53 protein-coding genes and 1 pseudogene (1 of these 54 running past the window's edge) are annotated in these 56129 nt (G+C 72.4%); 24 read left to right on the plus strand and 30 right to left on the minus strand.

Annotated elements, in window-relative coordinates:
- The 6 genes from HAV40_RS28010 to HAV40_RS28035 all read right to left on the minus strand — a co-directional run.
- On the minus strand, positions 1 to 157 hold a 157-nt coding region (locus HAV40_RS28010; protein ID WP_166386455.1), incomplete at its 3' end, for a transposase.
- A 156-nt stretch (positions 158 to 313) separates the two neighbouring features.
- Positions 314 to 1168, minus strand: a complete 855-nt coding sequence (locus tag HAV40_RS28015; protein ID WP_166386457.1) for a prenyltransferase/squalene oxidase repeat-containing protein — start codon at positions 1166 to 1168, stop codon at positions 314 to 316.
- A gap of 294 nt (positions 1169 to 1462) precedes the next feature.
- A complete protein-coding gene (gene moeZ, locus HAV40_RS28020) occupies positions 1463 to 2644 on the minus strand; it encodes an adenylyltransferase/sulfurtransferase MoeZ (protein WP_166386459.1) in 1182 nt (393 codons plus the stop codon).
- Between the two features lie 123 nt (positions 2645 to 2767).
- Positions 2768 to 3646, minus strand: coding sequence for a DUF3152 domain-containing protein (locus HAV40_RS28025; protein WP_166386460.1), 879 nt, complete (start codon positions 3644 to 3646; stop codon positions 2768 to 2770).
- A complete protein-coding gene (locus tag HAV40_RS28030) occupies positions 3646 to 4560 on the minus strand; it encodes a DUF3152 domain-containing protein (protein WP_239086909.1) in 915 nt (304 codons plus the stop codon). Before HAV40_RS28030 ends, HAV40_RS28025 begins: the two co-directional genes overlap by 1 nt.
- Before the next feature lie 20 nt (positions 4561 to 4580).
- On the minus strand, positions 4581 to 7247 hold the full coding sequence (locus HAV40_RS28035; protein ID WP_166386464.1) for a hypothetical protein: 2667 nt from the start codon (positions 7245 to 7247) through the stop codon (positions 4581 to 4583).
- Between the two features lie 276 nt (positions 7248 to 7523).
- On the opposite strand from HAV40_RS28035, the gene HAV40_RS28040 reads away from it, so the two are divergent.
- The 6 genes from HAV40_RS28040 (at position 7524) to HAV40_RS28070 (ending at position 13399) form a co-directional block, all read left to right on the plus strand.
- A complete protein-coding gene (locus HAV40_RS28040) occupies positions 7524 to 8177 on the plus strand; it encodes a TetR/AcrR family transcriptional regulator (RefSeq protein ID WP_166386466.1) in 654 nt (217 codons plus the stop codon).
- Between the two features lie 66 nt (positions 8178 to 8243).
- On the plus strand, positions 8244 to 8471 hold the full coding sequence (locus tag HAV40_RS28045; RefSeq protein WP_120317219.1) for a DUF3107 domain-containing protein: 228 nt from the start codon (positions 8244 to 8246) through the stop codon (positions 8469 to 8471).
- A gap of 128 nt (positions 8472 to 8599) precedes the next feature.
- On the plus strand, positions 8600 to 9256 hold the full coding sequence (locus tag HAV40_RS28050; protein ID WP_239086908.1) for a ferritin-like fold-containing protein: 657 nt from the start codon (positions 8600 to 8602) through the stop codon (positions 9254 to 9256).
- A gap of 296 nt (positions 9257 to 9552) precedes the next feature.
- On the plus strand, positions 9553 to 11292 hold the full coding sequence (locus HAV40_RS28055; RefSeq protein ID WP_166386468.1) for a DEAD/DEAH box helicase: 1740 nt from the start codon (positions 9553 to 9555) through the stop codon (positions 11290 to 11292).
- A 108-nt stretch (positions 11293 to 11400) separates the two neighbouring features.
- On the plus strand, positions 11401 to 12327 hold the full coding sequence (locus HAV40_RS28060; RefSeq protein ID WP_239086907.1) for a biliverdin-producing heme oxygenase: 927 nt from the start codon (positions 11401 to 11403) through the stop codon (positions 12325 to 12327).
- Between the two features lie 25 nt (positions 12328 to 12352).
- Positions 12353 to 13399, plus strand: a complete 1047-nt coding sequence (locus tag HAV40_RS28070) for a hypothetical protein (RefSeq protein WP_166386470.1) — start codon at positions 12353 to 12355, stop codon at positions 13397 to 13399.
- On the opposite strand, the gene HAV40_RS28075 is transcribed toward HAV40_RS28070, so the two are convergent.
- Both HAV40_RS28075 and HAV40_RS28080 read right to left on the minus strand, forming a co-directional pair.
- Positions 13389 to 14534 carry a class I SAM-dependent methyltransferase gene (locus HAV40_RS28075; RefSeq protein ID WP_166386472.1) on the minus strand — a complete coding sequence of 382 codons (1146 nt, stop codon included), beginning with the start codon at positions 14532 to 14534 and terminating at the stop codon, positions 13389 to 13391. The two genes, HAV40_RS28070 and HAV40_RS28075, sit on opposite strands and share 11 nt — an antisense overlap.
- A 23-nt stretch (positions 14535 to 14557) precedes the next feature.
- Positions 14558 to 15184, minus strand: a complete 627-nt coding sequence (locus HAV40_RS28080; protein WP_239086906.1) for a DUF4190 domain-containing protein — start codon at positions 15182 to 15184, stop codon at positions 14558 to 14560.
- Between the two features lie 87 nt (positions 15185 to 15271).
- On the opposite strand from HAV40_RS28080, the gene HAV40_RS28085 reads away from it, so the two are divergent.
- Positions 15272 to 16039 carry an SDR family NAD(P)-dependent oxidoreductase gene (locus tag HAV40_RS28085; protein ID WP_166386474.1) on the plus strand — a complete coding sequence of 256 codons (768 nt, stop codon included), beginning with the start codon at positions 15272 to 15274 and terminating at the stop codon, positions 16037 to 16039.
- Positions 16040 to 16179: 140 nt separating this feature from the next.
- On the opposite strand, the gene HAV40_RS28090 is transcribed toward HAV40_RS28085, so the two are convergent.
- A complete protein-coding gene (locus HAV40_RS28090) occupies positions 16180 to 16875 on the minus strand; it encodes an HAD family hydrolase (RefSeq protein ID WP_166386476.1) in 696 nt (231 codons plus the stop codon).
- A 159-nt stretch (positions 16876 to 17034) separates the two neighbouring features.
- Here HAV40_RS28090 and HAV40_RS28095 point away from each other — a divergent pair, with 159 nt between their 5' ends.
- The 5 genes from HAV40_RS28095 to HAV40_RS28115 all read left to right on the plus strand — a co-directional run bounded on the left by HAV40_RS28095 (position 17035) and on the right by HAV40_RS28115 (position 21718).
- Positions 17035 to 17967 carry a DMT family transporter gene (locus HAV40_RS28095; RefSeq protein WP_166386478.1) on the plus strand — a complete coding sequence of 311 codons (933 nt, stop codon included), beginning with the start codon at positions 17035 to 17037 and terminating at the stop codon, positions 17965 to 17967.
- 182 nt (positions 17968 to 18149) lie between these two features.
- Positions 18150 to 18629 carry a TroA family protein gene (locus HAV40_RS28100; protein ID WP_409365005.1) on the plus strand — a complete coding sequence of 160 codons (480 nt, stop codon included), beginning with the start codon at positions 18150 to 18152 and terminating at the stop codon, positions 18627 to 18629.
- Positions 18630 to 18667: 38 nt separating this feature from the next.
- A complete protein-coding gene (locus HAV40_RS28105; RefSeq protein WP_166386482.1) occupies positions 18668 to 19918 on the plus strand; it encodes a magnesium transporter MgtE N-terminal domain-containing protein in 1251 nt (416 codons plus the stop codon).
- The gene (locus HAV40_RS28110; protein ID WP_239086905.1) at positions 19915 to 20445 is read left to right on the plus strand and encodes a DUF1003 domain-containing protein; all 531 of its coding nucleotides are present in this window, start codon (positions 19915 to 19917) and stop codon (positions 20443 to 20445) included. Before HAV40_RS28105 ends, HAV40_RS28110 begins: the two co-directional genes overlap by 4 nt.
- 130 nt (positions 20446 to 20575) lie before the next feature.
- On the plus strand, positions 20576 to 21718 hold the full coding sequence (locus tag HAV40_RS28115; RefSeq protein ID WP_166386484.1) for an Mrp/NBP35 family ATP-binding protein: 1143 nt from the start codon (positions 20576 to 20578) through the stop codon (positions 21716 to 21718).
- Between the two features lie 219 nt (positions 21719 to 21937).
- On the opposite strand, the gene HAV40_RS28120 is transcribed toward HAV40_RS28115, so the two are convergent.
- On the minus strand, positions 21938 to 22351 hold the full coding sequence (locus tag HAV40_RS28120; protein ID WP_166386486.1) for a twin-arginine translocase TatA/TatE family subunit: 414 nt from the start codon (positions 22349 to 22351) through the stop codon (positions 21938 to 21940).
- Between the two features lie 64 nt (positions 22352 to 22415).
- Positions 22416 to 23687, minus strand: coding sequence for a S1C family serine protease (locus HAV40_RS28125; RefSeq protein WP_166386488.1), 1272 nt, complete (start codon positions 23685 to 23687; stop codon positions 22416 to 22418).
- A gap of 82 nt (positions 23688 to 23769) precedes the next feature.
- Between HAV40_RS28125 and HAV40_RS28130 the strand changes: the two genes are divergently transcribed.
- A complete protein-coding gene (locus HAV40_RS28130; RefSeq protein WP_166386490.1) occupies positions 23770 to 24384 on the plus strand; it encodes an O-methyltransferase in 615 nt (204 codons plus the stop codon).
- Between the two features lie 93 nt (positions 24385 to 24477).
- On the opposite strand, the gene HAV40_RS28135 is transcribed toward HAV40_RS28130, so the two are convergent.
- Together HAV40_RS28135 and HAV40_RS28140 are read right to left on the minus strand one after the other, a co-directional pair.
- Positions 24478 to 25932, minus strand: coding sequence for a leucyl aminopeptidase family protein (locus tag HAV40_RS28135; protein WP_166386491.1), 1455 nt, complete (start codon positions 25930 to 25932; stop codon positions 24478 to 24480).
- 280 nt (positions 25933 to 26212) lie between these two features.
- A complete protein-coding gene (locus tag HAV40_RS28140) occupies positions 26213 to 26380 on the minus strand; it encodes a DUF3117 domain-containing protein (protein ID WP_120317235.1) in 168 nt (55 codons plus the stop codon).
- 287 nt (positions 26381 to 26667) lie between these two features.
- Here HAV40_RS28140 and HAV40_RS28145 point away from each other — a divergent pair, with 287 nt between their 5' ends.
- Complete coding sequence (locus HAV40_RS28145) at positions 26668 to 27459, plus strand: PaaX family transcriptional regulator (RefSeq protein WP_166386493.1); 792 nt, start codon at positions 26668 to 26670, stop codon at positions 27457 to 27459.
- Entirely contained in the window at positions 27459 to 28244 is a 786-nt protein-coding gene (locus tag HAV40_RS28150) for an enoyl-CoA hydratase-related protein (RefSeq protein ID WP_166386495.1), read from the plus strand. The genes HAV40_RS28145 and HAV40_RS28150 overlap by 1 nt, the downstream gene beginning before the upstream one ends.
- Here the strand turns inward: HAV40_RS28150 and HAV40_RS28155 are convergent.
- A pseudogene (locus tag HAV40_RS28155) lies at positions 28241 to 28429 on the minus strand (hypothetical protein); the annotation flags it as partial. The gene HAV40_RS28150 and the pseudogene HAV40_RS28155 overlap by 4 nt on opposite strands.
- A gap of 24 nt (positions 28430 to 28453) precedes the next feature.
- Positions 28454 to 29032 (minus strand): DNA-3-methyladenine glycosylase I, encoded by a 579-nt coding sequence (locus HAV40_RS28160; protein WP_166386499.1) that lies wholly within the window; start codon positions 29030 to 29032, stop codon positions 28454 to 28456.
- A gap of 42 nt (positions 29033 to 29074) precedes the next feature.
- On the opposite strand from HAV40_RS28160, the gene HAV40_RS28165 reads away from it, so the two are divergent.
- On the plus strand, positions 29075 to 29974 hold the full coding sequence (locus tag HAV40_RS28165) for a sterol desaturase family protein (protein ID WP_166386501.1): 900 nt from the start codon (positions 29075 to 29077) through the stop codon (positions 29972 to 29974).
- Between the two features lie 98 nt (positions 29975 to 30072).
- Here HAV40_RS28165 and HAV40_RS28170 read toward each other — a convergent pair whose 3' ends face one another.
- From HAV40_RS28170 to HAV40_RS28180, 3 genes are all read right to left on the minus strand, one after another.
- Positions 30073 to 30549 (minus strand): SRPBCC family protein, encoded by a 477-nt coding sequence (locus tag HAV40_RS28170; protein WP_166386503.1) that lies wholly within the window; start codon positions 30547 to 30549, stop codon positions 30073 to 30075.
- Entirely contained in the window at positions 30546 to 31100 is a 555-nt protein-coding gene (locus tag HAV40_RS28175; protein WP_166386505.1) for a DivIVA domain-containing protein, read from the minus strand. The genes HAV40_RS28170 and HAV40_RS28175 overlap by 4 nt, the downstream gene beginning before the upstream one ends.
- A 139-nt stretch (positions 31101 to 31239) precedes the next feature.
- Positions 31240 to 31611, minus strand: coding sequence for an NADH-quinone oxidoreductase subunit A (locus tag HAV40_RS28180; RefSeq protein ID WP_166386507.1), 372 nt, complete (start codon positions 31609 to 31611; stop codon positions 31240 to 31242).
- A gap of 75 nt (positions 31612 to 31686) precedes the next feature.
- Here HAV40_RS28180 and HAV40_RS38685 point away from each other — a divergent pair, with 75 nt between their 5' ends.
- The 3 genes from HAV40_RS38685 to HAV40_RS28195 all read left to right on the plus strand — a co-directional run bounded on the left by HAV40_RS38685 (position 31687) and on the right by HAV40_RS28195 (position 36567).
- Complete coding sequence (locus HAV40_RS38685) at positions 31687 to 33453, plus strand: SigE family RNA polymerase sigma factor (protein WP_239086903.1); 1767 nt, start codon at positions 31687 to 31689, stop codon at positions 33451 to 33453.
- A 257-nt stretch (positions 33454 to 33710) separates the two neighbouring features.
- On the plus strand, positions 33711 to 35543 hold the full coding sequence (locus HAV40_RS28190; protein WP_166386715.1) for a 2-oxoacid:acceptor oxidoreductase subunit alpha: 1833 nt from the start codon (positions 33711 to 33713) through the stop codon (positions 35541 to 35543).
- On the plus strand, positions 35536 to 36567 hold the full coding sequence (locus tag HAV40_RS28195; RefSeq protein WP_166386509.1) for a 2-oxoacid:ferredoxin oxidoreductase subunit beta: 1032 nt from the start codon (positions 35536 to 35538) through the stop codon (positions 36565 to 36567). The genes HAV40_RS28190 and HAV40_RS28195 overlap by 8 nt, the downstream gene beginning before the upstream one ends.
- Positions 36568 to 36634: 67 nt before the next feature.
- On the opposite strand, the gene HAV40_RS38130 is transcribed toward HAV40_RS28195, so the two are convergent.
- On the minus strand, positions 36635 to 37969 hold the full coding sequence (locus HAV40_RS38130; RefSeq protein WP_203671858.1) for a hypothetical protein: 1335 nt from the start codon (positions 37967 to 37969) through the stop codon (positions 36635 to 36637).
- A 162-nt stretch (positions 37970 to 38131) separates the two neighbouring features.
- Here HAV40_RS38130 and HAV40_RS28205 point away from each other — a divergent pair, with 162 nt between their 5' ends.
- Positions 38132 to 39775 carry a glycoside hydrolase family 10-like protein gene (locus tag HAV40_RS28205; protein WP_239086902.1) on the plus strand — a complete coding sequence of 548 codons (1644 nt, stop codon included), beginning with the start codon at positions 38132 to 38134 and terminating at the stop codon, positions 39773 to 39775.
- Between the two features lie 81 nt (positions 39776 to 39856).
- Here HAV40_RS28205 and HAV40_RS28210 read toward each other — a convergent pair whose 3' ends face one another.
- Together HAV40_RS28210 and HAV40_RS28215 are read right to left on the minus strand one after the other, a co-directional pair.
- Positions 39857 to 40627, minus strand: a complete 771-nt coding sequence (locus HAV40_RS28210; protein WP_166386513.1) for a hypothetical protein — start codon at positions 40625 to 40627, stop codon at positions 39857 to 39859.
- Positions 40624 to 41124, minus strand: a complete 501-nt coding sequence (locus tag HAV40_RS28215; protein WP_166386515.1) for a SigE family RNA polymerase sigma factor — start codon at positions 41122 to 41124, stop codon at positions 40624 to 40626. The genes HAV40_RS28210 and HAV40_RS28215 overlap by 4 nt, the downstream gene beginning before the upstream one ends.
- Before the next feature lie 196 nt (positions 41125 to 41320).
- Here HAV40_RS28215 and HAV40_RS28220 point away from each other — a divergent pair, with 196 nt between their 5' ends.
- Positions 41321 to 41857 carry a phospholipase gene (locus HAV40_RS28220; RefSeq protein WP_166386517.1) on the plus strand — a complete coding sequence of 179 codons (537 nt, stop codon included), beginning with the start codon at positions 41321 to 41323 and terminating at the stop codon, positions 41855 to 41857.
- Positions 41858 to 41937: 80 nt separating this feature from the next.
- On the opposite strand, the gene HAV40_RS28225 is transcribed toward HAV40_RS28220, so the two are convergent.
- Positions 41938 to 44631, minus strand: coding sequence for a winged helix-turn-helix domain-containing protein (locus HAV40_RS28225; RefSeq protein ID WP_166386519.1), 2694 nt, complete (start codon positions 44629 to 44631; stop codon positions 41938 to 41940).
- A gap of 408 nt (positions 44632 to 45039) precedes the next feature.
- Here HAV40_RS28225 and HAV40_RS28230 point away from each other — a divergent pair, with 408 nt between their 5' ends.
- From HAV40_RS28230 to HAV40_RS28240, 3 genes are all read left to right on the plus strand, one after another.
- Positions 45040 to 46023 carry a lytic murein transglycosylase gene (locus tag HAV40_RS28230; RefSeq protein WP_166386521.1) on the plus strand — a complete coding sequence of 328 codons (984 nt, stop codon included), beginning with the start codon at positions 45040 to 45042 and terminating at the stop codon, positions 46021 to 46023.
- Between the two features lie 152 nt (positions 46024 to 46175).
- On the plus strand, positions 46176 to 47201 hold the full coding sequence (locus HAV40_RS28235; protein WP_239086901.1) for a GNAT family N-acetyltransferase: 1026 nt from the start codon (positions 46176 to 46178) through the stop codon (positions 47199 to 47201).
- Positions 47202 to 47205: 4 nt separating this feature from the next.
- A complete protein-coding gene (locus tag HAV40_RS28240) occupies positions 47206 to 47421 on the plus strand; it encodes an FmdB family zinc ribbon protein (RefSeq protein WP_166386525.1) in 216 nt (71 codons plus the stop codon).
- Positions 47422 to 47549: 128 nt separating this feature from the next.
- Here HAV40_RS28240 and hemB read toward each other — a convergent pair whose 3' ends face one another.
- The 8 genes from hemB to HAV40_RS28280 form a co-directional block, all read right to left on the minus strand.
- Entirely contained in the window at positions 47550 to 48533 is a 984-nt protein-coding gene (gene hemB / locus HAV40_RS28245; RefSeq protein WP_166386527.1) for a porphobilinogen synthase, read from the minus strand.
- A gap of 84 nt (positions 48534 to 48617) precedes the next feature.
- Complete coding sequence (locus tag HAV40_RS28250; RefSeq protein WP_166386529.1) at positions 48618 to 50198, minus strand: bifunctional uroporphyrinogen-III C-methyltransferase/uroporphyrinogen-III synthase; 1581 nt, start codon at positions 50196 to 50198, stop codon at positions 48618 to 48620.
- The gene (gene hemC / locus HAV40_RS28255; protein WP_166386531.1) at positions 50195 to 51115 is read right to left on the minus strand and encodes a hydroxymethylbilane synthase; all 921 of its coding nucleotides are present in this window, start codon (positions 51113 to 51115) and stop codon (positions 50195 to 50197) included. The genes HAV40_RS28250 and hemC overlap by 4 nt, the downstream gene beginning before the upstream one ends.
- Positions 51115 to 52449 (minus strand): glutamyl-tRNA reductase, encoded by a 1335-nt coding sequence (locus HAV40_RS28260; RefSeq protein ID WP_166386533.1) that lies wholly within the window; start codon positions 52447 to 52449, stop codon positions 51115 to 51117. The genes hemC and HAV40_RS28260 overlap by 1 nt, the downstream gene beginning before the upstream one ends.
- Positions 52446 to 53321: a redox-sensing transcriptional repressor Rex gene (locus HAV40_RS28265; protein WP_166386535.1), complete on the minus strand. Its 876-nt coding sequence runs from the start codon at positions 53319 to 53321 to the stop codon at positions 52446 to 52448. The genes HAV40_RS28260 and HAV40_RS28265 overlap by 4 nt, the downstream gene beginning before the upstream one ends.
- Positions 53322 to 53717: 396 nt before the next feature.
- Positions 53718 to 54374, minus strand: a complete 657-nt coding sequence (locus HAV40_RS28270) for an HAD family hydrolase (protein ID WP_166386537.1) — start codon at positions 54372 to 54374, stop codon at positions 53718 to 53720.
- A 62-nt stretch (positions 54375 to 54436) separates the two neighbouring features.
- Positions 54437 to 54664: a glutaredoxin family protein gene (locus tag HAV40_RS28275; protein WP_166386539.1), complete on the minus strand. Its 228-nt coding sequence runs from the start codon at positions 54662 to 54664 to the stop codon at positions 54437 to 54439.
- 4 nt (positions 54665 to 54668) lie between these two features.
- Positions 54669 to 56129, minus strand: the 3' portion of a protein-coding gene (locus HAV40_RS28280) for a class I adenylate-forming enzyme family protein (protein WP_166386541.1). 54 nt of this gene lie beyond the right edge of the window; only the last 1461 of its 1515 coding nucleotides appear in the window; the start codon falls outside the window, past its right edge; the stop codon is at positions 54669 to 54671.

Genomic DNA, 56129 nt, shown 5'->3' on the forward strand with positions numbered 1-56129 from the left:
AGATCGCGTTCACGATCTCCCGCAGATCGTGAACCGGCGGCCTGATACCCAGCCCACCACGCGCCGCCCGCCACTCGGTCAACAACGGCTCGATCAGCGCCCAACGCTCATCAGACAGATCGGAAGGATAGGGCCGGGCCCGCCGCGAAGACGTCACGACACGCGGTCCTACCAGCCCCCACCACAAATGTGTGGGACCTTCACGCCCGACACCCACCCCGCCGATCACAAACCAACACCAACCCGAACCAGACACCCTCTAAGAGTTGTCGCAGGGAGGGGGCCCGCAGGGAGGGGCCCGCGGGGTGGGCGGTTAGAGGAGGGTGGATTGGCTGGGTGGGGTTATTTCGTGGAGGGCGCGGATGACGTTGAGGGTGAGGTGGACGTCGAAGGTCACGTCGGCCTCGGAGTTCCAGCCGCCGTCGGTGCGCTGCGTCTCGGCGAGGCGGCGCTTGGCGGCGATCATCGTCCAGTCGTCGGCGGAGACGCCCACCCGGCGCATCGCGGCCGCCATCGCGGCGGCGTCGGCGGGGGCCATCGAGGGCAGGCGCTCGCCCAGCACCGCCTGCATGCGCGCGGCCTCGTAGAACATGTCCTGCCGGTACATCACGGCCGCGCCCAGCCAGCCGGTCATCAGGTAGGAGGGCCAGGTGCCGTCCGGGTTCAGGCTGCTCTTGATGAACTCCGCGCCGCGCAGGGCCGCATCGGCGTACGGGATCGGGGTCGGGTCGCCGTACGGCAGCGACGAGCGCACGTCGAGCCCCATCACGGTGAGCCAGAACGTCGCGTTCGCGGTCAGGTAGAGGGTGGCCTCGGGGTCACCGGGCTGCGCCCACTCGGGGGCGTCCGCGGCGAGCTCCTTGGCCTCCTGCCAGCTGCCGTCGGCGGCCTGGCGACCGGCCAGCCAGTCGAAGGCCCGCTTGACGCTGGGGCGCGCGAGCGCGCCGAGGTCGTCGAGCTGGGCGAGCCGGAAGCAGGTGACGTCGATCGAGGGCACCTTGCCGTGCTGGCTGCCGAACCAGCCGCCGCCGTCGGCCTGCCCGGCCTCGGCCGCGGTCAGGATCTCCTCCGCCGGCGTAACGCCGGTACGCAGGTATGACAGGCGTGCCCGGTCGACCGGGTCGCCCTTCTTCACCACGAAACCGATAGCCGCGTCGAGATCCACCACGGTGATCGAGGGTACGTGCCCGGTGACGCTGTGGCCTCATCAGGTTGGCCAAGGTCAACAGAACGCGCGGGTGAAATAAATTCGGAAACAGCCGTTTCCAGTCCCCGTGACGGCTTGTATAACCGCCGTATGGGGGCGTTTTCCGGGTCCGGGCGCGGACGGCGAGACGAACCTCACGCATGGATGGTGATCGAAGTCACAGCCGGAAATCCGACAGCTCGCGGATACGGCGAAGGCCGGCGACCACAGCGGTCGCCGGCCTTCGCACACCGGACCGGCGGTCCGGAACGGACCTCAGTAACTCGGCAGGGACGGGTCGACGGTCTTGACCCAGGCGAGCACGCCGCCCTGGACGTGCACCGCGTCGGCGAACCCGGCCGCCTTCAGCGCGGCGAGCGCCTCGGCGGACCGTACGCCCGACTTGCAGTGCAGCACGATCTGCCGGTCCTGCGGCAGCTTGGCCAGCGCCTCGCCGGACAGGATCTCGCCCTTGGGGATCAGCACACTGCCCGGGATGCGGACGATCTCGAACTCGGCCGGCTCGCGCACGTCGACGAGCAGGAAGTCCTTCTCGGCGTCCTGCCACTCCTTGAGCTCGCGGGCGGTGATGGTCGCGTCGACCACCGCCTCCTGCGCCTCGGCGGAGACCGCGCCGCAGAAGGCCTCGTAGTCCTCGACCAGCTCGGTGATGCTGGGGTTCTCGCCGCACAGCACGCAGGCCGGGTCCTTGCGCACCCGGATCTTGCGGTACGACATCTCGAGCGCGTCGTACACCATCAGCGATCCGACCAGGGGGTCGCCGATCCCGGCCAGCAGCTTGATGGCCTCGGTCACCTGGATCGAGCCGATGCTGGCGCACAGGACGCCCAGCACGCCGCCCTCGGCGCACGACGGGACCATGCCCGGCGGCGGCGGCTCCGGGTAGAGGCACCGGTAGCAGGGGCCGTGCTCGGCCCAGAAGACGCTGGCCTGGCCGTCGAAGCGGTAGATCGAGCCCCACACGTACGGCTTGCCGAGCAGCACCGCGGCGTCGTTGACCAGGTAACGCGTGGCAAAGTTGTCGGTGCCGTCGACGATCAGGTCGTACTGCCCGAAGATCTCGAACACGTTCTCGCGGTCGATCGCGGTGTTGTGGATGACCACGTTGACGTACGGGTTGATCTCCCGGACGCTGTTGGCGGCCGACTCGGCCTTGGGCCGGCCGATGTCCGACTGGCCGTGAATGATCTGGCGCTGCAGGTTCGACTCGTCGACGGTGTCGAACTCGACGATGCCCAGCGTGCCGACCCCGGCCGCGGCCAGGTACATCAGCGCGGGCGAGCCGAGCCCTCCGGCGCCGACGCACAGCACCTTGGCGTTCTTGAGCCGCTTCTGACCCTCGACACCGACGTCGGGGATGATCAGATGGCGGCTGTAGCGGCGGATCTCGTCCACCGAGAGCGACTCGGCAGGCTCCACAAGCGGCGGCAACGACATAGGCACATTCTCGCTCGCCGCGGTAGGGAATGCCATGATCTCCAACCCGCTGGGATGCGAGTTGCATCACGGGCTGATCAGCCTTCTTTTGATCATGAATTTATTCCCGGCGCGACACGCCGTTCAGGGGATGACGGGACCACGGTAGAGCGCGGTGTCCTGCGGCGCGGCCGGGTAGGGCCAGGCGTTGGCGGTGCAGTTCTTGAGCCCCTGGGACTGCTGCTGCATCACGGGCGCGAGCTTGCCGGGCTCGGGGCAGGCCTCGTGGCCGTACCCGAGCTGGTGGCCCAGCTCGTGGTTGAGCGCGAAGGCCTGGTAGTCGGGCAGCGGCGCGCCGTAGCCGGGCACGGCCTGCTGCCAGCGGTCGAGGTTGACGATGAGCTGGCCGGGCAGGCGGCACGAGGTGAAGCCCTCGGTGTGCAGGCCGCCCGCCGCGCACAGTTTCTGCGTGGTGCCCGCCGTCGCCAGGAACACGGTGAACTCCGCCGCGGTCTTCTCGGCCACCCGCTGGAAGCGGTGCTTGCCGCCGCCGGTCCAGCCGCGCGGGTCGGCCAGGATCCGCTCGACGTCGGCCGTGAACGCCGTGACGCCGGGCTCGACGCCCTTCTCGACGGCCACCCGGAACTTGCGTACCGTGCCCGCGCCGCCCAGCACCTTGCCGGCGCCGGTGGCATAGCCGAACGTGCCGCTGCCCGCGGGCGCGGGCGTGCCCTGCGCGGGGGGCTGCCCGGACGCGCCGGGCGACACCGACGGTTCGGCCGCGTCCGGCGACCCGGCCGCCGGTGTGGCGGCATCGGGCAGGATCAGGCCGTCGGGGCCGCGAAACAGGTCGATGCCGACCAGCACCACGACGAGGCCCACCAGACCGGCCGCCAGGTACCGGGTGCGACGGCGGCGGGCCTGGACGGCGGCCAGGCGGCGGGACCGGAATCCGGGCTCACCGTCCGCCGGGTCGGCGACGTCCGCGTCGCGCTGCTCGAAGAGTTCCCGCTCGTCGCGCATCAGGCCACCGGGGGCCCGGTGTAGCGCTTGCCGTCGACGTACGGCCACGAGTTGGCGGTGCAGCCCTTGAGGCCGTACGTCTGCTGCTGCATGACCGGCGCGGGCTTGCCCTTGCCGGGGCAGGCCTCGTGGAAGCGGCCGAGTTCGTGGCCCACCTCGTGATTGATCACGTACTGCCGGTAGGTGTGCAGGTCGATCTTGCCGTTGACGTAGTCGGGCACCGACATGCGCCAGCGGTTGAGGTTGATGACGACCCGGCCGGGCAGGCGGCACGAGGTGTACGACACGCCGTCGAGCCGGGTGTCCATGCCACCGGCCCCGCACAGTCTGCGGGTCGTCTCACCGGTCGCCAGATAGATCGTGAACTGGTACGCCGACCCGGACGGCACCCGCTGCAACCGGTACTGCCGACCCGCGATCCAGCTCCGCTCGTCGCCCAGCGTCTCGTCCACCAGGCTGGTGAAGGCGTCGAGCTCCGTGCCGGCGACGTTCTTCTCCGCGGCGACCCGGAAGCGCCTGATCCCACCGGCGGAGCCCAGCACGTCGCCCTGCGTCTTCGCGTACACCCAGGTCCCCGGTCCGGACGCCGGGAACGCTCCGTCCATCTGGTACACGGTCTCCGGTGTCACGCTGGGCGAGGGCAACGCGGCCGGCGACGGCTCGGCCGTGGGTTCGGGGCTGTCGGCCATCGCGGGTGTCGACGCCACCTGCCGGGTCGGCACCACCGCGTCGTGCCCGCCGCGCACCAGGTCGACCCCGACCAGCAGAGCCGCGCCGAGCAGCACGCAGATCGCCGTCGCACGACGGCGGCGCTGCCGGGCACGAGCCCGCGCGAGCCTGCCGGATTCCACTCGCGAGGACCGGGCGGGGGCTTCCCGTTCGGTCCTCGGCGGCGGTGCCAGGGCGGTGCGCATCGCCACAGCCTGCCACATCCCTACGGCAGCAGTGCCGCTAGCCGCCTGTTGACCGCGCTGAGCGTGGCTCGGACGACCGCCCGGCGGGGATCTCCGGAGACCAGCGCCGAGCCCGCCAACTGCTCGACCCAGCCGCCACAGACCAGCAGCACCACCACGACCGCGACCTCACAACTGCCCATCGACACGATCGTCGCCTGCTCGACGAAACACCGCCCGGACTCCCCGGTCGTGGTCCCCTCGCGCAGCAGATCGTCGATCGCCACGGCGGTCGCGGCGGCACACAGGCGCAGCACGTACGCGTCGACGGCCGGTCCGCTGGCCACCCCGACGGCCTGCCGGTCGCCGGTGTTGAGGCGCACCTCCACCGTCGCGTCCAGGCCGAACGTGCTGGTCTGCACGTGCTCGATGATGGCGCGCGGGCCCTGGTCGCGTTCGGTCGGCAGCGGCGGCGGCGACGCCGTGGCGGGCAGCTCGGGTTCGCTGTTCACCGCACGCAGCGCGGCGACCCGGTCCCGCAGTTCGCCGGGCGTACGGCGCGGCACGCTCACCGGGTGGCGGCGGCGCGGCTCGCGCGGCGACTGGTCGGCCAGCGGATCCGGGTGCAGGCCACCGGTCAGCCCCGGCGGCGGGGCCGCGCCCGCACCCGACCGGGGCGCGGGCAGGGTCGCCGTCGGCGGCGGAGTGTCCGACGGCGGCGCGGGCTTGGGCACCAGCGGCCCGGCAGGGGCGGCGTCGATGCCCATCTGCTCCTGCAGCATGCGGGCGACCATCCGGCTGATCGCGGCCGGATCGGCCCCTTCGGCGAGGTCGAGCCGCAGGTGGTGGGCACCGGTGGCGGTGGTGCGCAGGGCCGCGTCCCGGACCCCGGCGACGCCGCGCACGGCGCGCAGCACCGCGTCGACGTCGAAGCCGTCGGGTCTCTCGTCGGTCCCCACGTCGTCGCTGCGGCGCAGGTGGGATGCGATGCGGTCGAGCTGGGGCGTCGCCGCCACGACCGGCTCCGCCTCGACGACCGGATGGATCGCGGGCGGCACGTCGGGCACCGCGGGCACGCGCTGCGGCAGGTGCTCCGCGCCGGTCGCCTCGGCCCCGGACTCGCGGGTGTCGGCCGCGCGGTTCTTGGCAGCGGGCTCGCCCGCCGCCTGCGCGGACCGCGGCGCGATCGGCGGCACTGAGCCGGTCGCGGGCTGCGGAACGTGCGGCTGCGCTGAGCCGGTCGCGGACTGCGGAACATGCGGCAGCCCGGAACCACCGGCGGGCTGCGGAAGGTGCGGCTGCGCTGAACTGCCTGCCGTCTGCGGGAGGTGTGGCTGCGGCGAGGGCGGAAGGTAGGGACGCGGCTGGGACACGAAGGAGGGCTGGCCTGGGAGACCAGACATGCCTTCGCCACGCGCGGCGGCCCGGCCCGGCTCGTGTGTCTGGTCGCCTGCGGCCCGCGGGGCCAGCGGCATGCCGAGCCGGCCGATGGCTCCGGCCGCGTCAGCGGTGTCCGGGGTGACCCGTCCGCCGGGTCGGCCGGGCACGCGACCGCCGTCGCCCTCGCGCCCTGCCCTGATGTCCGCCTCGCTGCCCGCGCGGATGTCGGCGCCGTCCGGCCGGGGGGCGGCGATGCCCTGCTGGCGACCCGCCCCGGTGCCCTGCTCGTGTTTCTGCCGGCCCTCGACGAAGGCCTGCTCGGCGGCGCTCAGCGGATCGGCCAGGGCGTCGTGGCCGCCGCGTTCGGCCGCGCGGGCCATGCCGCGCTGGGCGGCGGCGTAGCCCTCGCGGGCCGCGTCGAGCCGTGCGGCGGCTGCCGCCGCCGGATCGGGCAGCAGCGGGAACTCCCCGGTCCGTACGCGTTCGGAGCCGTCGCCCTCCTGGCCCGGTCCGCGCCGGTCGGCGTCGGCACGGCCTGCCTCCGGTGACGGCACTCCCGCCCGGCCGTTGCCGCGTCCGGACAGCGGCGGCTCGGGGAAGGCCATGCCGAAGCGCGCGCCGAGCGACAGCCGGTCCGCCTCCGCCAGGTCCTCGTCGCCGTCCTCGTCCTCGTCGTCCTCCGTGACCTCGTCGAGGGCACTCCGCACGGGCGGCGGGGGCTTGACCGGGGCGGGTCCGGCCTCGGTGGGCTCGGGGCGCTCAGCGGGAACCGCCCTGGTGGCGGCCTCGGCCATCGCGGCCAGCGGCGCGTCGGCGGGCGGCGCGGCCGGCACCGGCCCGGACAGCTCGGCGGGCAGCGAGGGGCGCAGGCCCGGCGGCGGCACCGGATAACCGCCGGTGGGCATGGTCAACGCGGGGTTGGCCCCGGCGGGCAGCGGCGGCATGACCGGGATCGGGATCACCTCCGGCGGCGCGACCACGGCCGCGGGGCCGGGCTGGTACGGCGTGAAGACCGGGATGCGCCCGGTGTCGTCGTTGGCCAGCGTGGGCGAGCCGTTGACCGGGGTGGGCTCGTCGAACGCGGCGTGGCGGGCGAACTCGGCCGAGGTCTGCGCGAACTCGTCGGCGTACGGGTCCTCGCCGGGGGAGGAGAGTTCCGGCAGGGGACGGTCGAACGGGCGGTGGTGGCCGTTGCGCCCGGACGGGGCGGTGTCCGGCGGCCGCACCAGCGTGGTGGTGACGGGGTCGGCGCCGGTGAGCGCGTCTATGCCACGGCGGTCGGCCACCGTGGCGTGCCACGGGGTCAACGGCTCGAATCCGGGTTCCAACGCTGCCCCCGCGCTCGACCATGCATCCGTACGGTCGGAATCCGCCCAGCTCGCGGGCATATGCCCGTTAGCCGTCGGGTGTCCGACTACGCCGGCTGACCCGTTGGCGGGGTCGTCAGCTCCCGCTGTGTTTCCGGTCTGCCCTGTTACGTCCACCGTGCGCTCCTCCGTCGCCCACGCTGAGGCTACCGTGAACGGCGAATGACGATAAGTTGCAACGACGGGCCAGTTTGCAAGATCCGTCGAAGGATACGTCTGCAGGGTGAGGGAGATTCGATGACCGCGGCCACCAGTGGCGCCAACCCGACCGGCTCGCCAGCCACGGGCCGGCCGACCCGGCTGCCCCGGTCGGCACGCCGCAAGCAGCTGCTCGCCGCTGCTCAGGACGTCTTCGTCGCCCAGGGCTACCACTCCGCGGCCATGGACGACATCGCCGAACGGGCGGGCGTGTCGAAGCCGGTCCTCTACCAGCACTTCCCCGGCAAGCTCGAGCTCTACCTGGCGCTGCTGGACACGCACTGCGACGCGTTCGCCGAGCGCATCCGCTCCGCCATGGCGGCCACCCAGGACAACAAGGAACGGGTCCGCGGGGCGATGCGGGCCTACTTCGACTTCGTGTCGCACGAGAGTGAGGCGTACCGGCTGGTCTTCGAGTCCGACCTGCGCAACGACCCGGCGGTGGCCGAGCGGGTGGACCGGATGGAGCGGCTGTCCGTCGAGGCGATAACCGAGACCATCATGTCGGACACCGGTGTCAGCCGCGCCCGCGCCGAAGTGCTGGCCGCCGGGCTGTGCGGCGCGGCCCAGGTCTCGGCCCGCTGGTGGCTCGCCGGAGGCCGGGTGATCGCCCAGGACGAGGCCGAACAGCTCATCACCACGCTGTCCTGGCGCGGGATCAGCAGCTTCCCGCTGACGGGCACCGAGCACTGATCGGCCGCCGTGCCATCGTCCAGCTGGGACACCGGGGTAATCTCGGTGACGAGCCGAGGAGGTTGTGTGGAGGTCAAGATCGGTGTGCAGTTCGCCCCCCGCGAGTTGGTGGTGGACAGCACGCAGACGCCCGCTGAGGTCGAGCAGATGGTCGCCGACGCGCTCGCGTCGAAGGCCCAGCTGCTGACGCTGGTAGACGAGAAGGGCCGGCGGGTCATCGTCCCGCTGGACAAGCTGGCCTACGTGGAGATCGCCGAGGCGTCGACGCGCAGTGTCGGCTTCTCGGCCCGCTGAGGTAGCGCGCACATAACGCAGGTGAGACGGCACGGCGCTGGTGCGCCGTGCCGTCTGCCGTTCCGCCGCTCGGGCGGCCCGCGAGGTGAGCGGATGCCGGGCGAGCGCCCGGCCGGTAGTCTGCGGGCGTGTCCGCTGACGCCGGAGTGATCGATCTACTGGGCATGCTCGCCTACGGGGAGCTGCTGGCCTTCGACCGCATGGCGGCCGACGCCCGGCTCGCCCCGGACCTGGGCCGCCAGGCCCGGCTGGCCGAGATGGCGGCCTGGGAGATGGCCAACTACCGGCGGCTGGCCAACCGGCTCGCCGCGCTCGGGGCCGATCCCGAGGATGCGATGCTCCCGTTCGTCGCGGCGCTGCGCACGTACCACGACAACACCGAGCCGGGCGACTGGCTGGAGGCGCTGACCAAGGCGTACGTCGGCGAGGGCATCTCCGACGACTTCTTCCGCGAGGTGGCGCAGGTGCTGCCCGCCGGGGTGCTGGCCGACACCGACCGGGCCCTGGTGCTCGACGTGCTGCACGACGACGGTTACGCCGACTTCGCCGCCGGGGAGATCAGCGCGGCCATCGCGGCCGATCCGAAGGTCGCCAACCGGCTGTCGATGTGGGCGCGGCGGCTGACCGGCGAGGCGCTGTCCCAGGCGCAGCTCGTCGCCCAGGAGCGCTCGCCGCTGACGGCGCTGGTGCTGGCGGGCGTGGACGGGGAGTCCGTCGATGTGCTGTTCGGGCGGTTGACGAGCGCGCACACGGCGCGGATGACGGCGGTCGGCCTCAACAACTGACCGTTTTGCGTGGTAAATCCCACTAAGAACCGGGAATTCGACACACACCTGGTGACCAGACGGCCACCGGGCCGTACGATGGCTGTGTTGACATGGGCCCGATGCCCATGTCGTCGCGTGTGCGGCGCCGCGATCCCCAACGATCGCGCCGCGCGATGGGATCAACCTCCTTCATCGCCGCGCCCCGCGCTCGAGACTACATATACGCCCTTCGATGAACCGGGCGTACCGACATCCGCTGGGCAGCCCGCAGGGTCCGCCGTACGCGGATCGCTGAAAGGGCACCCCAGAACCTGATGACAGACAACATCGAAAGCACCACCGAAAGCACTCCCAAGATCATTCTCGCGCCGACGTTCGCCGAGCTCGGCGTGCGTGCCGAGACCGTGGCCGCCCTCGCCGCGATGGGCATCGAGCGCGCCTTCGCCATCCAGGAGTACGCGCTGCCGATCGCGCTGCGCGGCGGCGACATGATCGGCCAGGCGCCCACCGGCACCGGCAAGACCTTCGGCTTCGGCATCCCGCTGATCGACCGCGCGATCGCGCCCGGTGAGGGCGAGTGCAGCGGTCAGCCGCAGGCGCTCGTCGTCGTGCCGACCCGTGAACTCGGCCTGCAGGTCGCCAAGGACCTCGCGGGCGCGGGCAAGTCCCGTGGCGTGCGGGTGCTGGCGCTGTACGGCGGCGTCGCGTACGAGCCGCAGGTCGAGGCGCTGAAGGCCGGCGTCGAGATCGTGGTCAGCACGCCCGGCCGCCTGCTCGACCTGTGCAAGCAGAAGCACCTCAAGCTCGACCAGGTCCGGGCGCTCGTGCTCGACGAGGCCGACCGCATGCTCGACCTGGGTTTCCTCGACGACGTCGAGAAGATCCTCAAGATGCTGCCGACCGACCGGCAGACCATGCTGTTCTCGGCGACCATGCCGGACCCGATCGTCACCCTGTCGCGCAAGTTCCTGCGCACGCCGGTGACGGTGCACGCCGGTCACACCACCGAGCCGGGCGTCAGCCCGCAGACCAAGCAGGTCGTGTACCGCACGCACCAGCTCAACAAGCTGGAGCTGCTGGCCCGCATCCTGCAGGCGCAGGGCCGCGGCCTCACCATGATCTTCACCCGGACCAAGCGCAACGCCGACCGGGTCAGCGAGGACCTCGACTTCCGCGGTTTCGCGGCCGCCGCCGTCCACGGCGACCTGGGCCAGGGCGCGCGTGAGCGGGCGCTGCGCGCGTTCCGGGCGGGCAAGGTCGACGTGCTGGTCGCCACCGACGTGGCCGCCCGCGGCCTGGACGTCTCCGGCGTCACGCACGTCATCAACTACGACTGCCCGGACGACGCGGAGACCTACGTCCACCGCATCGGCCGCACCGGTCGCGCCGGGGCCACCGGTGTCGCGGTGACCTTCGTCGACTGGGAGGACATGCCCCGCTGGCGGATCGTCGACAAGACGCTCGGCCTGGAGCTGACCGGCCCCGACGGCCCGGCCGAGACGTACCACACCTCGCCGTGGGTCTACACCGACCTGGACATCCCCACCGACGTCAGCGGCACCCTGCCCAGCGCCCAGCGCTCCCGGGCCGGGCTGTCCGCCGAGGTCGAGGAGGACCTGGGCGGCCGCTCCCGCGGCAGCCGCGACCGTGGCGGCAAGCGCGGCCCGGCGGCCGAGCAGGCCGCCCCGCCGCGCGAGCGCGCCCCGCGCCGCCGCCGTCGCCTGGAGGGTGACGACGACGCCGCGCCTGTGGCCGAGGCCGGCACTGACGCGCCCGTCGACACCGACGCCGCCGAGGGCGAGGCCCGTCGCGGCCGCCGCCGTCGCGGCCGGGGTGGCGCCGGCACCGGGACGGCCACTGCCGCCTCGGTGACCCACGAGGGCGGGCTCGCCCCGCTGTTCGCCGCTCCCCCGGAGGGCCCCGACGGCCCGGCGGAGCCCGCCGCGGCGGGCGAGGGGGGCGCCACGCGCTCGCGTGCGCGCCGTCGCCGCCGCCGCTCGGGTGGTTCCGGCGGCGCGGCCGAGGGCGCGCTGGAGACCTCGGTCGAGAGCTGACGTACGACACGAAAAGGGACGCTCCTCTGCGGGGGCGTCCCTTTTCGCAGGCCAGGATCAAACGAAAGTTTGAGGTTAGGGTGACCTTACTCGCGTACGGTGCTGCGCATGACCTTCTCCACCCGCCTGCGCGCCGCCACCTGGTCTGACCACAGCTCGGCCGAGCGGACGACGTTCCTGGACGACCTGACCCGAGGGCGGCTGACCGTCGCCGCGCACGCCGCGCTCACCGCGCAGCACTACCTCGTCTACCAGGTGCTGGAGGAGGCCGCCGCGCACTGGAGCGGCGACCCGGTCGCGGGCGGCTTCCACGACGGCGCGCTCACCCGGCTGCCCGCGCTCGCCGAGGACCTCGCCTTCCTGCTCGGACCCGACTGGCGCGACGCGCTCACCCCGGTCGCCGCCACCGCCGAGTACACCGCCCGCCTGCGCGAGATCGCCTTCACCTGGCCCGGCGGCTACGTGGCCCACCACTACAACCGCTACCTGGGCGACCTGTCCGGCGGCCAGTACGTGGCCCGCGCGCTGACCCGCGCCTACGGCCTCAGCGGCGACGGCCTGCGCTTCTACGCCTTCGACGGCATCGCCGACCTGACCGCGTCCAAGGACGCCTACCGCGCCCGTCTCGACGGCGCGCCCTGGTACGCCGTCGAGCAGGACCGGATCATCGACGAGGTCAAGCTCGCCTACCGGCTCAACACCGACCTGTTCGCCGACCTGGGCCGGGTCCACCCGAACCCGTTCCCGCCCGAGGTCGTCGCTCAGATCATGCGGCACATGAACGGCGACCACGCCGCGGACTCCCTGCTGATCTGCCAGGCCGCGCTGCCGGAACCGGCCCGGCCGGACGCCACCGCCGCGGTGATGTCGGGCATGGACCACCGGGGCATCGAGTTCCAGGCCGTCATCAAGGGGGTCGAGACGCCGATCCGGGTGCCCTTCGCCGAGGAGCTGACCGAGCGCGCCCAGGTGCGCGTCGAGGTGACCCGGCTGTACCGGGAGGCATGCGCCCTGCTCGGGCTGCCCGCCCGGTGAGCGCGGGCATGGAACACTGGCCGGTGTGGAGACGGCACACGACGTTCTCATCGCGCTGACCAGGCGCTACGCCTTCGCGGAGGTGGCCGCGCTGGTCGCCCCGGACTCCGGCGTGCTGCCCCGCGCCGGAGGCGGCGCGCTGACCACCGAGTCCGTCGCCCACGTGCAGCAGCTCTGCGCGTTCGGGCAGCGGCTGCTCGACCTCGACGCCGAGGACTTCGGTGAGCTGAACGCCGCCGCCGAGGCCAACACCGAGCACGGCGTCGCCGACCAGGTGCACGGCGACCACGTGCCCGAGCACCTGCGGGAACGGGCGCTGGCCTGCCGCATGCCGCAGGCGCCCAAGGAGGTGCACCGCGGCGCACTGGGCAGCCTGCGGCCCACCTTCCGGCTGCTGCTGGAGGTCATCGACGCGCGCTTCCGGCGCGGGGAGACCACGGCACTGGTCGCCGCGGTGCACATCGCCAGCGAGTACGGCCCGCTGCTGGTCTGGGAGCGGGTGCTCGGGCACGCCGCCGACCCGGTGCGGCTGCCGTCGGCGGTCGGTGGCGACGGCAGCGCGTGGGGCGACTTCGAGGACCGGGACTGCCCGCACACCAAGCCGGAGAAGTCCGCCGCGCGGCGCAGCCTGATCGTGGCCCACGAGAACAACGCCGGCTGGCGAACGTACCTGGACCGCCAGCACTCCAACACCTCGCACGCGCTCTGCGTCTGCGCCACCACCTGCCACCGCCGGTGCACCGTCTACCGGCGGCTCGACGCGCGCCAGGCCGAGGTCGTCACGCACGGCTGCCGCCTGACCGCGGCGCTCAACGAGTCGGCCGTGGTGAAGCTGCGCCACAGCGCGCCGGTCGGCCACGGCTTCGGCGTGCCGTCGCAGCGCGAGCTGCTCGACGCCTGGGGCCGCACCCGCGCCTCGCTGGCCAAGCACGATCCGGCGATCGCCGAGGAGGACGGCTACCCGCTGCCCGGGTTCGCCACCTTCGTCGCGGTGCTCGCGGGCGAGCCCATGCCGCCGGACACGCTGCTCGCCGACACCGCCATCGAGCTCGCCAAAGCCCTCAACCCCTGACGTCCAGCAGGGTCGCCAGGTGGGGCTGGACCTGCCATGCGGACAGCAGCGCGTCGAGTTCGGCGGCCTGCTCGGCGGTCGGGCGGCGGCCGGTGCGGTGGGCGCGGATCATCGCGTTGCGCGGGGTGTGCGCCGAGTCGATGAACTCGACCACCTCCACCGCGTACCCCTGGCCGCGCAGCAGGGCGGCGCGCACCGTGTCGGTGAGCACGTCGGCGAAGCGCTCGCGCAGGATGCCGTGCTCGGTGAGCAGCCCCGCCGCCCCGTGCGGCGGGTGCTTGCGCAGCTGCCGGGACAGGTCCTTGTGGCAGCAGGGCGCGGCCAGGATCCAGCGCGCGTCCCAGGACAGCGCGCGGGCCAGCGCGTCGTCGGTGGCCGTGTCACAGGCGTGCAGCGCCAGCACCACGTCGGCCTGCGGCACCGGCGCGTCGGCGATGGTGCCCGCGATGAAGCTGACATGGTCCTGCCAGCCGAGCCTGCGGGCGAGCGCGGTGTTGCGCTCGCGCTGGTCGTCGCGCACGTCCACGCCGATCAGGCGCACGTCCAGGCCGAGCCCGGACAGGTGGTGGTACGCCGCGAAGGTCAGGTACGCGTTGCCGCAGCCCAGGTCGACCACGTGCAGCGGGCTCGGCAGCTGGGCCGGGTCGGGCAGCGTGGCGTCCAGCGCCCGCAGGAAGGCGTCGACCTGCCGGCGCTTGGCGGCGTCGCCGCCGATCACGGCGTACAGCGGATCACCGGGGTCGATCAGGTGCTCGCGCGGCCGGTCGTGCGCGGTGACGGCGGGCGCGGCCGCCGGGGCCGCCGAGCGGTGCAGCACCGCGCCCTTCTTGGTGGTCTGCAGGCGGACCGTGCCGTGCGCGGTCTCCACGGTCCAGGTGCCGAACGGCTCGGCCAGCAGCTCGTCGACCCGGCCCGCCAGTTCCGCGCCCGGGGCCAGGTTCACCGTGGTGGGGCGCTGCCCGTCCTCGGTGACCAGCTGCACCCGGTCGCCGGCTTTCAGGGTCACCGGGCGCAGCGTGGCGCGGGACACCGACGGGGTCCCGTCCCGCCGCTGCCCGCCCGCCGTCGCGCGGATCAGGTCCGGCGCCAGCAGGAGTTCGCGTACCTCGGCCAGGGCTTCAGGGAGTGCTGCCATACGTCAAGGATGCGCGATGGCGCTCAGAACGCCCCGTTCGGCTCGGTGTAGTAGTCCGGGCGGCTCTCGGCGAAGACGAACAGCGCGACGATCGCCGCGATGAAGAGCAGGCCCAGCGCCGTGGCGATCCAGCCGACGATGATGCCGGTCAGGGCCATGCCGTCGCCGTCCTCGCCGCTCTGGCGGATCTTGCGCCGGGCGACGTGCCCCAGGATCGCGCCGACCGGGCCGAGGATCAGCGCGGGCACCCCGTAGAGGCACACCATCAGCGCGCCCGCCAGCGCCGTCACCATCGCGCCGATGGCCATGCCGTTGGTGCGCCGCTGCAGGTAGACGTACGGGTAGGGCGCGTAGCCGGGCGGCGGGGTGGCGCCGTGGGGGTTCGGCTGCCCGGCGACCTGCGGCCAGCCGCCGGTCGGATACCCGACTGCCTGGTACGGGTGCGGCCACTGGCCGGGTGCAGCGCTCGCCGGACCGGTGGCCGGGCTGCCCGGCGCGGTGACTCCGGTGGCGGGCGCGGCGGACGCCGGTTCGGCAGCGGCCGGAGCGGGATCGGCAGGGCCGAAGGTGAGCGGCGCCGGGGCCGGGAACGCCGGCGGTGGCGGGCCGGAATCCTGGCTCGGGGGTGGCGGCGCGGTGGGGTCGGTCATCGGCCAGGCTCCGTCCGGTGGGGGTCCCGACAGAGTAAGCGGTGCCTCCTACTGGCGTCAGCTCGGACAAACCGGCAGGATCAAGCCATGAACGAGCGGATGGATCTCTTCCGGCTGGACGGCCGGGTCGCACTCGTCACCGGTGCGGGCAGCCCGCACGGCATCGGCTTCGCCACCGCTCGCCAGCTGGCCGCACTCGGCGCGAAGGTCGCCGTGGTCTCCACCACCCGGCGCATCCACGAGCGCGCCGGTGAACTGGGCGTGCTCGGCTTCGTCGCCGACCTGACCCTGGAGGCGGAGGTCGGCGCGATGGCCGACGCGGTCACCGAGCAGCTGGGCGACGTCGACATTTTGGTCAACAACGCCGGTCTGACCAGCCGGGCCAGCCCGGAGGTCATCCGGCCGGTGGCGCAGCTCAGCTACGAGGAGTGGAAGGCTGAGATCGACCGCAACCTGTCCACGGCGTTCCTGTCCAGCCGGGCCTTCCTCGGCGGGATGTCCGAGCGGGGCTGGGGCCGCATCGTGAACCTCGCCGCCACCGCCGGGCCGGTGAACGCGCTGCCCGCCGAGGCGGGCTACGCCGCGGCGAAGGCGGGTGTGCTGGGCCTCACCCGGGCGCTGGCGATGGAGCTGGTCGCCGACGGCATCACCGTCAACGCGGTAGCCCCCGGCACCATCCACACCTCGGCGTCGACGCTGGCCGAGCTCAAACTCGGCTACGACACCCCGATGGGCCGCCCCGGCACCCCCGACGAGGTCGCCGCGACCATCGCCTTCCTCTGCTCCCCCGCCGCGGGCTACATCACCGGCCAGATGCTCGTCATCGACGGCGGCCAGTCGGTCCGCCAGGGCTGACCAGCGCTCTGACACAAAAGGAAGGGCACCTTCTGGACGCTCCGCGTCATGGAAGGTGCCCTTCCTCACGTCTGAACGGGGATGACGCGCGGCGAAGGGCTGCCTGGGACGGGCGGTGGCGGGGTGGGCGAGGCGCGGAGTCAGGCGGCGACGGGCTGGGGGTTCATGGCGAGGGCGGCGGCTGCGGGCAGGCTCGGCGCGGACTCGCCGGTGAAGCCGTCGTCGGCGGCGAACTGCAGGTGGTCGGCCAGGTCAGGGGCGGCCAACCGGATCGCCCGGATGCCCAGGGCCTGCGCGCCGGTCAGCTCCCGGGAACCGCCGTCGCCGATGAACGCGCACTCCTCGGGTGTGACGTCCAGCTGGTCGCAGGCGGCCAGGTAGATCCTCGGGTCGGGCTTGCTGCAGCCGGTCTGCACCGAGAAGACCTTCGCGTGGAGCAGGCGGTTCACCGGCAACCCGCGCATGATCTCGGGCAGTTCCCAGGCGCAGTCGCTGACCACGGCCAGCCGTACGCCCGCGCGGCGGAGCCGCCACAGCGTGGGCACCGCCTCGGGCCGCAGGCGCGTGTCGGCGCGCACGGCCATCAGCCGGGCGGCCTGGGCCGCGCGCAGCCGCGCGGGCGTGACGCGTACGCCCAGCTCGGCGGCGACCCAGCGCATGGTGTCCAGGGCGTCGCCGTACGCGCCCCGGCAGCGGGGGTAGAAGGATGTGTTCAGCACCGCGAAGTACGCGGCGGGATCGCAGCCGAGCAGGCGGGGGGCCAGTTCGTGGGCCGGTCCGCGGGTGCACGCCGAGGTCAGCGTGCCGTAGAAGTCGAACAGGATCGCGCGCGGCATTACGCCGGATAACGAAGGTTCTGCATCCATTCGAGCGAGCGTAATCAGCGGCTCACCCGAAGTACATCGGATGATCGCTCACAGTATGCGCAAGAACGCGGCGCGTAGATGTCGATGTGCCGACAACCCGCTCACCAGCGCCTGGCAGGATCGGGCCTCATGCGATCCCGGCTCGACCCGCTCACCATCGCCGCGATCACCGTCGCGATCATCGCGGTGTCGTCGTCGGGGCCCCTGATCGCGTACGCCGCCGCTCCGGCCCTGGCCATCGCTTTCTGGCGCAACGCCCTCGCGGTCGGCGTGCTCGCCCCGGTCACCCTCACCCGCCGCCGCGCCGAGCTGCGCGGCCTGCGCACCGACCACGCCTGGCGGTGGAGCGTGCTGGCCGGGCTCGCGCTGGCCGGGCACTTCGCCACCTGGGTGCCCAGCGTCAAGATGACCACCGTCGCCACCGCGACCGCACTGGTCGCCACGCAGCCGGTCTGGGCCGGGCTGATCGCACTCTGGCAGGGCAGGCGGCTGGGCCGGTGGACCTGGATCGGCATCGGCACGGCCGTGGTGGGCGCGGCCATCGCCACCGGCGCGGACTTCACCCGAGGGGGTACGGCGTTCGTCGGCGACCTGCTCGCCGTGGCCGGAGGCCTGCTCGCGGCGGTCTACACGTCGCTCGGCGAGAAGGCGCGCAGCCGGACCTCGACCACGACGTACACCACGGTCTGCTACTCGGTGTGCGCCGTCGTGCTGCTGGCGGTGTGCCTGCTGTTCGGCGTGGAGCTGACCGGCTTCGACGACCGCACCTGGCTCGCCATCATCGCGCTGACCGCCGGAGCCCAGCTGCTCGGCCACTCGATGTTCAACTACGCCCTGCACAAGGTCTCGGCCACCACGATCAGCGTGCTGATCCTGCTGGAGGTGCCCGGAGCCGCCGTCCTCGGCTGGCTCTGGCTCGGCCAGACCCCGCCCACCGCCGCCTGGCCCGGCATCGCCCTGCTCATGGCCGGCGTCGCCGCCGTCATCCTCGGCGCCCGCCGCCCCGCCGCCCTGCCCACCCCCGACCCCGTCGACATCGACCTCTCCACCGGCGACCGCTGACAGCACGCGCTCCACACGCGGGCTCGCCGACCAGCAGCTCACCCGGGGACGCCCTCAACACGACCAGCAGCGCACCCACGGCACGCCGTCAACACGGTGCGCTCGCGCCACGTCCAGCGATGGGAAGGTGCCCTTCCTTCGGTGGGCGGGTGAGCAGTGTTCGGGGTGGGAGGATGGGCGGCATGACGCATCCGTTGGTGGAGGAGGCCGCTAAGAAGGCGGCTGTCGCGTGGGTGTCGGTGGGTGGCGGGCTCGCCCGGGCGGTGTGGTGTCTGCCGCAGGACGGGCGGCTGCACGTGGTGGTCGGGCCGGGTGAGCAGGAGCTGCCGGGGCTGGCGGAGGCCGCGGCGGCGACGGTGACGCTGCGCGGCGACCACGGCGGGGCGGTGGTGACCTATCCGGCGCGGGTGGAGCGGATCGCGCCGGGCGGCGAGGCCTGGGCGGCGGTCGCGGTGACGCTGGCGGGCAAGCGGCTCAACTCACCGGGCACGGCCGAGGCGCTGGCCGAGCGCTGGGGCCGCGAATGCGCCCTGGTGGCCCTGGTTCCCGACGGCGATCCGGTGCCCGCGGGCGACGACTCCGGACGCGCCGAGCCGCGGCCGAGCCCGGCGGCCAACGCCACCCGCAAGCCGTTCCGGCTGCACCGGGTCCGCCGCCGATAACACCCAACCGATGTGAGAAATACGCATACCATGCCAATATGGCCACGCTGACCAGGGTCTTCGTCGCCCGGCTCGCGGGCCTGCCCGTCTTCGACCCGAACGGCGACCAGGTGGGCCGGGTGCGTGACGCCGTCGCCCGGCTGCGCGCCGACGGGCCGCCGTCGGTCGTCGGCCTGATCGCGGAGATGCCGCTGCGGCGGCAGATCTTCCTGCCGATCGCCCGGATCACCTCGATCGACGCCGACAGCGTGGTGCTCGGCTCCGGCACCATCAACCTGCGCCGCTTCCAGAAGGGCCCGGCCGAGCTGAACGTGCTCGCCGACCTGCTGGACCGGCGCATCACCACCCCGAACGGCACCCCCGCCACGGTCGTGGACGTCGCCATGGAGTCCGACCGGGCCGGGCAGTGGAACCTCGGGCGGGTCGCCGTACGCGACGTCACCAGCCGGTTGAGTCGGCGCGGGCAGCTGCACCAGTTCGAGTGGCACGAGCTGACCGGCCTGGTCGACCCCGGCGCGCTGCAGGGCACCGCGTCGCTGCTGTCGGTGCTGGAGAAGATGCGCCCGGCCGACCTCGCCAACGCCCTGCAGGACCTGCCCGACCAGCGCAAACACGCGGTCGCGGCGGCGCTGGACGACGAGCGGCTGGCCGACGTGCTGGAGGAGCTGCCCGAGCACGAGCAGGTCGACATCCTGGCCCGGCTGGACCGCGAACGGGCCGCCGACGTGCTGGAGGAGATGGACGCCGACGACGCCGCCGACCTGCTTGCCGAGCTGCCGCCCACGGAACGGGCGCTGCTGCTGGACCTGATGGAACCGGAGGAGTCGGCCCCGGTCCGGGCCCTGATGCAGTACCGGCCGAACACCGCAGGCGCGATCATGACCAGCGAGCCCGTGATCCTGACCCCGGACGCCACCGTCGCCGACGCGCTGGCCCGCATCCGGGAGAAGTCGCTGTCCCCCGCGCTGGCCGCGCAGGTGTTCGTGTGCCGCGCCCCGATCGACACGCCGACCGGCCGCTACCTGGGCGTGGTGCACTTCCAGCGGCTGCTGCGCGAGCCGCCCGGCGACCTGCTGGGCGGGGTGCTGGAGCGCGACATCACGCCGCTGTCGCCGAGCCTGCCGCTGGCCGACGTCACCCGCCGGATGGCCACGTACAACCTGGTGGCGATCGCGGTGGTGGACTCGGCGGACCGGCTGGTCGGCGCGGTGACCGTGGACGACGTGCTCGACCACCTGCTGCCCCGGGACTGGCGGGAGCAGGAACGCGCCGTGGACAGCGGCTCGTGAGCGACCGCCTGGACCAGCCCCGGGAGCCGCACGTCGTCCGGCTGCCCCGCTGGGACCCCGACGCGTTCGGCAACTTCGCGGAGAAGTTCGCCCGGTTCATGGGCACCGCGAAGTTCCTCGTCTACATGACGGCCTTCGTCATCGTGTGGATCCTGATCAACCTGATCGGCGTCTTCGGGCTGCAGTGGGACCCGTACCCGTTCATCCTGCTCAACCTGTTCTTCAGCACCCAGGCGTCGTACGCCGCGCCGCTGATCCTGCTCGCCCAGAACCGCCAGGCCGACCGCGACCGGCTCACCATCGACGAGGACCGCCGCCGCGCCCAGGCCCAGAAGGCCGACACGGAGTACCTGGCCCGGGAGATCGCCTCGCTGCGGATGGCCCTCAACGACGTGGCGACCCGCGACTACATCCGCTCCGAGCTGGCCAAGCTCGCCGAGGAACTGGACGACGCGGCGGCCCGGCGGCACCAGCAGGAGAAGGCCGACCGCAAGGACAAGAAAAGCCGCGCGTCGCAAGGGGCATGACGCGCGGCCGAACCTCTTTCGATGGTCCCACGACCAGGGGATGCTCCGCTACGGGTCATCAGAATGTTGCGCGTGCCACCCGGCCCTCGCGTCGGCCGGTCATGATCGATGCCGCGGGTAACATGGGCGCATGTCCACCGCTGTGCACGCCGACGACCAGGCTGTCCTGGCCGCACTCGCCTCCGTGAACGACCCGGAGATCAAGCGCCCCATCACCGAACTCGGCATGGTCGAATCGGTGAAGGTCGACGCGGGTGTGGCGTACGTCCGCATCCTGCTCACCGTCGCCGGCTGCCCCCTGAAGGACACCCTGCGCACCGACATCACGGCAGCCGCGATCACCGTCGACGGCGTGACCTCGGTCGAGATCGACTTCGGGGTGATGAGTCCCGACCAGCGCCAGGACCTGCAGAAGCGGCTGCGTGGCAACGCCGCCGCCGAGCCGGTCATCCCGTTCGCGCAGCCCGGCAGCCGCACCCGCGTCTACGCCGTGGCCTCCGGCAAGGGCGGCGTCGGCAAGTCCAGCGTCACCGTCAACCTGGCCGCCGCGCTGGCCGCCCGGGGCCTGTCGGTCGGCGTGGTCGACGCCGACATCTACGGCCACTCGGTGCCCCGCATGCTCGGCGTCGAGGGCCGCCCGACCCAGGTCGAAGACATGATCATGCCGCCGCAGGCGCACGGCGTGAAGGTCATCTCCATCGGTATGTTCACCAGCGGCAACGCCGCCGTCGTCTGGCGCGGGCCGATGCTGCACCGCGCCCTGCAGCAGTTCCTCGCCGACGTGTACTGGGGCGACCTGGACGTGCTGCTGCTCGACCTGCCCCCGGGCACCGGCGACATCGCCATCTCGCTGGCCCAGCTCCTGCCGACCGCCGAGATCCTGGTCGTCACGACCCCGCAGGCCGCGGCCGCCGAGGTCGCCGAGCGCGCGGGCGCGATCTCGATGCAGACCCACCAGCGCCTGGTCGGCGTCATCGAGAACATGTCCTGGCTCGAACTGCCCGACGGCACCCGCATGGAGGTCTTCGGTGCGGGCGGCGGCCAGACCGTCGCCGACTCCCTGACCCGCCTCACCGGCGCGTCGGTCCCCCTCCTCGGCCAGATCCCCCTGGACACCGGCGTACGCGAAGCCGGCGACAACGGCACCCCCGCCGTCCTCGCCACCCCCGGCTCCCCGGCCGGCACCGCCCTCAACGCCATCGCCGACCGCCTGGCCCTGCGCCGCGAATCCCTCGTCGGCAAACCCCTGGGCCTCTCCCCCGCCAAACGCTGACCCACCCCCAGGCCGCCCGCCCCGCACCCACCGGCCCTACGGGCAGCCCCCGCCCTGCGGGCAGCCCTCCCACCTCGCGCAACTCTTAAAGACTTGCGGCCTCAGAGCGCATCTGAGGCCGCAAGTCTTTAAGAGTTGTGTACGCGAGGCCGCGCGGGGCGCGAGGCCGCGCGGGGCGCGAGGCCGCGCGGGGCACTGGGTTGCCGTGGGCGGGGTGGGTCAGGTGGCGTCGTCGAAGCGGGCCGCGATGGGGGCGGCGGGGGTCGAGGACGAGGACGGGGTGGCGGTGGCCATGGCGTTGACGTTGGCCTTGGTCTCGGCGGCCAGCTTGGTGGCGGTGTTCAGCTCGCCGCGCAGGTCGTCGTAGATGCCGGTCAGCGGCTTGCGGAGGGCGGCCTCGTCCTCTTCGCTGAGCAGGTGCTTGCGTACGAACGCCTTGGGGTTCAGGTCTTCGAGCTTGATGTCGGTGCCCAGTTCCTTGCTCAGGTCACCGGTGGCGTTGGTGGCCATGGCGCGCAGTCCGCGCAGCATGCGCATGCCGTCGCTGATCACCTTGGGCAGCCGCTCGCCGAAGATCAACAAAGCCAGCAGCAGGAGCGCAATGAACTCCGGGGTGCCCAGGTTCTCAAACACCGCTACCTCCTGAATGTGTCCGCCGTCGCAAGGGTACGTGCGCGAGGGCCGGACAGGCCACCCCTCAGTCGGCGTCAGCGACGAGTGTCACGGCGGCATCGTGGCTGGTGGAGCCACGTTTGTACGTCACTTCGACCACCGCACCCGGTGCAGCTTTCCGCACAAGTGCGATGAGGTCCGTCGGCTCACTGAGCGGGCGACCGGCGAAACTGGTCACCACGTCACCGGTGCGCATCCCGGCCTCGGCGGCCGGTCCGGTGGCCGTGACCTGGCCCAGCCGTACCCCGCCGGCCGGTCCGCGGAACGACTCCTCCACCTCCGCGCCGATCACCGTACGGTGCGCCCGGCCCGCGGAGATGATCTCCTCGGCGACCCGGCGGGCGTGGTTGATGGGGATGGCGAAGGCCAGGCCGATGTTGCCCGCCGACTCCTCGCTGCCCGCCATCGACTTGATCACGGCGTTGATCCCGACGACCTGACCGGCGGCGTCGACCAGCGGGCCGCCCGAGTTGCCGTGGTTGACCGCGGCGTCGGTCTGGATCGCGGCGTAGTACCTGGTCGCGCCGTTGTCGGCCTCGGTGGCGATGGGCCGGTCCAGCGCGCTGACGATGCCCGCGGTGACGGTGCCGCGCAGCGCCAGCGGCGAGCCGATGGCCACCACCGCGTCGCCGACCGCGACCGCGTCGGAGTCGCCCAGCATCGCCGGGTGCAGTTCGGCGCGCTTGACCTGGAGCACCGCGACGTCCGACTCGGGATCCGAGCCGATCACCTTCGCGGGCGAGCTGGTGCCGTCGTCGAATATGACGCTCACCACTCCGGAGCTGCCGGACACCACGTGGTCATTGGTGATGATGTGGCCGTCGGCGCTGGCCACGAAGCCCGAGCCGAGCGACACGCTGCCGTCCACCGGCACCCGTACGGTCACCACGCTGGGCAGCAGCAGGCTGGCCACGGCGGCCAGCGACTCGGGGGCCCGGTGCGGCGGGGCGGCGGTCGAGCCGAGGATCGAGCGGGCGGCCAGGCGGTCGTCGCTGAACCGCACGCCCATCGCCCCGCCGAGCACCCCGGCGAGTACGCCCGCGAGCACGGCCGCTCCGGCGACTGTCCACAACGTACGACGTCGGGTATGGTCAGGCTCGGCCAACGGCTCCGGCTCGGGTGCGTGCGCGCGCTCGGCGGGTGGCACGAGCGCCACCGGCGAGTGCGGATCGCGCCACGGATCGTTGAGCGCATCAGACCACCAGAACGACGCCGGAGGTGCGACGGCCGGTGGCGTGTGCTGCGCTGCCGTCCCGTCGTCGTCATCCGGCCGGCGAAAACCCCAGCCGTCGGTCACTGACCAGCCCTCCGTCCCCGTTTCCCGGTTTCAGGATGGCATGGTTTCAACGTGAAAAATCACTGTTCACGGAAGGTGCCCCATGACGACGCTGCATCGCCAGCCCGGTAGCGCAGGCGACTTCATCGCGTCGTTCGTCCCCGAAGACGTGATCGCGCAGACGGCCCGCGGACTGGCCGTCGAGGTCGGTCTGCAACCGGTCGCGCCCGCGGTCGGCGCGGCGCTGCGCATGCTCGCCGGAGCCTGCGCCGCGAAGGCGGTCGTCGAGATCGGCACCGGCACCGGGGTCAGCGGCCTGTGGCTGCTGCGCGGCATGCGCCCCGACGGCGTGCTCACCACCATCGACCGGGAGTCCGAACACCAGCGGATGGCCCGGCGGCTGTTCACCGAGGCCGGCTTCTCCGCCTCGCGGGCCCGCGTCATCACCGGCCGCGCGCTGGAGGTGCTGCCCCGGCTCGCCGACGGCGCGTACGACCTGATCTTCGTCGACGCCGACCCCACCGAGTACGCCGCCTTCATGAACGCCGCCGCCCGCCTGCTCCGCCCCGGCGGCCTGGTCGTCCTCCACGGCATCCTGACCAGCGGCCGCGACGTCTTCACCGTCCGCGAACTCGCCTACGCCGTCCGCGACGACGACCTCTGGCAGCCCGCCCTGCTCCCCCTCGGCGAAGGCCTCCTAGCCGCCGTCAAGTCCTGACGCCCCCGCCCTTAAAACAGACGCTGGCCTATCTCATCGAAAAAACGGGGCTCATTTTCGATGAGATAGGCCAGCGTCTATGCAAAAAGCGGGTCAGGAGACCGTTGAGAGCCAGCGGACCAGGGTGCGTACGCCCCAGCCGGTCGCGCCCTTGGTCAGCTCGCCGTCCGGGGCGGCCGACCAGGCCGGCGAGGACATGTCGATGTGCACCCACCGGTCGCGCAGGCTCCCCGCGAACTCCCGCAGGTACAGCGCCGCCGTGATCGTCCCCGGGTTGCCCGCCGCGTTGTCCAGGTCGGCGATGTCCGACGACACGTCCCCGGCGTACTCCTCGGCCAGCGGCAGCCGCCACAGCGGCTCCCCGGCCGCGGCTCCCGCCGCCGTGAACCCGTCGATGAGCGCCTCGTTGCCGCTGAACAGGGCGGCCGTCTTCTTGCCCAGCGCGATCCGGGACGCCCCGGTCAGCGTGGCGAGGTCGATGAGCAGGTCGGGGGCGAGGTTGGCCACCGCGTACGCCATCGCGTCGCCGAGCACGACCCGGCCCTCGGCGTCGGTGCTGCGTACCTCGGAGGTCAGGCCGCCGTAGTGGGTGACCACGTCGCCGGAGCGCCAGGAGCTGCCGGAGACCATGTTCTCGGCCAGCGGGGCGAGCGCGGTGACCCGCACCGGCAGGCCCAGCTCGGCGACGGCCAGCAGGGCGCCGACGACGGCGGCCGCGCCGCCCATGTCCTTGCGCATCAGCTGCATGGCGTCGTTGGGCTTGATGTCGATGCCGCCGGTGTCGTACGTGATGCCCTTGCCGACCAGCACCACGTGCTTGGTCGCGCCCTCGGGGGACCAGGCCAGCTCCAGCAGGCGGGGCTCGTTGACGGACCCGCCGCCGACGGCCACGATGCCGCCGAAGCCCTCGGCCTCCAGCTGCTCGCGCTCGCGCACGGTGACCGTCACGCCGTCCCCGGCCCGCTCGCGCACCTGCTGCACGAACCAGTCGGGTGTCTTGGTCAGCGACGGGGTGTTGGTGAGGTCCCGGGCGAACCGGGTGTGCGCGGCGACGGTGCGGGTCTCGGCGAGCGCGTCCTCGCGCTCGGGGCTGGCCGCGACGGCGATGACGACCTCGGCCAGCTTGAGCGCGGCCTCGGGCTTCTCCTCGCTCACCCGGAACCGGTACGACGCCAGCCAAAGGCCCTCGGCCAGGCCCCGCAGCGCGGCGTCGGTCAGGTCGGCGGGCGCGAGCACGGTGAGGGAGGTCTCCTTGGCGGCGGCACGGGCCAGCGCGGCCCCGGCCGCCCGCCAGCCCGCCTCGTCGCCGGAGCCGATTCCGGCCAGCAGCACCTTCGACGGCTCGCGTAGCGGGCGCGGCAGCGTCTGGACGGCCCCGGCCGAGCCCTTGTGCTCGGTGGCGGCGAGGAACGCCGCCACCTCGGCGGCGGCGTCCGAGGGCAGCACGGCGAGCGGTGTGCCCGCCGCGGACTCGCCCTCGGCGGTGCCCACCGGGCACGCGACGGTTCCGGCGAGTTCCGCCGCGCCGTCCAGTCGAATCGAGATCATCCCTGCCCCTTCACTGGCTGTGCCGCCGACGTCCCACCGGCCGCCGACCGCCTGACCCTACCGCGCCCCCTCCGTCGCCGGCCGCGACGGAGGTGCTGGTCCGCGCCTGCCCGGCAGGGGTCGCCGCCCGCGCGGCACACCGGCTGTAGGACGCGTTCAGGGCTGGTCAGGAGGAGTGGTGCAACGGGGGTGGGACGGCGTCAGACCGCGCGAGCCGCGCGGCACACGTCGCCGAAGGGGTGGGTTGGACGGCCGGGATGGCGCCCGGCCGGTCCCGACGTCAGCCGACGGCCAGTTTGAGGGCCTCGCCGAGAGCGGTGGCCTCGTCTGGTGTCATCTCCACCACAAGCCGCCCGCCGCCTTCCAGCGGCACGCGCATGACGATTCCCCGGCCCTCTTTGGTGACCTCCAGCGGACCGTCGCCCGTCCGCGGCTTCATCGCCGCCATGTGTGTCTCCCCTCAGACTTGCCAGACCTGCACTCGGGTTGAATGCAAGACTTGGCGGGTCTCCCCGCCTGCTCCGCCGGCGAAACCCCGCGGGGACCGCTGCTGCAGCCTGCCCGCGACGCGCCGCCTTCGTACGCCGTCCGGCACCGGCGTGTGGTTGGGTGGGGCCACACGAACGGGTGCCGACCAATGATTTTCCCTGATGGACTCCGCTAAGCCCAAACCGGGCCGGTCACGGTGTGACATCATCTCGCCAGCGCAGTTCACATCTGTCACAATCACCCCTCATGCAGGCTCGTTCCGCACTATTCGACCTCTACGGCGATCACCTGCGACAACGTGGCGGCAGGGCGGCCATCGCGGCCCTCATCCGGCTGCTCGCACCGCTGGGCATCGCCGCACCGGCGGTACGTACCGCGGTGTCCCGCATGGTGCGACAAGGCTGGCTCGCGCCGGTGCGACTGCCCGCCGGACCGGGCTACCAGCTCACCCCGCGCGCGGTACGCCGTCTCGACGAGGCCGCTGCCCGCATCTACCGGACCGGCCGCAGCTCCTGGGACGGGCACTTCGACCTGCTGGTGATCTCCGCCCCCGAGGTCCGCACCGAGCGCGACCGGATCGCCGCCGAGCTGGCGTTCCTCGGCTACGGGCGGCTGGAGACCGGGGTCTGGCTCGCCGCCCGCCCCGCGGGCGAGGTCGACGGGCTGCTGGCCGACGCCGGGGTGCGCTTCGAGCGGTTCTCCGCCGCGCACACCGGCGGGGAGCACGGCGCCCGAGAGCTGATCATGAGAGCGTGGAACGTGCCGGCCGTGGGCGCCTCGTACGCCGGGTTCGTGGCGCAGCTCACGCCGGTGGTCGGCGCGATCACGCGGCTGACCGACGACCGCACCGCGTACGCAGCCCGGTGCGCCCTGGTCCACGCCTGGCGCGCGTTCCTGTTCCGCGACCCGCAACTGCCCGCCTCGCTGCTGCCGCCGGACTGGCCGGGCACCGCCGCGGCCGCCTTCTTCGACCGGCAGGCCGCCCGGCTGCGGCCCGCCGCCGACCGTTTCGTCGACCACTGTCTCAGGGAGAGCTGATGTCCGCACCGCTGCTCGTCGACCGCGCCGAGGGCGTCGTCACCGTCACCATGAACCGCCCCGACTCGCTCAACTCGCTCGACGTCGCGCTCAAGGTGGCGCTGCGGGAGACGTTCGAGGAGCTGGCCGCCGACCCGGCGTGCCGCGCGGTGGTGCTGGCGGGCGCGGGCCGGGCCTTCTGCGTCGGGCAGGACCTGCGCGAGCACATGGCCACCATGGGCGGCAAGGCCCCGCTCGACACCGTCGAGCAGCACTACAACCCGATGGCGCTGGCCCTGGCCGAGCTTCACAAGCCGGTGGTCGCGGCGGTACGCGGCCCGGCGGCGGGTGCGGGCGCGGGTCTGGCCTTCCTCGCCGACCTGCGCATCGGCGGCCCGTCGACGTCGTACCTGATGGCCTTCGCCCGGGTCGGTCTGGCCGCCGACACCGCCGTGTCCTGGACGCTGCCCCGCTTCGTCGGCGCGGCCAAGGCCGCCGAGCTGCTGCTGCTGGCCGAGCCGGTGAAGGCCGACGAGGCGGCCCGGCTCGGGCTGCTGACGCGGCTGACCGACGACGACGAGCAGGTGCTGCCGGTCGCGCAGGAGCTGGCGGCGCGGCTGGCGGCCGGGCCGACGGTGGCGTACGGGCAGATCAAGCGCGAGCTGCTGCACGGCGCGACCGGCACGCTGGCCGACGCGCTGCTGGTCGAGCTGGCCGCGCAGCAGCTGTCCGGCGCGACCGCCGACCACCGCGAGTCCACCGAGGCGTTCGTCGCCAAGCGCAAGCCGCTGTTCGAGGGCCGCTAGTCCTCTTCGGGGTCGAGGGGGGCGACGCCGTCGGTGACGTACGCCGTCATCGTCAGCTCGTCCCCCGCCGGGGACACGTACGCGGGCAGCTCGTCGGGGCCGAGTTCGGTGACGTAGCGCCAGTACTCGCGGACCGCCTCCTCGGCCGAGTCCGCCTCGATCGGCAACGCCACACTGACCAGCCACTCCCTGCTCACACCGTCATCCCATCACAGCCGCTTCGCGGCGACGTGGCAGCCCGCCAGGTGGTCGTCGACCATGCCGGTGGCCTGCATCAGCGCGTACGCCGTGGTCGGCCCGACGAAACGCAGCCCGCGCTTCTTGAGATCCTTGGCCATCGCGACGGAGGCGTCCGAGGTGGCGGGCACGTCGGCCCGGCTGGCGGGCCGGGGGCGGCCGGGCTCCGGGGCGTACGACCACAGCAGGTCACTCAGCCCGCCCGGCAGCTCCAGCGCCAGCCGCGCGTTGTGCAGCGTCGCCTCGATCTTGGACCGGTTCCGCACGATCCCGGCGTCGCCCAGCAGCCGCTCGACGTCGGCCAGCCCGAACGCGGCCACGGCCTCCAGCTTGAACCCGGCGAACGCCGTCCGGAACGCGGGCCGCTTGCGCAGGATCGTGATCCAGGACAGCCCGGACTGGAACGCCTCCAGGCTCACCCGCTCGAACAGCGCGTCGTCGCCGCGCAGCGGCGTGCCCCACTCCTCGTCGTGGTAGGCGCGGTACTCCGGCGCGCTCGCCGCCCAGCCGCAGCGTGCCAGCCCGTCGTCGCCGACGATAAGGTCGCTCACCCTCTTGCCCCCTTACTCGAACGCGAATAGCCTTCGGAACTCATGGAGCTGCCGCCATTCCCCAATGTGGTGCTGTACTCGGTGCCGCTGTTCATTCTGCTCATGGTGCTAGAACGCGTGTCCTACTGGTTCCATCCCGATGCTGACGAGGTCGGCTACGGCGGCAAGGACACCGCGACGAGCCTGAGCATGGGCCTGGGCAGCCTCGGCTGGGACGTGCTCTGGGGCATCGGCACCGCCGCCGCCACGAGCGCGATCTACCTGCTCACCCCGCTGCGCATCGACTTCCACTGGTGGGCGCTGCCGCTGTTCCTCATCGCCCAGGACCTCTGCTATTACTGGTCGCACCGCGGCCACCACATGATCCGCCTGCTGTGGGCCTCGCACGTGGTGCACCACTCGTCGCAGACGTTCAACCTGTCCACGGCGCTGCGCCAGTCCTGGACCGGCTTCACCGGTTTCCTGTTCTACCTGCCGCTGGCCGCGGTCGGCGTCAACCCGGCCGTGACCGCGTTCTGCGGCGGCATCAACCTGGTCTACCAGTTCTGGATCCACACCGAGCGCATCGACAAGATGTGGCGGCCGTACGAGTTCGTCTTCAACACCCCGTCCCACCACCGGGTGCACCACGCCTCCCAGGGCGGCTACCTGGACCGTAACTTCGGCGGCATCCTGATCATCTGGGACCGCCTGTTCGGCTCCTTCGCCCCGGAGCTGGAACGCCCCGTCTACGGCCTCACCAAGAACATCACCACCCACAACCCGCTCCGGGTGGCCTACCACGAGTACGCCGCGATCCTCCGTGACCTGCGTACCCGCCGCGTACGCGCCTGGCTCCCGACCCTGCTGCGCGGCCCCGGCTGGTCCCCCACCCCGGCACCCGCCCCGGCCCCGGCCGCCACGGCCAAGCCGGTCGCGGTCGCCGTCGCCGCCGCCGACTGACGAAGATCGCTGTTTGAGGTCAGAAACTGGGGCCACACCGCAGGTTCTGACCTCAAACGGCGATCATGACCCAGCGCGACGGAGCACCGCGCGGCGGCTCACGGCAGGCGGCCGGACTCCACCATCTTCGCGAAGCGCTTCAGGGCCTGTTTGAGGCTGACCTTGGAGCCGGGCCAGAGCAGGGGCCAGGCCAGCCGCCCGGCGACACCGCCGGGCAGGTGGAACCACTCGTGCCAGACGACCTGGGTGCGGTCGCCGCCCATCGGGGTGCACCGCATGACGCCGGGTCCGCGCAGCACCTTGCCCTGGTGGACGACCCGCACCTCGTACGGCGGGTCCACTTTGACCACGCGCATCTCGTCGCGCAGCACGGCCGGACCGGCCACGGTGATCGCCTCGATCACGGTGCCCTCGCCGCCGTCGCCGGAGATCACGCGCACCTTGGTCAGCGGGATCCAGTCGCCCTGCCGCTCCCAGGCCATGAACGCGGCGAACACCCGCTCGGCGGGCGCGGCGACGATGATCGTGGCGGTGACCTCGCCTGCGCCGGGAGTGGTGGGGTCGCTCCCGGTCACCGACGGACCGGCTCGCCGGCCGCCGCCTCGTCCACCTCGGCGTCCACCGGGTCGGTCGCGTGGTCGGCCTCGTCGACCGGCTGCTCGGCAGCCTCGTCGGCGATCGCCTCCGGCTCGGCCGGGTCGGTGTCCTCGGCGGGCACGGTCTTGTCGGCGGACAGCGCCTCGGCGGCCGGGGTCGCGCTGAGCACGCCCAGCGCGCTGGCACGGGCGCGGGCCAGGGTGTCGGCGTCCTCGACGCGTCCCTCGCGCAGCGCGGTGACCTCGGCTTCGAGCACCTGGATCAGCTCGCTCTTGTAGCCGATGTCGTATGCCAGGCGGCGCAGCGTCTGGTCGACCTGCGCCATCCGGTATCCACGCCAGGTCGGGTCGAACGTCACCCGGGACACGTCGCTCTCGACGAGCGGGCGGTCGGCGGGCAGCGGTGTGGCCCGTTCGTCGGGTTCGGCCGGCGCGAGTCCCGGGTCACCCCCGGTGACCAGCGTCATCACCCCGAACACCACGGCGCCCACGGTGAGCGCGACGACGATCAGCAGCAGCAGGTTGCCCATGCCCACGATCGTGGCACGAAGGGCGCTCCAGCGCGACCCTGCCACCCGAGCTGTCCGGCCTGTGGCACGGGAACCGTCCGGCTCATTACCCGGCGGTAGCCGACGGCTGGACGCGGCCGCGTGGTGCCCGGCGCGGGCGTCACAGCCAGCGGAGCGCGTTCTTGCGCCAGGCGTAGAGCAGGCCTAATGCCAGTACGGCGACGAAGACGGCCATCTCGGCGACCACGGCCAGACCCGAGCGGGCATAGACGACCGCCCACGGAAACAGGAACACCGCCTCGACCGCGAACAGCACATAGAGGTACGCGTAGACGTAGTAACGAATCTGCATCTGCGCCCAGCCGCCCTCGACCGGGTCGAGTCCGCACTCGTACGTGTCGAGTTTGCCCTCGGCCGCGTTCGGCCGCGACGGGCGCAGCAGCCGGTTCGCCGTGTACGCCCCTCCGATGATCAGCACACCGACGAGCAGCAGCAGCGCCACCGTCGCGTACGCGTCGAGGTAACCGTTCACGACCGCAGCCTAACGGTTGGCGGGAACGGTGGGGATTCATGCAACCGGATGACGGGCCATCGGGTGTGACACTGCATGACGTTGCCGCTCCCACCCTCGGCGGGACCCGTGCCCCTGTCGGCGCGCGCACCCCGGCCCGCCGTCCGGCGCGCCCTCGACGCCGCCGACTTCGACGCGTTCTACCAGGCGAACTACGCCGGCACCGTGGCCGTCGCGTTCGGCCTGACCGGTGACCGCGAGCAGGCGCGCGACCTCGCCCAGGAGGCGTACTGCCGGGCGTGGCAGCGCTGGCCGGACATCTCCGGCTACGACAGCCCGGCCGCCTGGGTGTACCGGGTGACCGTCAACCTGGCCCGGTCCCGCTGGCGCAACCTGAGGGTGGCCGCCGCGCACCTGGTGCGCCAGCGCCCCGCCGACGTGCCCGCGGTGGAACCGGAGCACGTGGCGCTGGTGACCGCGCTGCGCGCGCTGCCGATGGACCAGCGCCAGGCGATCGTGCTGCACCACCTCGTGGACCTGCCGGTGACCGAGGTGGCCCGGCAGATGGGCGTGCCGGTCGGCACGGTCAAGTCCTGGCTGCACCGCGGCCGCACGGAGCTCGCGGCGCTGCTCGGCGAGCACTCGGCCGACGGTCGGCCCGTGCCGCCGGGGGACGTGCGGCGGCGCGGCGACCAGCGACGGCTGCGGCGGCAGGCGATGAAGACCATCGCGGCCGCGACCGCGTGCGTGCTGGTGGTGCTGTGTGCGATCCGCGTGCTCCCCGACCGGGACGAGCTTCCGCAACCCGCGCACAGTCCGAGCCCGAGCGTGTCCCGGCCGAGCGGGTCCCTGCCGAGCGGGTCGCCGCCCAGCCCGCCGGCGGTGAGCCCGGTGGCGGCGGACGACCCGATCCGGGACGTGGACTGGCGCACCGCGGTGATCACGGTGCCCGCCGCGCCGCACTGCCCGTCCGGGCGGCTGACCTTCCGGACGGGGCGAGGCCCCACGGATGCGGAGGTCATCACCAGCGGCGGGGCGTACCCGCAGCTCCAGTTGAGCGCCGAGCGGGTCGCGTACGGCGATCTCGCCGGGGACGGCGCGGCCGAGGCGGTGCTGCACGCGGACTGCCTGTCGGGCGCGGAGGACAGCGGGGACGGCTCGTCGCACCTGCTGGTGGTGGCCCGCGAGCAGGGCGGCACGCTGCGGGCGCTCGGCTGGGCGGGTGAGCGCGGCGCGATCTTCACCAGCGTCTGGGTCGCCGAACACGTGCTCAACGCCGAGATGCAGCCCTGGCACGCCGGGCCGCAGGACTACCGCATGGGTATGGCGTACGGCTACCGCTGGACCGGCAAGGAGTTCGCCCGGCAGGACGTGTCCGCCGGATACCCGCCGGTCCTGCCGACGGTCGACGGCCGCCGCCTGGACCTGACCGGCGTGGCGGACCTGCTGCAGTGCGGTGGTCTGCCCGCCCCGGCCGGGCCGGTGCGGCCGGTGTTCGACGCCGACGGCGTCGCCCGCGACGGCGACCGGCAGTGGCGGCTGATTCCCGGAGCGCCGTCCAACGGCCCGTACCTGCCGCTTCTCCTGCCGCAGCGGCGGCCGTACCTGATGCTGTCGGTGCTCTGCGTGCCCGGCGACCCGCAGGACACGACCGCCATGACCGCGCTCGGCGCCAACCTGGTCGTGTTCGATCCCGCCCCGGACGGCTGGCTGGCCGTGGCCAGGGTGCCCACCCCGGCCGGGCACAGCGTGAGCCGGTGGGAGGTCACCGCGGGCGGCCTGCTCGTCGCGACGGATCCGCCAGGTGAGGGGCCCGACGTGGAGAAGACTTACTCCTGGAATGGCACATTGTTCGCCGAATAGGCGATGGGATGCCACTCTGTGGGATGGGGCAGTGATATGCGCGACCCGTCCCACAGCGTGCTGTCGTGTTTATCACGTTCCGCATGGTTTCGCTGGGGGGGCCGTGTCGACGCTATTCCCTACCGCCGACGTAGGCTGACCTTAATCGAGACGTAACAGCACACCACCCCAGCAGGAGGTCGCGTCCAGTGGCCGAACATCGTGAGGGCGCCGGGCAGGCCGGTCAGCTCAGCGAGCACGGGCATCCCGCCAAGGAGATCCATCAGCTCGACCGGGTGGTGATCCGCTTCGCGGGTGACTCCGGCGACGGTATGCAGCTCACCGGCGACAGATTCACGTCGGAGACCGCCCAGCTCGGCAACGACATCTCGACGTTGCCGAACTTCCCGGCGGAGATCCGTGCTCCCGCAGGCACGCTGCCCGGCGTGTCGAGCTTCCAGGTCGCCTTCGCCGACTACGACATCCTCACGCCCGGCGACGCGCCGAACGTGCTGGTGGCGATGAACCCGGCGGCGCTCAAGGCGAACATCGCCGACCTGCCCAAGGGCGGCACGATCATCGTCAACACCGACGAGTTCACCAAGCGCAACCTGGTCAAGGTCGGCTACGACGCCAACCCGCTGGAGGACGACTCCCTCGCGGGCTGGGACGTGCACAAGGTCGGGCTGACCAGCATGACCGTGGGCGCGCTGGCCGAGCACCCGGTGAGCAAGAAGGACGCCGAGCGCGCCAAGAACATGTTCGCGCTGGGCCTGCTGAGCTGGCTCTACTCGCGGCCGCACGAGTCGACGATGAAGTTCCTGGAGAAGAAGTTCGCCGCCCGCCCCGAACTGGTCGCCGCGAACAAGGCCGCGTTCAACGCGGGCTGGAACTTCGGGGAGACCACCGAGGGCTTCGCGGTGCGCTACGAGGTCCCGCCGGCGAAGATGGCCCCGGGCAACTACCGCAACATCACCGGCAACACCGCGCTCGCCCTGGGCCTGGTCGCCGCCGGGGTGAAGGCGCAGCTGCCGGTGCTGCTCGGCGCGTACCCGATCACTCCGGCCTCGGACATCCTGCACGAGCTGAGCAAGCACAAGAAGCTCGGCGTGACCACGGTGCAGGCCGAGGACGAGATCGCCGCGATCGGCGTCGCGCTGGGCGCGGCGTACGGCGGCGCGCTGGCCATCACCACCACCAGCGGTCCCGGTGTGGCGCTCAAGGGCGAGACGATCTCGCTCGCGGTCGCCCTGGAACTGCCCCTGGTGATCGTCGACGTGCAGCGGGCGGGGCCGTCGACCGGTCTGCCGACCAAGACCGAGCAGGCCGACCTGAACATGGCGCTGTTCGGCCGGCACGGCGAGGCTCCCGTCGCGGTGGTGGCCGCGCAGTCCCCGGTGGACTGCTTCCACGCCGCGATCGAGGCCTGCCGGATCGCGCTGAAGTACCGCACGCCGGTCATCCTGCTGTCCGACGGTTACGTCGCCAACGGCTCCGAGCCGTGGCTGCTGCCGGAGATCAGCGAGCTGCCCGACCTGCGGGTCGAGTACGCGACCGGCCCCAACGGCGACGACGGCAAGTTCTACCCGTACCTGCGCGATCCGGAGACGATGGCGCGGCCGTGGGCCGTGCCGGGCACGCCGGGGCTGGAGCACCGCATCGGCGGCCTGGAGAAGGCCGACAAGACCGGTGACATCTCCTACGACCCGGCCAACCACGACTTCATGGTGCGCACCCGGGCCGCCCGCATCGAGGCGATCGACGTGCCGGACATCGCGGTCGAGGACCCGTCCGGCGAGGCGAAGGTGCTGGTGCTGGGCTGGGGCTCGACGTACGGCCCGATCGGGGCGGCGTCGCGGGCCCTGCGCCAGCGCGGGGTGAACGTGGCGCAGGCCCACCTGCGGCACCTGAGCCCGCTGCCGAAGAACCTCGGCGAGGTGCTGGCGGCGTACGACAAGGTGGTCATCCCCGAGATGAACCTGGGCCAGCTCGCCCACGTGATCCGGGCGCGCTACCTGATCGACGTCGTCGGCTACAACCAGGTGCGCGGGCTTCCCTTCACCTCCACCCAGCTGGAGACCATGCTCGAGGAAGTGATCAAGAATGTCTAACGCGGTGCCGGTCCAGCTGTCGGCGAAGGACTTCAAGTCCGACCAGGAGGTGCGCTGGTGCCCGGGCTGCGGTGACTACGCGATCCTGGCCGCGATGCAGACCTTCCTGCCGGAGCTGGGCATCCCTCGCGAGCGCACGGTCTTCGTGTCGGGCATCGGCTGCTCCTCGCGCTTCCCGTACTACCTGAACACGTACGGCATGCACTCGATCCACGGCCGGGCCCCGGCGATCGCCACCGGCCTGTCGGTGTCGCGCCCGGACCTGACCGTGTGGGTGGTGACCGGTGACGGCGACGCGCTGTCCATCGGCGGCAACCACCTGATCCACGCGCTGCGCCGCAACGTCAACATCAAGATCCTGCTGTTCAACAACAAGATCTACGGTCTGACCAAGGGCCAGTACTCGCCGACCAGCGAGATCGGCAAGGTCACCAAGTCGACCCCGACCGGCTCGTCGGACGCACCGTTCAACCCGATCTCGCTGGCGCTGGGCGCGGAGGCCTCCTTCGTCGCCCGCACCATCGACTCCGACCGCAAGCACCTGCAGTCGGTGCTGCGCCAGGCGGCCGAGCACCAGGGTTCGGCGTTCGTGGAGATCTACCAGAACTGCAACATCTTCAACGACGGCGCGTTCGAGGTGCTCAAGGACCCCGAGACGCGTGACGCGTACCTGATCCGGCTGGAGCACGGGCAGCCGATCACGTTCGGCAAGGACGACTCGCACGTGGTGACCCACCCGGCGGGCAGCTTCGGGCTGGCCGTCGGCGAGGCGGGCAAGGTCGACGCGAGCGAGGTGCTCACGCACGATGCGCACGCCGAGGACCCGGCGTACGCGTTCGCGCTGTCCCGGCTGGCCGGGCCGGACCTGCGGCACACCCCGGTGGGCGTGTTCCGCTCGGTGCGTCGCCCGTCCTACGACGAGCTGGTGCGCAACCAGCTCGACGCGGCCAAGGCGAAGGCCGGCGAGCCCGAGGCCGATCTGGCCGCGCTGCTCAACTCCGGCGACACCTGGACGATCCTGTAGCCGACCGCACGACATGAAGCGCCGCCCGCGACCGGAAGGTCGCGGGCGGCGCTGTCGGTGCCGGGGGTCAGGACTTCGGCTCGGTCTTGATCTCCAGCTGACCGCGGTCCGCGGCGAACTTCGCCTTCACGTCGGCGACCTTCTTCTCGAAGTACATGATCGAGCCGACACTGCCGGCGTCGGCCCACGCGCAGACCGCCATGGCCGTGCCGTCCGAGGTCATCCCGGCGCACTTGGCCACACCACCCAGCGGCCCCGCAGGCACGTCCACCCACGGCTCGGTGATCTTCGAGTCGCCGGTCACCGCCTTCATGAACCCGTCCATCTCCGACTTCGGGCTCAGCACCGGCAGCGCGGCGGCGAACGCCATGGCCATGTTCTTCGTCTTCACGTCCCCGTAGAAGGCCGCGACCGAGGCGGTCACCCCGGGCTCATCGGCGATCATCTGGGTGCGCAGCTCCTGGGCGCCCTTCACCAGGTCGGGTGAGGTGCTCTTCTCCCGGCCGCCGAGCTGGGCCGGTTCCTTCACCGTGATCGTCGCGGCCTGGTCGACCGTGTCCTTGACGTCACCGATGGTGTCGCTGAGGAAGTAGTACGCGCCACCGGCGCCGCCGCCGCACACCACCAGCAGCACGACCAGCGTGATCCACAGCCCCTTGCGGGACTTCTTGTACGGCGGGTCGGGATCGTGGCGCCGCTTGCTGCGTGGCTCGTGACCGGCGAACGGGTCGTCGGCTGCGCTCGCGTCGCCCAGGAAGCCGCCCTGCTGCGGGTAGCCGTCCTGGTAGCCGCCCTGACCGGCGGGCCTGCCGTAGGCCGCGGGCTGGCCGTAGGACTGCTGACCGCCCTGCTGGGGGTAACCGCCCTGGGCCGCGTACCCGTCCTGGGCATAACCGCCCTGGTTGCCGTAGCCGCCCTGACCTGCCTGTGCACCGTACCCACCCTGCTGTGGATATCCACCCTGGCCGTAGCCACCCTGCTGTGGGTAACCATCGCCATGCTGTGGGTAACCACCATCCTGGCGACCGTAGCCACCCTGCTGTGGATAACCGCCCTGGGTGCCCTGCGGATCCTGCTGCGAATAGCCCCCTGCCTGCGGATATCCACCCTGCGCGGGGTATCCGGGGCGGCCCGTGCCGGGCTGTCCGCCGCCGTATCCGCCGGATCCGGCGTAGCCGCCGTCCTGTGGATAACCTCCGGCCGGTGGATAACCCGGTTGCTGTGGATAACCGCTGTTCTGCTGGGGATAGCCGTATTGCTGGGGATATGTGCCGTTGGTGCCGGAGGTCGGGGCCGACGCCGGCGGCTGGCCGCGCCCGTCGTCCTCAGCGGGCCGACGCCACGGGTCCGCCGGGTGACCCTCCGGCTCCTCGCGGCGCGAACCGTAGTCGGAGTAGGACATGTCAGCTCCCCACAGGTGTGGCCGGCGACACGCTGTCACCGTCCGCCAGATGGTAGCGGCAGATGAGAAGTCCTCGGGAACCCTGTCCATCGAGACCCTTGCGTTCTTGGCTCGAGAATGAAAGTTTTCTTCGGACTGCACATTGCTACTGGAGGAATTCTCATGCGCATGAGACTGATCGCGGCCGCGTCCGCGACAGCGCTGCTCGGCGCGCTGCTGGTGCCCGGCGGCGCGCAGGCCGATCCGCTGTCCGCAGTGCAAGCGGCCGCACCGGGCGCGGCGGAGTGCACACTCAACCCCGCACAGCCCAAGCGCGAGCTGCGGGCCATGTGGATCGCCAGCGTGGTGAACATCGACTGGCCGAGCGCTCCCGGCAAGGCCGAGGAGGAGCTGAAGGCCGAGTACCGCGGCTGGCTCGACCTCGCCCAGCGGCTCAACCACAACGCGGTCGTGGTGCAGGTCCGGCCCACCGCCGACGCGTTCTGGCCGTCGCCGTACGAGCCCTGGTCGGAGTGGCTGACCGGCAAGCGCGACAACGTCGGGCCGGGCTGGGACCCGCTGGCCTTCCTGGTCGCCGAGTCGCACGCCCGCAACCTGGAGTTCCACGCCTGGTTCAACCCCTACCGCGTCTCCATGCCGACCAGCGCCAGCGGCCTTGGCGCGGGCACCGACGTCAACAACCTCGCCCCCGGCCACCCCGCCCGGACGCACCCCGACTGGGCGCTCGCCTACCCGGTCAACGCGGCGGGCAGCCGCCTCTACTACAACCCGGGCATTCCGGAGGTACGGCAGTACGTGCAGGACGCGATGATGCACGCGGTCGAGAACTACGACATCGACGGCGTGCACTTCGACGACTACTTCTACCCGTACCCGGCGGCCGGTCAGGACTTCCCCGACCAGGCGACCTTCGAGCAGTACGGCGCGGGCTTCGCCAGCAAGGCCGACTGGCGGCGCAACAACATCGACCTGCTGGTGCACGAGATGAGCGGCCGCATCAAGGCCGCCAAGCCGTGGGTCAAGTTCGGGGTCAGCCCGTTCGGCATCTGGCGCAACAAGGCCGCCGACCCGCTGGGCTCGGAGACCAACGGCACCCAGTCCTACGACGCCAACTTCGCCGACACCCGCAAGTGGGTCAAGGAGGGCTGGCTGGACTACATCGTCCCGCAGATCTACTGGAACATCGGGCTGGCCGTGGCCGACTACGCCAAGCTCGTCCCGTGGTGGTCCGAGGTGGTCGCGGGCACCAACACGCAGCTCTACATCGGCCAGGCCGACTACAAGATCGCGACCGCCGGCCAGCCCGCGGCGTGGTTCGACCCGGCTGAGATGAGCAAGCACCTCACCTTCAACCGCGACTACAACGTGTCCGGCAACGTGCACTTCAGCGCGGTGCAGGTGCGGGCCAACCGGATCGGGGCCACCGACCTGTACGCGGCCGACCACTACAGCAAGCCGGCCCTGGTGCCCACCATGACGCACCTGCCCAGCAAGCCGCTGCTGTTCCCGGTCGTCACCAAGGCCGACCGGAGCGAGGCCGGAGTCGCCCTGAAGTGGCAGCCGCTGGCCGACGGGGCAGGCCCCTTCGGCACCGCGACGTCGTACGCCGTCTACCGGCTCGACGGCCTGCGGCTGCTGCCGGGCGCCTGCGACCTGGCCGACGCCTCGCACCTGGTCGCCACGACCCGGGGCACGTCGTTCACGGACACCACCGCCGTGCCCGGCCAGCGCTACACCTACTTCGTCACCTCGCTGGACCGGCTCTACAACGAGAGCCTGCCCAGCCCGGCCCGCTTCGTCCCCTGATCCAGGGGTGAGCACGCACCCCTTCGCGTGCTGGTGAGAGGGCGCCCGCCGAGACCCGGCGGGCGCCCTCTCCGTACGCCGTCAGAGGTGCACGGCCGGATCCACGCCGACGGACTGCCACAGGTCGGTCCACGGCAGGGCGTGCCTCTCCGGGTGCCCCACGAAGAACAGGGTCCCGTCCGGCTTCACCACCTGCACCGCCGACTCGTTCGCCAGCACGGTCACGCCCGGGGTTCTCGACAGTCCCGTGCCACCGCCGGGCACCTTGCCCACCAGGCCGGGCACCAGCTCCGGCTCCCCGGCGGGATCGTCCTGCGGCATCGCCCCCACATGGATGCGCACCGCGCTGGTGACACCTCCGATGGTGAGCTGCCCGATCCAGTCGAAGTTCTCCAGGCGCAGCCGGTGCAGCGGGGAGTCGTCCGGGCAGGCGGCGTCGAAGGTGGCGGCGTCGTAGGGGGCCAGCCGCGCGGGCGGTGTCGCCCCCGGGCTGCACACGTGCATCTGCCGCCGCAGGGTCGCCAGGCCGGCCACTCCCGGCGCCTCGCGGGCTATCGCCGCCTTGACGGCCGCCAGCAGCCGCTGCGCCCTCTCGTCCGGCGTCTCGGGGGCCGCATGCGCGGAGACGGCGGCTGAGGCCGCCGCCGGGGGCCGCGGCGGGCGCACCGGCGGCCCGAGCACGCTGACCGCCGACAGCGCCGCGGCCACGGTCAGCGCCAGGCCGCCGGAGGCCGCGGCGATCCGGCGGCCCCGCTGGGCGCGCCTGCCCCGCTTGACCAGGTCGTCGATGTCCATCGTGGTACGCGGGGCGGTGCCCACGTACTCGTCCAGGCATTCTCGGTAGTCGTTCATAGCCGTCCCTCCGCATGCGCGTCGACTGCCAGGCCGCGCAGGGTCTCCAGCCCCCGAGCCGACTGGCTCTTCACGGTTCCCTCGGAGATGCCGAGCAGGTGCGCGGTCTGCTCGACCGACAGGTCGCAGTAGTAGCGCAGCACCACCACTGCCCGCTGGCGCGGGCCCAGCGAGCGCAGCAGTCGGCCGATGCCGCTGCGGTCACCCGGCTCGACGGGTGGGGCCTGGGCCTCGGGCGGCTCCGCTTGCGGCCATTCGCGCCGCCACGGCCGCCTACGCTCGTCCAGCCAGGCGTTGGTCAGCATCCCGCGCACGTAGGCGTCGACGTTGTCCGCACCGCGCGCCCGCGACCAGGAGCGGTACAGCTTCAACAGCACCGTCGACACCAGATCATCAGCGGCATGCCAGTCGTGGCACAGCAGGAACGCGGTGCGCCGCAGGCTCTCCATCCGCGCCGCCACGTACTCCCGATACTCGGGCTCGTCCTCGCGCCTCACGTCGTCTCCTCCGATCGTCTCCGCGCAGGGGACGTAAGCGGCTTCCAGCGGGGTTGCACATCTATGCAGCGACGGAAAAATCAACACTTCCGAAACATCCGCGCAACGGCTACATTCAGCTCCACCGATGCTCAACCACGCATCGGCCGATCGGCTCGTTGAACCCCTGACGAACCCTATTCGCCGAGGTGAAGCCATGTCCCGTCTGCGCCTGCTGCTCGCCCCCGCGGCCGCGATGATCGCCGTTCTCGCGATCGCCGCCCCGGCCCAGGCGGTGACCCCCGCCGAGAAGCTGTCCGTCATGTCGAGCTGGTCGCAGACCAGCGTCAACAGCTACAACGCGTGGAACAGCGCGCGGCAGAACCAGGGCGCATGGTCGGCGTACGCGTTCGACTGGAGCACCGACTACTGCTCCACCAGCCCGGACAACCCGCTCGGCTTCGACTTCAAGCTGTCCTGCCACCGGCACGACTTCAACTACCGCAACTACAAGGCGATGGGGCAGTTCTCCGCGAACAAGTCCCGCCTGGACAGCGCCTTCTACGAGGACCTCAAGCGCAAGTGCGCGACGTACAACGCCGTCGTGCGCCCCGCCTGCACGAGCCTCGCCTGGACCTACTACCAGGCCGTCAAGGCCTTCGGCAGCGTCGGCGCGGTCAGCCAGGCCGACATCGCCAAGGCCCAGAAGATCAAGGACGACGCGCTGCGCGCCCACGCCGCCGCGAACGACTGACGACGCCCGCTTCCGCGGTTCCTGCGCAGGCTTCCCGATCCGTCTCCGGGAAGGCTGCGCAGGACTGCGTCAGGGGCCGGTCAGGAGCCGCTGGGCAGCTCGGCGAAGCGGCTGGAGTCCACCGCGAGATCCGGGTGCTCGACCGCCAGCGCCAGCGAGGCCGTCTCGCCCAGCGACAGGGCGGTCCCCCGGGCGTACGCCTCGTCGAAGGCCGCGTCGCCCAGCGCCGCCCGAGCGGCCTGCAACTGCGCGGTCCAGAACGGAGCGAAGATGCCGGGGCCGCAGTGCAGCCGCACCGTCGCCGACTCCGACGCCCCGAACAGCATCGCCGCCGTCACCGCGTCCCCGCCCTGCACACACCGCGCCGCCATCGCCTTCACGGCCACGCAGGCCCGCCCGTGGAAGCCGTACGCCATCCGCGAGCGCAGCGCCACGGTCAGGTGCTCGTGCGCGGCCACCAGGTCACCCCGGCGCAGCGCCACCATGCCGAGCAGCAGGTCCAGGGTGCGCCGCCCGCGCTCGGCCGGGCGCAGCTGCTCCAGCTGGCGGGACGCGGCCAGCAGCGTGGCGGCCTCGTCCAGCGCGCCGCGCAGCCACAGCAGCTCGGCCAGATTGCACACCGCGAACAGCGCGTCCGGCGCGACCTCGTACCGGGTCGCCCAGGCCAGCACCTCCCGGCAGGCCTGCTCGGCATCGTCGGGCTGGCCCGCGTCGCGCAGCGCGCCCGAGCGCCCGGCCAGCACCCGCGCCAGCAGCCCCGGGTCGCCCGCGCGGCGGCCCGCGGTCTCGGCGCGGCGGCTGAACCGCAGCTCCTCGACGAACTCCCCGTCGACGGCGGCATGACCCGAGTGCGCGTGGTAGGCGCGGGCCAGTTCAGCGTCGGGCACCTGCTCGCCGGTCTCGGACAGGCGGGCGTACAGCCGGAACAGCCACAGGCGGCCCTCCCGGGCCAGGCCGCGCTCGCGCCACCACTGGTCCAGCCCGCACGAGATCTGCAGACCGGAGCGGGCGCTGCCGCCCGTGCCGCACCAGCGCAGCGCGGCGCGCAGCTCAGCCGCCAGCGGGTCGATCGAGTACAGCGACAGGGTCACCGGCTGCTCGTCCGGGCCGCGCCCGACCGCGTGCAGCGCGCGCAGCGCCCAGGCCACGTGCCGGTCCCGGGCCGCGGCCTCCTCGCCGTGCGCGGCCAGCTGCCGGGCGGCGTACCCCCGGATCGGGTCCAGCATGCGGTAGGTCGTGCCGTGCGCACCCGGTTCGGCCTGCACCAGCGACTTGTCCACCAGCACGGTGAGCGGGCCGAGCGGGTCGCCGTCCAGCAGCCACTCCACCCCGGCCAGGCTGACCGGACCGGCGAACACCGACAGCCAGCGCAGCAGGTGCGCCGCGTCGTCCGGCAGGGTGCGGTAGGACCAGGTCACCGTGGCCTGCATGGTGGCGTGCCGGGCGTGCGCGCCCGAATGCGGTCCGCCCGCGTCCAGTGCCCGCAGCGGGTCGCTCTCCTCGGCGGTCAGCTCGGCGTGCAGCCGTGCGGCGAGCTCGCCGCCGGACAGCACCCGCAGCCGGGCCGCGGCCAGCTCGATGGCCAGCGGCAGCCCGTCCAGGCGGGCCGCGACGCGGGCCAGGTCGGCGAGTTCGGCGGGTTCGACCGGTCGGCCACCGCGCGCCGCCGCGGTGCGCTCGGCCAGCAGCGTCACCGCGTCGCTGGCAGTACCGCCCGCGCCCGGTGACAGCGACAGCGGGGGGATGCGCCACACCAGCTCGCCCGCGATGCCCAGCGGCTCGCGGCTGGTCGCCAGCACGGTCACCTCGTGCGCCCCCGCCAGTAGCTGGGCCACCAGCGGCGCGACGGTGCCGACCTGCGCCTCGCAGGTGTCCAGCAGCAGCATCAGGCGGCGCGTCGAGGCGTGCTCGACCAGGGTCTCGACGACCGGTCGGCCCGGCTCCGGGCGCAGGCCCAGCACCGTGGCGATGGTGAAGGCCAGCAGGCCCGGATCGGTGACCCCGGCGATGTCGACGTTCCAGATCCCGTCGGGATAGGACTCGATGAGGTCGTGCGCGACGGCCACGGCCAGCCGCGTCTTGCCCGCGCCGCCCGCGCCCACCACCGTCGTCAGCCGGTGCGCCGACAGCAGTTCGGCGAGCTCGGCCCGCTCCGGGTGACGGCCGACGAAGGAGGTCAGCGGGCTGGGCAGGTTGTGCGGGGCGGTGCGGTCGGTGCGCGGGCGCGGGAAGTGCTGCTCCAGTTCCGGGGCGACCAGCTGGAACAGGCGCTCGCGGCCGTCGAAGCCGCGCAGCCGGTGCAGGCCGAGGTCCAGCAGCCAGGCCTGGTCCGGCAGCCGTGCGGCGGCCTCGGCCGTCGACGCGGACAGCAGGATCTGCCCGCCGTGCGCCGCCGCGGCGACCCGCGCGGCCCGGTGCACCTCGGCGCTGGCGTACTCGCCGCCGTGCGGCTGCGCGATTCCGGTGTGGAGGCCCATCCGCACCCTGGGCTGCGCCTGCGGATCGGCCCACGGGTGCGCCTCCAGTGCGCGCTGTGCGCAGGCGCACGCCTCGACCGCGGTCGAGGCGTCGGCGAAGGCGAAGAAGTAGGAGTCGCCCTCGGTGAACAGTTCCACGCCACCGGCCGCCGCCAGCGCAGCACGAAGCACCCGCCGGTGCTCGTGGAGCACCGGCCGGTAGCCGTCGCCGAGCATCTGGGCCAGTCGGGTCGAGCCCTCGATGTCGGTGAACAGGAACGTCACCTGCCCACGCGGCAGGTGTATACGCTGCGGCACGCGCGGATAACCTCCGCCCCCCTGGAAGTCGCGGTTCATGCTGCCGTACCCCCACCTGCACAGGACATCGTGAGAACGGGTTGATCGAGCCATCCGAGGTGTCACCACCCGCGACGATGACCGCGATCGCTGCCGTGTCGAGCTGCCAACCGTCGTAACGAGGACACCGCAGGGCGGATGTGGGCCGTCAGGTCACAACCGGATCATCCAAGCCGTCTCGACGGACAGCACGTGCGCACGACAATGCGGCGCGGGCGAGGCATACTCGAACGCGTGCGGGACGGGGAGGACACCACGGAAGCGGCGGCGCGGGCTGAGACGCCGGCCGACGGCGATGCTGCGCGCGCGACGGCGTCGCCAGACGCCGAAACCGTTGCCGCGACAGCGGATGAGGCCGACGGCGACGCCGTGACCAGGCCGCAGGCCGCTCCAGCCGCCGAGGCCGCGCCCGGGACCGCCGCCGTGCCGGAGCCGGCGGCCACGTCGGACACCGCGCCCGAAGGCAGGACCGCGCCCACGATCTCGGTCGGGGCGGCGATGGTGCAGTTGCGGACCGCGACGATGGACGCGGGCCGCGTGATCTGGCAGCAGTCGCGACGCCCCGTGGGCAGGCTCACCACCATCGGCGCGACCCTGGCGCTGCTGGTCACCGCGGCGGGCGTGTCCGGCGCGCTGCTGATCCCCTCGCTGGGCGGGGCCGAGGCCGCGGTCGCGCCGACGCCGACGCCCTCGGTGACGGCCGAGGCGCCGCCGACCACCGCGCCGAGTCCCAGCGCCGAGCCGACGCCCCCGGCCACCGCCTCGCCGACCCCGGCCGCCCGGCCCGCCGCCGTGTTCCACCGCTGGGCTGAGGCCACCTCGCCCAAGGTGGACGTGCCGGTGACGGCCCTGGAGGCCTACGCGTACGCCGAATGGGTGGTGACGTCGACCCGCCCGTCGTGCAAGCTGCGGTGGACCACCCTCGCCGCGATCGGCAAGATCGAGTCCGATCACGGCCGCGCCAAGGGCGCGAAGCTCGGCGACGACGCCAAGTCGATGCCGCCGATCGTCGGGCCCGCCCTGGACGGCACCAAGAACACCAAGAAGATCAACGACACCGACGCGGGCACCCTCGACTTCGACAAGAAGTGGGACCACGCGGTCGGCCCCATGCAGTTCATCCCGGCGACGTGGCTGACCTACGCGGTGGACGCCGACAACGACCAGCTCGTCGACCCGCACGACCTCGACGACGCGGCCCTGGCGGCGGCGTACTACCTGTGCGCGCCGGGCAAGGACCTGACCGTCGTGGCCAACTGGAAATCGGTGGTGCTGTCGTACAACAACGTAGGGGTGTACCTGCAGAAGGTGTTCGACACCGCGCAGGCGTACGGTCGTAGCAGTCAGACCTGATCAACCGGACGTCTCGCACAGTTCAGCGAAACGGCCCATAACACTACCGTCCGCCACTACCTTCATCGTTGATCGCCACTCAGCGTAATGGTTTGCATACGATGACAGGTGGGACCCTTCCGTTTCGGGGGCGCAGTGTGCAAGCTGGACAAGTGAAGGTGCGCGAATGGGATCCCCGTACCGCCGCCGCCACTGAGATCACCTCTCTGGTCGCACTCCTCAACGAGGTGTCCGCGGTCGACCTACCTGATGATCCGCTGTGGCAAGACGGCAGGATGCGCGACTACCTGGCGGTCACCATGCCCGGTGAACGCAAGATGATGTGGCTCGTCGAAGAGAACGAGGGCGATGCCGCACGCGGCGTCGCGCCGCTGGGCGCCGGGAGCATCATCCTGCTGGGCGACATCGGCGTCATCGAGATCCTGGTCCACCCCAAGGCGCGCCGCCTGCGCATCGGCCGCGCGCTGCTGACCGAGCAGGTGCGGGTCGCCCTGCGCAAGGGCTTCACCACGCTGGGCGTCGAGGTCGCCGGCGCCACCACCGCCATGGACTTCTACCGGGCGTACGGCTTCACCCTGGCGTTCACCGAGATCCGCAGCGTGCTGCGGCTGGACACGGTCGACTGGTTCTCCCTCGGCGACCTCGCCGCCGGGGTCGGCGCCGGATACCAGATCGAGTTCTACGCCGACGGGCCGCCCGAGCACCTGATCACGCCGTACGCGGCCGCCAAGGCCGAGGTGCGCGACGACTACGACCTCGGCGACCTGGACCTGCGCCCGAGCTCCTACGAGCCGGAGCGCCTGCTCGCCAGCCTGCGCACACTGGCCGCCCGGGGCCTGCAGCTCTACATCGTGGTCGCCGTCCAGGAGAAGACCGGTGAGGTCGCCGGGCTAACCGAGGTCGTCGTCCCGGCCCAGCGCCCCGGCCGCGCCGACCAGTACGACACCGTCGTCGTGCCCCGCCACCGCGGCTACGGCGTAGGCCGTGCGATCAAGGCCCGGATGCTGTTCGAGCTGCGCTCGGCCGAACCGAACCTGACCGAGGTGCAGACCTGGAACGCCGCGGTCAACGAACCCCTCATCAAGGTCAACCAGGAGCTCGGCTTCGTCGCCGACCGCCAGTGGCTGGAGTACGAGGGCGACGTCGTGGAACTGGCCGCCAGCCTCGGCATAAGCTGATCCGATGCCACGCTACGACTTCCGCTGCCGCGCCTGCGGCGACACCTTCGAGGTGAACCGGCCCATGGCCGCGGCGGGCGACCCCGCGCCGTGCCCGTCCGGCCACGACGACACCGTGAAACTGCTGACCACCGTCGGCCTGTCCGGCCGCGGCGACGCCATCCCCGCCCCGTCGGGCGGCGGTGGCGGTGGCTGCTGCGGCGGCGGCTGCTGCAGCTGACCCGCCGAACCCCGGCTCCGGCCTTCAACCGCGAAAGATCGCTGTTTCGGGTCACAAAGTGAGGTCTGACCGCACTTTGTGACCCGAAACAGCGATCTTTGCACCAGCGGCGCCCGGCCGCACCCGGCTCAGTAGTCGGCGCGCAGGCGGCGGGCGGCGTCGACGGCCCAGTAGGTCAGGATCAGCTGGGCGCCGGCGCGGCGGATGGAGTGCAGCGTCTCCATCATCACCCGGTCGCGGTCGATCCAGCCGTTGGCGGCGGCCGCCTCGACCATCGCGTACTCGCCGCTGACCTGGTAGGCCGCGACGGGCACGTCGACCATGTCGCGGACCGCGGAGATCACGTCGAGGTACGCCAGGGCGGGCTTGACCATGACGATGTCGGCGCCCTCGGCGACGTCGAGCGCGACCTCGCGCAGCGACTCCCGCAGGTTCGCCGGGTCCTGCTGGTAGGTGCGCCGGTCGCCGTCCAGCGACGACTCGACCGCGTCGCGGAACGGGCCGTAGAAGGCGGAGGCGTACTTGGCCGCGTACGCCAGAATGGTCGTGTCGCGGTAACCGGCCTCGTCGAGCGCGCGGCGGACCACGGCGACCTGGCCGTCCATCATCCCGGACGGGCCGACCACGTGCACCCCGGCCGCGGCCTGGGCGACCGCCATGCGGGCGTACGCCGCCAGGGTCGCGTCGTTGTCCACCGAGCCGTCAGGGCGCACCAGGCCGCAGTGGCCGTGCGAGGTGAACTCGTCCAGGCACAGGTCGCTCATCACCACGACGCTGTCGCCGACCTCGGCGACCACGTCGCTGATCGCCACGTTGAGGATGCCGTTCGGGTCGATGCCGCCGAAGCCGGTGGCGTCCTTCTCGGCCGGGATGCCGAACAGCATGATGCCGCCGACCCCGGCCTGGGCCGCCTCGGCGACCGCCTTGCGCAGCGACTCGCGCGAGTGCTGGAGCACGCCGGGCATCGACGCCACGGCGCGGGGCTCGGCGATGCCCTCCTTCACGAACACGGGCAGGATCAGCTCGGCCGGATGCAACCGGGTCTCGCTGACCATCCGCCGCATCGCCGCAGTGGTGCGCAGCCGTCGCGGCCGCACGTTCGGGAAGGACATCACACACTCCCTGGGTGGAAAATCGGCACGTCCTCGCAGCTCAACGATGAAGTTGTGCCGCGAGGACGTGCCGCGTCAGTCTTTCTAGCGGAACCGCAGCGCGGTCGGGCCCTGGACCTTCGAGCCCCGGCGCTGCTTGGCGGGCATCGCGGCGAGCCGCTCGCGCAGCTCGACGGCGTACATCGCGAGCGCCTCGACCAGGTCGGGGACGGACGCGTGCTCGGGCTGCACATCGACGCGCAGACCGAACTCCAGCGCGGTCTCGGCGGTCTTCGGGCCGATCACCGATACGACCGTACGCTGGTGCGGCTTGCCGGCGATACCCACCAGATTGCGCACTGTGGAGCTTGACGTGAACAGGACCGCGTCGAAACCACCCGACTTGATGGCGTTGCGGATCTCCTCCGGCGGCGGCGCGGCGCGCACGGTCCGGTAGGCGGTGACGTCGTCGACCTCCCAGCCGCGCTCGGTGAGCCCGGCGGCCAGCGTCTCGGTCGCGATGTCGGCGCGGGGCAGCAGCACCCGGCCCACCGGGTCGAAGATCTCGTCGTACGGCGCGAACTCGGCGAGCAGGCCCTCGCTGGACTGGTCGCCCGCGGGCACCATCTCGGGCTGGATGCCGAACGCGCGCACGGCCTCGGCGGTCGACTCGCCGATGCAGGCGATCTTGACGCCGCCGAAGTGGCGGGCGTCGAGGCCGTGCTCGGCGAACTTCTCCCACACCGCGCGGACCGCGTTGGCGCTGGTGAAGATGACCCACGCGTACCGGCCGTCGACCAGGCCCTTGATCGCCCGCTCCATCTGGGCCGGGGTCCGGGGCGGCTCGACCGCGATCGTCGGCACCTCGCACGGGATCGCCCCGTACGCCCGCAGCCGCGCGCTCATCACGCCCGCCTGCTCCTTGGTACGCGGCACCAGCACGCGCCAGCCGTACAGCGGCCGCCGCTCCCACCAGCCCAGCTTGTCCAGGTTCTGCACGCCGCCGCCGACGGTCACCACGACCCGGCCGGAGAAGCCGAGGGCCGCGGCGACGAAGCTGTCCACCGACGAGGTCGTCGTGTACTGCGTGTCGCCGGTGCCGTCGCCGGTGATCGCCACCGGCTGGGTGCCGTCGACGCCCGCGGCCAGCAGGCCGTCGCGCACCGAGGCGAGGTCGCCGGCGTCCACGGCCAGCGCGACCGAGCCGTGCCGCACCGCGGCGGCCAGCCCGTCGAAGTCGAGCGTGGTGACGTCGTCGACGTCGGCCGCGGTGCGCACGCCGGTCAGCGGCACACCCGCGTAGGTCGCCACACCGGCGGCCTGGGGCACGCCCGGCACGACGGCGAAGCGCACGTTGGTCCGGGCGACCGCCTGGACCTCCTTGACGACGGCGTCGTGGCCGAACGGGTCACCGGTCACCAGGTGCACCGCGTTGCGGCCGGAGCGTGCCTCGGACAGCAGCACCTTGGCCACGTCCCCGGGCACCCCCTCGGCGGGGCTGTATTCGGTCAGTTCGCCGGTCTCGGCCCGCAGCGTGTCGAGCAGCGCGTCGGGCACGCTGCGGTCGTACACGATGTGGTCGGCTTCGAGCAGCGTGTCGTACGCGCGGCGGGTGAGCAGTCCCGGGTCGCCGGGTCCAGCCCCGACGAACGCGACGTGCCCGGCGGGCTTACGGGTGCGGGTCATTCTGCACTCCCAAGTACATTCTCGGCACCGTCTTCAAGCAGGTCGGCGGCCAGGGCCCGCCCGACCTGCTCGGCGTCGGCGAGCGTTCCGGTGCGCGACAGTCGGAGGGCGAACCGCCCGTCCACGCTGATCACCGCACCGCGCAGGTAGATCTCGTCGTCTTCGGTTGTCTCGGCCAGCGCGGCGACGGGTGCGCTGCACCCTGCCTCCAGCGCGGCAAGCAGCGCCCGCTCGGCGGTGACCGCCGCGCGGGTCGCCCGGTGGTCGAGAGCGGCGAGCGCCTCGACCAGATCGGCATCTGCGGACCGGCACTCGACGGCCAGCGCGCCCTGGGCGGGCGCGGGCAGCATCAGCATCGGGTCCAGGATCTCGGTGACCTCACCGGCGCGGCCCAGCCGGGCCAGTCCGGCGCGGGCCAGCACGACCGCGTCGAGTTCGCCGTCGGCGACCTTGCGCAGCCGGGTGTCCACGTTGCCGCGGATCGGCATGGTGGTGAGGGGCAGGCCCAGCGCGTTGATCTGCGCGATGCGGCGCAGCGCCCCGGTGCCGATGACGGCCCCGGAGGGCAGCTCGGCCAGGGTCAGCCCGTCGCGGGCGATCAGGGCGTCGCGCGGGTCGGCCCGCTCGGGCACGGCCGCGATGGACAGGCCGTCGGCGGGCGCGGTGGGCAGGTCCTTGTACGAGTGCACCGCGAAGTCGATCTCTTTCGCGGACAGCGCGTCGCGCAGCGCGGACACGAACACGCCCACGCCGAGCTGCTGGACGGGCGCGGACGAGCGGTCGCCCGCCGTCGCGATCTCCACGAGCTCGACCCGCAGGCCGGTCGCCGCGGTCACCATGTCCGCCACGGTCTGCGACTGCGCCATCGCGAGGGCGCTGCCTCTCGTACCGAGGCGGAGCACGCCTGTGCTGGTCATCAGGCACCCCCCTTCAAATCTGGCACATCTGCCACCGTGGTGTGGTCCGGCGATCCGGGGATCACCGACAGGTCGAACAGGTCCCGCAGCAGGCTGGCGTACGCCTCCCCGCCGGGCTCGGCGGCCAGCTGGCGCACCCGCACGGTCGGCTGGTGCAGCAGGCGCTGCACGATCCGGTGCACGGTGTGCGCCACATCGGCGCGCTGCTCGTCGGTCAGGTCGGCGCGGCGCTGGGTGAGGCGGCGCAGCTCGGCGCTGACCACGTCCTCGGCCCTGGCCCGCAGCGCGGCGACCGTCGGGGCCACCTCGGCCCCGCGCAGCCAGCTCGCGTACGAGTCGACTTCGCCTGCCACGATCTGCTCCACGGCCGCGACCTCGCGGTCGGCGGACGAGCGGGGGCAGACCGGAGCACCGGCGGTGGCCGGATCCAGCACGGTGCCCAGGCGCGCGACGTCGACGAGCCGCACTCCGGGAAGCTCGGCGACGGCCGGCTCGACGTCGCGCGGCATCGCCAGATCGATGATAGTCAGGATCTTGCCGGACCCCGTGCGCGCCGCACCGACGTTCTCGGTCGTGAGCACGTGTCCGGTCGACGCGGTGGCGGTGATCACGACGTCGGCCTGGGCCAGCAGCTCGGGCAGTCGCTCGATCGGGGCGGCGGTGGCGCCGTACGCGTCGGCCAGCCGCTGGGCCCGGTCCAGGCCGCGGTTGACCACGGTGACCGTGCCCGCGCCGCGCCTGGTCAGCTCGGCGACGCTCAGCGCGCCCATCGCGCCCGCGCCGATGATCAGCCAGCGGTGGCAGTCGGCGGAGTTGGCCACGGCGTGGTCCAGCGCGGCGCTGACCATGCTGCGCGGCGCGTGGTCGATGCCGGTCTCGGCGTGCGCCCGCTTGCCGACCCGCAGCGCCTGCTGCAGCAGCTCGTGCAGCACCTTGCCGGCCGCGTCGGCCTCGGTGGACTGCTGGTAGGCCTCGCGGAGCTGGCCGAGGATCTGCGCCTCACCGGCGACCATCGAGTCGAGCCCGGCGGCGACGCGGAAGACGTGGCGCACCGCGTCCTGGCCGTGGTGCACGTAGAGGGTGTTCGCGAGCTGCTCGGCGGGCACGCCGGACAGCTCGGACAGCACCTCGCCGAGGTGGCTCAGCCCGGCGTGGAACGCGGGCACGGCGGCGTAGACCTCGACCCGGTTGCAGGTGGAGACCACGACCGCCTCGGAGAGCTCGCCGCCGGACAGCAGCCGGGGCAGTGCCTGCGGGCCTTCGACCAGCGACAGCTTCTCCAGCAGCTCGACCGGCGCGGTCCGGTAGGACGCACCGACCACGATGAGGTTCACACGGCCACCTCTCCTAGCGCGGCGACGGGGGCGCCGTTGACGGCCTCCCCGAGGACGCGGGCCACCCGGCCCTGCCCGGCGGCGCGCGCCGGCGGGTTCACCTGCTCGGCGGCGGCATGGCCCGCCGCGGCGGCCCGGCTGCGGGCGGCCGAGTTGGCCTGCTCGGTCCGGGCCGACTTGCGGTGCTCATGGAACGAGAGGATCTGCAGCTCGACAGCGAGATCCACCTTGCGTACGTCGACCTGCTCCGGGAGGTTCAGGACCACCGGGGCGAAGTTCAGGATGCTGGTGACCCCGGCCGCGACGAGCTGGTCGGCGACGGCCTGGGCGGCCCCGGCGGGGGTGGCCAGCACGGCGATGGAGATCGCCTCGGACTTGACCACCTCGGGGATGTCGGCGGTGTGCCGCACCGGGATGCCGTTGATCAGCTCGCCGACCCTGGTGAGGTCGGCGTCGAACAGCGCGGCGATACGGAACCCGCGGCTGGCGAACCCGGCGTACCCGGCCAGCGCGTGGCCGAGGTTACCGACGCCGACCAGGGCGACCGCGCGGCGCATGTTCAGGCCGAGGATGTACTCGATCTGGCCGACCAGGGGCTCGATGTCGTACCCGACGCCACGGGTGCCGTACGAGCCGAGGTGGGAGAGGTCCTTGCGCAGTTTGGCGGAGTTGACCCCGGCGGCCAGCGCCAGGCCCTCACTGGAGACGGTGTCGTGTCCGGTCTCGGCGAGGTGATGCAGGGCACGCAGATACTCGGGCAGTCGGGCCACCGTCGCCTCGGGCAGGTCCGGGAAATCCGGGACCGCTCCTGAAGTGACCGCGCCGACACGGCCGGTGATCCCGGCTTCGTGACCGGTGCGCTGCTGACTCATGAGACTCCGTGCCGAACAAGGCTTAGACCCCAGATCACATGGCCGAACGGCTCTGTGCTAGCGGGGAACGTCGAGGTAACAGACTAAGCGCTTGTGAACAGGTGCACAAATCGCGATCTTGAAAGCGCGCCCATCCGGGATCGCGAATCGGCCAGAATGCCCCCGCGGCATGTGTGCCCCCACTCTGGCCGAACCCCACTCCACCCGTCACGGAGAGTCGCCGTAAAGGCGGTTCGCGGCGGGCGTCCGGATGGGCGCTGCACCGCGATTATGTCGCAACCATGACAAAGGCTCCCAAAACACGCCCACCTGATCAGGCGCGAACATGGGCAAAAGACGCTAATCACTCGAACCGTCGAGGCGGTGACGGTCGGCGCGGCCATCCAGAGACGAACGTCACGCCGCTAGCGCGACCGCCTCCAGGAGCGTGTCCGCGACGGGCACCCCGTACGCGCGCAACTTGGCGGGGTCGGTGAAGCCGCCGGTGTAGAGCACGCAGCGCGCCCCCACGGACGCGGCCGCGTCGGCGTCGTCGATCGAGTCGCCGATCAGCACCACGTCGGCGCCCTCCAGGCGCAGCTCGGCCAGGTGCCGCTTGAGGTGCCCGGCCTTGTGCGCCTGCTCGCCGCCCAGCCGCTCGCGCAGCCCGTCCACCCGGATGAAGTGCGAGGTCAGCTCGTAGCGCGTGACGGTGGGGACCAACTCGTCGTGGAACCACATGGACAGCAGCGACTGCGTCCCGGTCCAGCCGCGCAGCGCGTCCACGGCGCCGACGGCCAGCGCCAGTTCGGCCAGGCCCGTGCGGTACGCGTCGTGGAAGACCCGGTCCAGCTCGACGAACTCGGCCTCGGTCAGCGGGCGGCCCAGCACGGAGCCGTAGTACTCGCTGATCGGGCGGCGGAAGTCGCGGCGGTGCTCGTCTGCGGTCACCTTGATCGACAGGCCGGGCGCGGCCAGCTCGAACGCCACGTTGGTGGCGCTCACGACCAGGTGCAGGTCGTCGACCAGCGTGCCGTTCCAGTCCCAGACGATGTGCTTCGCGCCGCGCTTCATCGCGTCAGATTACCCGCGACACCCCTGCTCAGAGTGCCCGGCCCGGTCGTGGCGAGCGTGTCTCAGCCCTGGCCGAGGTCACGGCGCAGGCGCTGCTCCTCGACGCGCCAGTAGCCGTGCTCCCGGCCATCGAGCATGATCACCGGGATGCGGTCGCCGTAGTCCGCCTCCAGCTCCCGGTCGCCCGAGATGTCGATCTCGGTGTACGGCTCGCCGATGCGCTCCAGCACCGCCACCGCGTCCTCGCACAGGTGGCAGCCGGGCCGGGTGTACAGAGTCAGTCGGGTCACCGCGTCATTCTCGCAAGAGCCCCTTGCGCACCTTGCCGATGACCGAGTACGGCAGCGTGTCGGCGAACTCGATCTCGCTGGGGCACTTGAACCGGGCTAGGTTGCGGGCGCAGTGCGCGGCCAGCTCGGCAGCGGTGACCTCGGCCCGCGGCGCGGGCACCACGACCGCGCGCACCTGCTGGCCGGTCATCGGGTGCGGCGCGCCCAGCACGGCCGCCTGGGCCACCCCCGGGTGCGCCAGCAGCACCTGCTCCACCTCGGCCGGGTACACGTTGAAGCCGCTGACCAGGATCAGCTCCCCGAGCCGGTCGACCAGGAACAGGTCGCCGTCCCCGTCGGCGTACGCCACGTCACGGGTGGGCCACCAGCCGTCGGCGTCCGGCCCGCCACGGCCGTCGGGCCAGTACCCGGCGAACAGGTTCTCCCCGCGCGCCACGATCTCGCCCGGATCGGTGCCCGGCGAGTCCGGCATCGCCAGGTCCGGATCGTCGTCGTCCTCGTCGTCGACGCCGAGCGGTTCGCCGCCCCGCCACACGTCCTCGCCCGCCCGGTTCACCAGGCGCAGCTCGACGCCGGGCAGCGGGCGGCCGATGGATCCCGGCTTGGCCGCCGGGGCGGCGACGGTCGAGGCCAGCACCGGCGCGGTCTCAGTGAGCCCGTAGCCGACCTGCACCGGGTGCCCGGTCAGCGCGGCGAACCGGGCCGCCGCAGCGGGTTCCAGCGCCGCCGCGCCGCACACGGCCAGCCGCACCGAGTGCAGCCGCTCGCCGATGTCCGGCACCGTGCTCCAGGCCAGGAACATCGGCGGCACGCCGACCACCACGGTCACCCGCTGCTCGGCGATCAGCGCGGCGGAGCCGGCTGGGTCGAAGTCGGCCAGCAGCACCCCGGCCGCGCCGTGGAACAGCACCGAGCCGAGGCCGGTGTTGAGCCCGTACGCGTGGAACAGCGGCAGGGCCAGCAGCACCGTGTCGTCCGGCCCGACCAGCGGGGGCTCGACGGCGGCGAGCTGCCGGTGGTTGGCCAGCAGCGCCGTGTGCGGCAGCATCGCGCCCTTGGGCACGCCCTCGGTGCCGGAGGTGTAGAGCAGCAGCGCCAGCCCGTCCCCCGGGTCCTCGGCCGGGGTCGCGCCCTCGGCCACCGGCAGTGCCGTCAGCGGGTGGGCCACCTCGACCCCGGCCAGCAGTTCCGGCGCGGCGACCAGCACCTGCGCGCCGCTGTCGGCCAGCACGTGGCGCAGCTCGCGCGGCGTGAACCCGGGGTTGCAGGGCACCGCCACCAGGCCCGCCCGCAGCACGGCCAGCAGGGTGACGGTGAAGTCGAGGTCGTTGCGCAGGGCGATCGCGACACGCGCGGGATGCCCGGCCGAGGCGGGCAGGGCCAGCGCGTGCAGGCCGCGCGCCGCAGCGTCGACCCTCGCCTCCCACTCCGCCCAGGTCAGGCTGTCCGCGCCCGCGCGCAGCGC

Source organism: Catellatospora methionotrophica (genome assembly GCF_011297335.1).
In the GTDB taxonomy this organism is placed as follows: domain Bacteria; phylum Actinomycetota; class Actinomycetes; order Mycobacteriales; family Micromonosporaceae; genus Catellatospora; species Catellatospora methionotrophica.

Coding starts and splice junctions, on each gene's coding strand:
- moeZ (WP_166386459.1), bottom strand. CDS start 2,644: ATGTCGTTGCCGCCGCTTGTGGAGCCTGCCGAGTCGCTCTCGGTGGAC.
- HAV40_RS28025 (WP_166386460.1), bottom strand. CDS start 3,646: ATGCGCGACGAGCGGGAACTCTTCGAGCAGCGCGACGCGGACGTCGCC.
- HAV40_RS28030 (WP_239086909.1), bottom strand. CDS start 4,560: ATGCGCACCGCCCTGGCACCGCCGCCGAGGACCGAACGGGAAGCCCCC.
- HAV40_RS28040 (WP_166386466.1), top strand. CDS start 7,524: ATGACCGCGGCCACCAGTGGCGCCAACCCGACCGGCTCGCCAGCCACG.
- HAV40_RS28055 (WP_166386468.1), top strand. CDS start 9,553: ATGACAGACAACATCGAAAGCACCACCGAAAGCACTCCCAAGATCATT.
- HAV40_RS28060 (WP_239086907.1), top strand. CDS start 11,401: ATGACCTTCTCCACCCGCCTGCGCGCCGCCACCTGGTCTGACCACAGC.
- HAV40_RS28075 (WP_166386472.1), bottom strand. CDS start 14,534: ATGGCAGCACTCCCTGAAGCCCTGGCCGAGGTACGCGAACTCCTGCTG.
- HAV40_RS28080 (WP_239086906.1), bottom strand. CDS start 15,184: ATGACCGACCCCACCGCGCCGCCACCCCCGAGCCAGGATTCCGGCCCG.
- HAV40_RS28085 (WP_166386474.1), top strand. CDS start 15,272: ATGAACGAGCGGATGGATCTCTTCCGGCTGGACGGCCGGGTCGCACTC.
- HAV40_RS28090 (WP_166386476.1), bottom strand. CDS start 16,875: ATGCCGCGCGCGATCCTGTTCGACTTCTACGGCACGCTGACCTCGGCG.
- HAV40_RS28095 (WP_166386478.1), top strand. CDS start 17,035: ATGCGATCCCGGCTCGACCCGCTCACCATCGCCGCGATCACCGTCGCG.
- HAV40_RS28100 (WP_409365005.1), top strand. CDS start 18,150: ATGACGCATCCGTTGGTGGAGGAGGCCGCTAAGAAGGCGGCTGTCGCG.
- HAV40_RS28105 (WP_166386482.1), top strand. CDS start 18,668: ATGGCCACGCTGACCAGGGTCTTCGTCGCCCGGCTCGCGGGCCTGCCC.
- HAV40_RS28115 (WP_166386484.1), top strand. CDS start 20,576: ATGTCCACCGCTGTGCACGCCGACGACCAGGCTGTCCTGGCCGCACTC.
- HAV40_RS28130 (WP_166386490.1), top strand. CDS start 23,770: ATGACGACGCTGCATCGCCAGCCCGGTAGCGCAGGCGACTTCATCGCG.
- HAV40_RS28135 (WP_166386491.1), bottom strand. CDS start 25,932: ATGATCTCGATTCGACTGGACGGCGCGGCGGAACTCGCCGGAACCGTC.
- HAV40_RS28140 (WP_120317235.1), bottom strand. CDS start 26,380: ATGGCGGCGATGAAGCCGCGGACGGGCGACGGTCCGCTGGAGGTCACC.
- HAV40_RS28145 (WP_166386493.1), top strand. CDS start 26,668: ATGCAGGCTCGTTCCGCACTATTCGACCTCTACGGCGATCACCTGCGA.
- HAV40_RS28150 (WP_166386495.1), top strand. CDS start 27,459: ATGTCCGCACCGCTGCTCGTCGACCGCGCCGAGGGCGTCGTCACCGTC.
- HAV40_RS28165 (WP_166386501.1), top strand. CDS start 29,075: ATGGAGCTGCCGCCATTCCCCAATGTGGTGCTGTACTCGGTGCCGCTG.
- HAV40_RS28175 (WP_166386505.1), bottom strand. CDS start 31,100: ATGGGCAACCTGCTGCTGCTGATCGTCGTCGCGCTCACCGTGGGCGCC.
- HAV40_RS38685 (WP_239086903.1), top strand. CDS start 31,687: ATGACGTTGCCGCTCCCACCCTCGGCGGGACCCGTGCCCCTGTCGGCG.
- HAV40_RS28195 (WP_166386509.1), top strand. CDS start 35,536: ATGTCTAACGCGGTGCCGGTCCAGCTGTCGGCGAAGGACTTCAAGTCC.
- HAV40_RS38130 (WP_203671858.1), bottom strand. CDS start 37,969: ATGTCCTACTCCGACTACGGTTCGCGCCGCGAGGAGCCGGAGGGTCAC.
- HAV40_RS28205 (WP_239086902.1), top strand. CDS start 38,132: ATGCGCATGAGACTGATCGCGGCCGCGTCCGCGACAGCGCTGCTCGGC.
- HAV40_RS28210 (WP_166386513.1), bottom strand. CDS start 40,627: ATGAACGACTACCGAGAATGCCTGGACGAGTACGTGGGCACCGCCCCG.
- HAV40_RS28220 (WP_166386517.1), top strand. CDS start 41,321: ATGTCCCGTCTGCGCCTGCTGCTCGCCCCCGCGGCCGCGATGATCGCC.
- HAV40_RS28240 (WP_166386525.1), top strand. CDS start 47,206: ATGCCACGCTACGACTTCCGCTGCCGCGCCTGCGGCGACACCTTCGAG.
- hemB (WP_166386527.1), bottom strand. CDS start 48,533: ATGTCCTTCCCGAACGTGCGGCCGCGACGGCTGCGCACCACTGCGGCG.
- HAV40_RS28250 (WP_166386529.1), bottom strand. CDS start 50,198: ATGACCCGCACCCGTAAGCCCGCCGGGCACGTCGCGTTCGTCGGGGCT.
- hemC (WP_166386531.1), bottom strand. CDS start 51,115: ATGACCAGCACAGGCGTGCTCCGCCTCGGTACGAGAGGCAGCGCCCTC.
- HAV40_RS28265 (WP_166386535.1), bottom strand. CDS start 53,321: ATGAGTCAGCAGCGCACCGGTCACGAAGCCGGGATCACCGGCCGTGTC.
- HAV40_RS28270 (WP_166386537.1), bottom strand. CDS start 54,374: ATGAAGCGCGGCGCGAAGCACATCGTCTGGGACTGGAACGGCACGCTG.